We start from the raw sequence: 57362 nt of genomic DNA, 5'->3' as shown, positions 1-57362 counted from the left end.
TCCTCCTCAGGAACAGAAAAAATTCAGGCCCAGAAGGTTGCCTTTCTGACAAACCGGATGGGCCTTACAGCTGAAGAAGCACAGAAATTCTGGCCGGTGTACAATGAATACGATGCTCAGCGGAATCAAATCCTTGAACAGCGCCGCAGTACTTCCTATTACTATACCCAGAACGCCGGCAGGCTCAGTGAAAAAGAAACCGATGCCATCATTCAGAAGTACATTTCGCTGCAGAAGCAGGAAACCGACCTCCTTGAAAAATACAATGCACGGTTCCGTCAGATTCTTCCTGCCAGCAAGGTAATGAAGCTTTACGTAGCGGAAGTTGAATTCCGCAACTTCCTTCTGAGGCAAATCCGCGAAAACAAAACCCTGCGAAATAATTAAAGGGCCTTTGCGCCTGCATTCTTACAGTATTAATCTGAATTTTCGCAGGTACGATCCGTTATTGATTAAGCAAGGATTGCGCAGTTTTTTATGCGCAATGTGGATTAAATTTTACGAGGGCTCAGAATTATACCGGCAGTTCCGGTTTCCAGAAGCGCAGGAACTCAACCGAAGCCTGCATATCGGGATACATGACTTTGTCTTCTTCAATGAACGCCACTTTCTTTCGGTATTCAGCATGCAGCGCCTCCAGATATGGGGATGTCCTTAATGGCCGACGAAAATCGAGGGCCTGTGCGGCATTGAAAAGCTCAATGGCCAGAATTCGCTCCAGATTCTCCATCACCATATAGGCTTTGATGGCGGCATTGGCACCCATGCTTACATGATCTTCCTGCCCTTTTGACGACTCAATGGAATCAACGGATGAGGGGGTGCAAAGCTGCTTGTTATGGCTCACAAGGGCAGCCGAAGTATATTGCGGAATCATAAATCCGGAATTCAGACCCGGATTGGCTACCAGAAACGGAGGCAACCCCCTTGCCCCCGAAAGCAGCTGATAGGTTCTCCGTTCCGAAATATTTCCCAGCTCAGCCATGGCTATCGACAGATTGTCAAGAGCCAGAGCCAGCGGCTGGCCATGAAAATTGCCGGCTGAAATAATAAGATCCTGTTCAGGGAATATGGTTGGGTTATCGGTTACTGAGTTGATCTCCCTCTCAAAAACATAAGCCACATAATCGATGGAATCTTTCGACGCACCATGTACCTGAGGAATACAGCGGAACGAGTAAGGATCCTGAATGTGCTCCTTATGCCGGGCAATCAGTTCGCTCCCTTCCAGAATCCATCGGATGCGTCTGGCGGTAGTAATTTGACCTTTGTAGGGCCGAATCTGCTGAACAAGCGGATGAAACGGATCGAGGCGTCCGTCATATGCATCCAGGGAAAGAGCTCCGATTACATCGGCCATGGCGGAAAGATGAAACACATGCAGGCAAAGATGCACTCCATAGGCACTCATGAACTGCGTTCCATTCAGAAGAGCCAGTCCTTCCTTACTCTTCAGCTTAACCGGCTCCCATCCGAATTTCCTGCAAATATCGATCGCCGGATATACTTTCCCCTTGTACCTCACTTCGCCCATGCCAAGCAAAGGGAGACAAAGATGAGCAAGCGGGGCAAGATCGCCTGAAGCACCCAGGGAACCATACCGGTAAACTACCGGTAAAACATCCTCATTGTAAAAATCGATAAGGCGCTGTACCGTTTCGGTTTGTACCCCCGAATATCCGTAAGCCAGCGACCTGACTTTCAGCAACAGCATCAGGCGCACAATATCGTCTGGAACTGCGTCTCCTGTCCCGCAGGCGTGCGACATCACCAGATTCTTCTGAAGTTTTTCCAGGTTTTCAGGAGAAACCGACCGGTCATACAGCGCACCAAAGCCCGTATTGATTCCATACAACGGCTCACCGGCCGCGGCAACCTTTCGGTCAAGATAATCGCGACATCGCTGAATCAGCCCGCGGGCTTCATCCGATAGTTCAATCCTGCGATGCTCATCAAGAACCTGCTGTATTTCCTTCAGGGTTACCGGAGCCGGTTGAATAAGAAAAGCCTCAGCCATACCAAAAAATGTTTCCGGCTAAATTACCTAAAATTACTGCTGATGAAGGGGTGAAAAATATGTTAGATAAAATGTTACGACAGAAAACAAGCGACATTGGTTTTCGAAAACCCCAAATAGAATTTCCGGCACCAGCCGGTGGACCCTTTGCGACAACTTACTGAATTATAATTACCTGGAATAAAAATTGATGGATTAACAAGGATCTTGTCAGCGGTTTCGGAGAACATCCGCCAACTCTTCAACCGCCACTTTTTTCTGTTCTCCCGTGGTCATATTCTTCAGGGTCACTTTTCCTTCGCTCAGTTCCTCTTCGCCGGCAAGCACAACATAGGGAATATTCCGACGGTTGGCATAATCAAGCTGTTTCTTCAGTTTGGCATTGTCAGGATATATTTCACTGCTTATACCGGCTGAACGCAGTTTCCTGACAAATTCAAGGGCTGGCTGAACCGCTTTTCCCCCGAAATTGGCAAACAGCACACTGCAGGCTGTGGTATCTCCTGCCGGGAAGCGATTTGTCTGCTGCAGCACATCGTAAATACGGTCTGCACCAAAGGATACCCCTACGCCCGAAATCCCAGGCAAGCCAAATATTCCCGTAAGATTATCGTACCTTCCACCCCCGCAGATGCTCCCTATGGATACATCCAGCGACTTGACCTCCACAATGGTTCCGGTATAATAGTTCAGGCCACGGGCCAGAGTAATATCAAATTCCACATTGGCTTCCGGAGCATAGGAAGATACATACCCCATCAACTCCTTCATTTCAGCTATTCCCTTTCTCCCTTCCTCTGAGGCTTTTATCATTTCTGATAGCTGTTCCAGCCTGCTCTCATTTCCTCCGGTAATCCGCAGAAAGGGGATTAGTTTTTCAATTACTTCTGCACCGGCTCCGGCTGCCGACAGTTCCTGCAAAACTTTCTCTTCTCCGGTTTTTTCCAGTTTGTCAAGTGCTATGGTAAGCGGGGTGAGCTGATCAGCCATTCCGATTGTTTCTGCAATACCGGCAAGAATTTTCCGGTTGTTCAGTTTTATAAGCACCCGCAGGGAGAGCCTCCTGAACACCTCATCAATCATCTGAACCAATTCCAGTTCATTCAGCAGGGAATTGCTCCCGATGATATCGGCATCGCATTGATAAAATTCACGGTAACGGCCTTTCTGTGGGCGATCCGCTCTCCAGACCGGCTGCATCTGATAGCGCTTAAACGGAAAGACCAGTTCATTGTAATGCTGTACTACAAACCGGGCAAAAGGAACGGTAAGATCGTACCGCAAACCGCGGTCACAAATGTATCTCGACCATTCCGAAGAATCGTAAGGAATACCGGCCGGAACCCCGCTCAAAAAATCGCCCGAATTCAGAATTCTGAACAACAGCTTGTCTCCTTCTTCCCCGTATTTGCCAAGCAGGGTAGAAAGATTTTCCATGGCAGGAGTCTCAATCGGCTGGTATCCAAACAAATGAAAAACCTCCTGAATAGTACGGAAAATATAATTCCTGCGAACTGCTTCCTGGGGGAGAAAATCCCTCGTTCCTTTTGGAATGCCTGGTACCGGAACAGCCATGATGAAAAATTTTGCACAAAAGTACAATAATTAGATAGCTATACAAGAAAACGAAAAAGAAGAGATCCAGCAGGAATTCCTGTTTGCTGTAATCTCTTCCTTTCCTTTTGCATGCAGCCGATTCCTTATTGAATAATCAGCCAGGCAAGTTTCCGTTTGTTTCCGGGAATGGTCGTATCAACTGCACAAAGGTACTGGCCGGGAACAAGGGGAAGTTCTGACAGATTAAAGGCAAGCCGTTGCAAACCATGAGCAAGATTTTTTACATTCCATGATCTGACCAGCTTTCCATCGGCACTGTAGATAGAACATACCGCATCCGACGGTTTTTCGACATCGAACTCAAAATATACCATGTTGTGCCCGGGATTGGGGAAGACCTTTAGTCCCGTACCATCGTTTGAAGTAATTGCAGGAGCTGATGTCTGGCCAAGAACGGATTTACCGCGAGCCCCCTCATTGTCATAAACCACAGCCTCAATGGCATAGGGACCTGACGGCAGGTTCTTCCAGGTAAACGAAAAGGGAGGTGCGGCTGATTGTCCGATTTTATGCTTGTTATTGAAATATTCTACCCTGGTAACGTAACCATCGTTGTCAGATACCTGCACTGTAAACATTACCGTAGAACCAGGCTGGAGGGTTGCTTTATCAGGACCTGTAAAAATTACTGAGGGAGGCTCATTGGGAGCCCATTGACCGGAAGCCGTATCACATAGAAATCCAAGCACGGCAGCAGCCGGAGCCGTATTCTGATGAATGGTAAATTCATTGGTTGGGGGACAATAGCGATTCTCAAAATACATCTCATGCCCTGGCCACAATTCCTTTGACGGATACACCCTGCAGAGAGCAAACTCCGATGCCCACGGGCCGTTGTTCGGCATCCAGTCGCGACCTATATAGGTAGGGCCATAGGGAATGATCCCGGGAATGAATTCATCCCGGTTGCTGAACCATGTGTCAAGGTGCATGACCTGCTCCGGATGGTGATCTCCATAGCCCGTCATCCAGAGCATGTTCAGCGGATTGCCCCCCATAAAGTAATCAACGGTGGTTTCAATGGCCGTAAGGTATTTTTTATCGCCCGTGATCTTATAAGCTACAACCGCCGGAAAGACCATGGGTGTTGTAGCCTGCCCTACCAGCATGGGATAAGTCCAGTTGAATCCTGCACGAAAACTTCTCTTTGTGGCCGGATCAACCACATCAGCATCAGCAATGGATTTCACCTGGTTGATGCAGGTGGTTTTCTGGTTGGCGTCAATGTTTCCTTGATTACAGGTAGCAAAGGCATACACTGCCCACCTGAAATTTTCAGACGCATACTCAGCCGATGACTGATTGATGTAATCCTGCTTAAAAATATTTTGGAACACAGCAGCACCAATGTACTTATACAGCCATGCGCTCGCATACAAACGGGCATTGTGCAGGTCTTCCCCTTGCTGTTTGTGGCTTTCTGCCCAGTCAAATGCCGACTCGGCCTTGCTGATAAAGCTGTTTGCCAGGGTATTGTTGCCCGATATTTTGTAACACCAGGCCAGCTGAGCACACATGCCGGCAAACGTATAGGTTGTCACCACATCTTCGCCTGAAATGATCCAGTTCCTCGTATCCTCCCAGGAAGGGACTCCGTCGGCAATATCTTCAAAATCAGGATGAATCCTGGCGCCGGCAATTCCTCCGGAAGGCCCGCGTGTTCGGTCAAAATAATCAATCAGCCAACGGGCTTCATCCAAAATATCGGGAATACCATTTCCGCTTTCCGGAATGTTCAGTTCACCGTCACGGAATTTTTCCGGATACAGCTCGTAAATGCTCATCAGGTAGCGTGGCACTGCAGTGTGCGAGTAATACCCATCCCAGTCGCCCGCATCCTGGTACCACCCCCAGGTTGTCAGATGTACACTCGTGTCAACCAGCGACAAAACAGTATTCATATCACCGTTTTCGCTATGCCAGTCGGTCCATTTTGACCGGGTATATTTAAATCGGATCTTTCCGTCAGCAGGATGGCATGTCCGGGGACGGGTAAATTTTGTATATGGTTCCGTAAGGGCAATTCCGGTGCGGGCATGATACAATTGCCTGACCGTATGATAAAATGCCTCCCTGTAAATATCCTTTCCGATTTTAAACGGGTAGGAACATCCTATTTTTTCAACCGAAAGAACATATTCACCCGGAGTGGTGAATGAAGAAAAGTCACACTCCCATACGTCACTCATCGAAAAGAATGGACTTCCAGGCTCTCCAGGCAGGTCTTTCTGCTGGGCAGTTTCCACATCAAGCCGTTTGGCTATGGTCCCTTCAAATACTGCCTGCCCCGTTGAGAGATCAATCAGATGAAACCTGGACCCGGCATAATCGTCCAGGTCAAGAGGTCCCTTGTCCCCCATCCAGGCTGAAAGATAACCGTATTTTTCTTCTGCATCCGGTAAAAACCCGATCTGATTTACATGAACTGCATCCGATCTTACCCGTGTCACATCGAAAACCAGCGTGTCGGAATTATAATTAGTGGCAAGACCTGAAAGGGTGATGACGTACTTTTTCCCCTGTTGCAGGGCATGTGGAAGTTCAAGATAAACGAAATGTTCAAAAATGAAGTCGTTATCGCAGATGGTAGCTCCGCCATGGCATTCATTGTACAAAACAGACTGTCTCCAGAGGCACTTACGTGAAAAGTCCTGTCCCTTCGATTTACGGCCAACACTCACAGGCTGAACACCTCCGGCAAAACTGGCATCATCAGGGCTTGAAATGGTATAAGAACCGGTCAGCATGGCCTTGCTGATATCGAGAGGGCTGTTAAAGGTTACACAGGCGGATGACTGCTGGTGGTAACCATAATGCTGAATATATCCATCGTCAAAATACAGCACCAGAATCTTATCGGTCAGGGGCAAAGTTTGAATCCAGTCACTTGCATGTCCCCTCCATCCTGCAAGTATGAGAAGAAAAAAGAAAATGAGTTTTCGGTTCATATGCGAATGGTTTGGATAATGAAAAAGTCAGCCGGCAGGTTGATTTTCGCCGGCTGACAAAATTTAGTCCATTTAGTATCCCTTATTTCACGATCAGCTTCATCATATCATTGACGCCTTCACCAGTTACCTTCAGCAGGTAATTGCCGGGAACAAGACGGACAGAAAGCTGATAGGTGCGGCTTCCGTTAACAGGTGAGCTGAAGGATTGAACGATGCGTCCTGAAACATCCATTATTCTGAACTGAACCGTTCCGGATACAGCTGAAGGCACTGCAACATAAAGCACAGAACCGGTCACCGGATTTGGATACAGATAATTTTGTTTTGCCGTGGTTGAATGGATACCTGTTTGAATAACAGTAACTTCACAGGTGGCCGTTTTGGCACCGTCTTCGGTAGTTACCGTAATGGTAGCGGTTCCGGGAGCTACGGCTACTACTTTGCCCAGTGAGTTTACTGTGGCAACGGCAGTATTGGAACTTTCCCAGGTAACGTTCTGGTTCGAAGCATTGGCCGGAGTAATAATAGCTTCAAGATATTCTTCAGCACCGACAGCCAGTTCAAGGGTTGTTTTATTGAGCGCTACCGATTCCACGGAAACTTTATAATTCAGTTTTACCTGATCAACATACACTTCGAACGGGTCGCTGACATCGGCACACATGACAAGAATATTCTTTATCCGGCTGCCGGCAAGATTGGGCCCAAAAGGAATCACAATTTTATTCCAGCTTCCAGCCGTTGAGGGTGGTGCCCACGGCCACGGAGTTTCATAAAAGGTAGCAGGTGTTCCGTTTTTGATACCTTCCACTTTAACAAAGAGCTTGGTCCATTGCACACCATACAACATCAGTTCAAGGCTTTCCAGATCGGGTGTGGTGTAAATGCCATCCTGGTAAAAGAATCCGAAACCTGACCACGTAGCGCCGGCATCCTTGGTATAATGCAGTAAATTATCAGTATTATTGTTCTCGTCTTTAACCGGATTGGGAATTATCTCCCTCGAACCATTCCAGCTGAACACCTGCCATACACCTGAACCGGGGGCATCAGAAGGAACCACATCCTCAAAGTTGGCTATCACAGGCGGATATTCAGGAATTACATCCGTTACGGTAACATAACAGGTATCGGTAAACCCGCCATCTTCAGTGGTCACATAGATTTTAGCTGAACCAGCTGAAACAGCCGTAACCATTCCGGTAGCATCTACCGTGGCAACATCAGCATCGGTTGATGCCCATGTAACATTCTTATTATCAGCATCTTCAGGTTCAATTTGCGCTTCAATTAAGCGCTTTTCATTCACAATAAGCTCAACCTGTTTGGGGTCAACGGTCACACTTTCTACCCCGACACCGGTGGGGAAAAGCACCAGTTTCACGCTGTCAATATAAAAGGTTGCTTGGGCAGCATCTTCCATGTTCGGAAAAATGTTGAGATACCCCAGATACCCGAGGGTATCCTGTGGATCAGGCTTGTTAAGCGGAACGGTCACTTTGTACCAGACATTTGAAGTACCGTAAGGTTTAGCCCAGATCTTGTGAATTTCACTTGTCCGCGGGTCAAGGGTATTTTCCGTTGACACGTAAAGACTGTTGAAATTTTCGCCATAAATCAGAAATTCCACCTGCTTTACATCCTTCACCTTTATCTGCAGGTCAGGAAATCCGAATCCGATAAGTTTGTAAGTCCCCGAACTTTTGTCAAAACGCAGAACCTTGGCACTGCCATTTCTGGCATCAACATACGGGTTATCCACCACAGTGGCTGTACCCCCGGGGGCGTAATAGTAGGTGTTGGGAATGGAAGTTTCAAAGTCTGCAATAAGAACTTCATTCTGAGCAGACAACATGAGCGGACACAGGCTCATTAAAAAGAAAAAGCGTAAAAACCACTTCATAGGATTTCAGGTTTTAGTTAGAAAATCAGGTTGTTCAAAAATAATAAAAATTTTTTATTCATCAGACTGATTCGAATTTACCGATTATTGAATGCCATCCTGTGACTTTCTGAGACAGCAAAAACCAGATAAAAACGAAAAACAATCCTCTGCAGTTGGAATCGCAATGCTATCGATTCTTCCTATCGGGTAAGTTTTTTAAACCGGAAACGTTTCGGTGTGGTTTCTCCCGTTCTTTTTTTGCGGTTTTCTTCATATTCCGAGAATCCCCCTTCAAAGAAATAAACCTGGGCATTCCCTTCAAAAGCCAGGATATGAGTTGCTACACGGTCAAGGAACCAGCGGTCATGGGAGATGATTACCGCACAGCCGGCAAAATCCTCCAGGCCTTCCTCCAGGGCACGGAGGGTATTTACGTCAATGTCATTGGTTGGTTCGTCAAGTAGCAGAACGTTGGCTTCTTCTTTCAGCGTAAGGGCCAGGTGAAGCCGGTTTCGTTCACCGCCTGAGAGCATATGTACTTTCTTTTCCTGATCGGCTCCGGTGAAATTGAACCGGGCAACATAGGCGCGGGCGTTTATTTCGCGTCCTCCCATCCTGATAAAATCACTTCCACCTGAAATGACTTCAAAAACAGTCTTTTGGGGATCTATCGCAGCATGTTCCTGGTCAACATAACCAAGCCTGACTGTTTCTCCAACCACAAACTCTCCGGCATCGGGTTTTTCCAGCCCCATGATCAGACGAAAGAGTGTCGTTTTGCCTGCGCCATTCGGGCCAATGACGCCGACAATCCCTGCGGGAGGAAGAACGAAATTCAGGTTCTCAAACAGCAGTTTATCCCCGTAAGCTTTAGCTACCTGCCTGGCTTCAATCACTTTCTGACCAAGGCGGGGACCGTTGGGAATAAATATCTCAAGACGCTCTTCCTTAACTTTGACATCCTCTCCCAGGAGTTTTTCATAGGCATTCAGACGGGCTTTTGATTTGACCTGTCGTGCCTTCGGGGCCATGCGCACCCATTCCAGCTCCCGTTCAAGGGTTTTTCTGCGCCGGCTTTCGGTTTTTTCTTCCATTTCCAGCCGCCGGGCCTTTTGTTCCAGCCACGACGAATAGTTGCCTTTCCATGGAATCCCTTCTCCCCGGTCAAGTTCCAGAATCCACCCCGCCACATTGTCAAGAAAATACCGATCGTGTGTAACGGCGATAACTGTTCCCGGGTAGTTCCGCAGATATACCTCCAGCCACTGCACTGATTCAGCATCAAGATGGTTGGTGGGTTCATCGAGAAGCAAAATGTCGGGCTGCTGGAGCAAAAGCCGGCAAAGAGCTACCCTGCGCCTTTCCCCGCCTGAAAGAATCGATACCGGAACATCTCCCTCCGGACAGTTGAGGGCATCCATAGCCCGGCTGATAGTACTATCCAGTTCCCAGCCACCGGCTGCATCAATCTGTTCAGTCAATTGTCCCTGCCGTTCAAGCAATTGGTTCATCTCCTCTTCCGGCAAAGGCTCCGAAAAGCGGTTGGCTATTTCCTCGTACTCACGCAACAGACCAACAATCCTGCCCAGCCCTTCTTCAACCGTTTCCCTGACTGTTTTGTCTTCATCAAGTTGAGGTTCCTGTTCGAGCAATCCAATGGAATACCCCGGGGAAAAAACCACCTGCCCCTCAAACGATTTCTCTTTCCCGGCTATTATTCTCAGCAAGGTCGATTTGCCCGAACCATTGAGACCTATGACGCCGATCTTTGCTCCATAGAAAAACGACAGGGAAATATTGTTCAGCACCTTTTTGTGGGGGGGATAAATTTTCCCCACTCCCACCATGGAGAAAATGATTTTTTTGTCATCCGCCATGTCAGAAATCCTTACTTTTTAGCTAGTTTTTTAAAGTCACTGGCCAGAAAGCCGTCAGGGTGCTTGTCGTCAATGTTATGATAATCAAAATAATAGAATCTGGCATCATCTGCTCCAATAATCACCTTGTAGCACCGGGCTTTCATCCTCGTACCTTCCGGTCCCACCTTATGAAGAAATACTACATCCGGATTTTTTTCCTGGATCGCCTTTTCAATTTCTTCCGGTGTGGTGATTCTTACCTTGTAAGGATAAATGGCTTTGATCTTTCGTTCCGAATTGACCTCCGGAGCCAGGTCGTCTTCAGTAACATAAAGGACTTTGTTACGGATGTCAGCAATATTGTTGTTATAGTATTTAAAAACATTGGCCGAAATGATTTCCGGCTTCTCATAGATGAGCCGTATATGGTTCTGGATGAAGCGCACCAGGGTTCCGAGCTTATAAATGTAACTATGCTCCTCCACTTCTTCATAGGCAAGAGGAACCTGGACAAGCGCCGGCATTTCGTTGATCCGGAAATAGTTGCCCCCCAGCAAAACGTCGAGGAATTTATACTTAGCGTTGGTCTTGTCCCGTTCAAAACGCGTCTGAACAAGAACTAAAAACGAATAGGCAGGATCCTTGCGCTTTTCTTCAAACTCTTTGTAAGAAATAATTTCAAAGGGTGTGATGGTCCACTCCCGCTTCATCACCTCCTGAATGAGGATATTATACTCCATCAGCGGATTATCTTCCAGAACAACGAGCGTTTTGGTTTTAAAAAACTGCTCAACATCGGCCCGTGTAGGCACATAATCCTGTGCACCAACCATCTGAAGGAAGGAAAAGAACAAAAAAAACAGAATAGATTTAGTTTTCATATGCCTTGTTTTATTGATTATTTGCAGGAAGATACAAGGGATTACGCTCATTGAAACGACGAACGTACATAAACCGCAACTGCTTCTTTTTTCGGCTTGAAAGTGCCATAAATTCCTCATACAGCTGAGGATCGCGTATCAACAATGCTTCCACATTACTTACAGTAAATTCATAAACCTGGCCGGTTTCAAAATCCAGTATAAATTGCTTTGCTTCCTGTGTTTCCATCGATGAGTAAGGATAGCCATAGGAGTATGGCGAATAGGGATAAGAATAATAATCGTAAATGTATGGACTATAATACCGAGGATTATACGTGGTAACAGTACCAATAAAATGGCAGATACTTCCCACAATCATTATCCGGTTGAAATTCTGGCCAATCCGGTAATACAAACTTCCGTTCCTGGCAAAGCCCCATATTTTATCGGCTGCAATTTCCCTCTTAACACCCATCTCATCGTAGTAGGATATTTTGTTCTGTTTCAGAATCTGGTTAAAAAAAGAAGGATCATTATAGTCAACCGTTGTAAGAATGCGCGATTTGGCTATCGGACGGTTATTTCTCACTTGCATGAAATCAATGAATATCCCGTCGGTAAACCGGTACTCGGGAGTATACCGCACTAATCCTGTTGTATCGGTCTGCGCAGAAAGATCCCCCTGTGCAAGCAAGAAGAAAAAAAGACAGCAAACACTGCTGTATCCCCATAGAATACTGTTCCGGAAATGTTTCATAATCCAAAGTGCCTGTTTCTGCTGTATGCAAAAACTGTTCCGTAAAAGTACAAAATCTGCCTGTTTTTTCCTTCGTAATCCTGTAACCTGTTCAGTAAGTCAATGAAAAACCAGGCAGATTTTATGACGAAAGGAAGGTTTTATTAGATTATTTTATAATTTTAGCAGGTTGAAGGAATTGGATTCGGGACATGAAATTTTTGGATCATATTATTGCTGCCCTGGAACGTACCGGCGTTATACCGGGGGAAGAGGATCAGACACGTAAAATCATTCTCAATCAGGCTTTTATTTCAATAGGCTTTCTTCTTACCTTCCTTTTCGGCCTGATTGCTTTCTTTAATAAATTGTTTCTGATCGGGGGTTTCCTTATAGCCCTGGCATTAATCCTTGCCGGAACATTCTTCTATCTTCGGAAAACAAAAAATTACTCCCTGTCATCCATTATTTTTGTTGCATCATCCACACTTCTTTTATTATTCCTAAGTATCACGGGAGGAACAAAAGGCACAGGACTGATATGGCTGCCGGTCTATCCTGTTCTTACCGTTCTTCTCCTCGGCCCACGGAAAGGAAGTTATGTCACCGGAGGGTTTACTGTTCTTATCTTCCTTCTTTGCATTTTTCCGGGCCCTTCCTTTTTGCCGCATCCCTTCCCACTTCCTTTTGCTTTCAGGGCGCTTGCATCCATGCTCAGTGTGTGGGCATTTCTTTTATTCTATGAATACCTGCGGATTGACTATTATTCCCGGATGGAAAGGGAAATGCTGTCAGCGCGCAACCAAAACCGGTCCAAAGATGAGTTCATTTCGAAATTGTCCCATCAAATCCGCACACCCCTGAACAATATAATGGTAATCAGCGAACTGCTTGAAGATTCTTCTCTGGATGAAGCGCAGAGGGATCTGCTCGATACCATCATCGCCTCCACCAGCAATCTTGCCAATGTTGTAAACAGCATAGCAAAAGTCTCTAGCATTGAGTTCTCTGAGAAAAAAGATTATCAGATCACCTTTGACCTCTACAATACGATTTCGAGCACACTTAACCTTTTTAAAAAAGACGACAACCTGGAGATTGTTTTGCACTTCGATCCCAAATTGCCCAGAAATCTTACAGGAGCTCCTGTGCGGGTGAAACAGGTTTTTCTGAACCTCATTGATAACATTGTCAAGTTCCATGGAAACCGCAAAGCAGAGATAGAAGTCCGTGTAAAAGCAGGAAAAGAAACCGAAGAGTTTATCATCCCTGCATTTGAGGTCAAGACAACCTTAATGCCTTTGCGGTTCATTTCGGATCAGGAAAATATTGACTACCGCGAAATAACAGGAGAAACAACGGTTGCCGAAACGGAAATACTGGATTTCACCATTGCAAGAAAACTGATTCAGACAGCCGGAGGAAAGCTGGAAATCAACAATACAACCCAGTATACGCTCTTCTCATTTGAGATGCGTTTCCGCAGGGCAGGGAAACTCATTGCCGAACCATTGCCTGCCAAAGGAAAGCCGGCCGTTAAGGTTCCCGTAAAAAAGGCTGTTGAGCTGAAGGACGCCAGCGTTCTCCTTGTGGAAGATAATCTTATCAATCAGAAGATTATTCAGCTCAGTCTGAAAAAAATCGTAAAAACCATCGATGTGGCGAATAATGGAAAAGAAGCGCTCGATAAATTCGGCAGCAACAAATACGATCTGATACTGATGGATATCCAGATGCCGGTAATGGATGGTATTGTAGCAACCCGTAAAATAAGGGAAATTGAATCATCTGCCGGATCCTTCACCCCCATTATTGCCATAACCGCCAATGCCCTGTCAGGTGACAAGGAAGTATGCATTGCAGCCGGAATGAACGATTATATTGCCAAGCCTTTTCAGATTGAAGTTCTGATTCAAAAGATGAGTACCCTGCTGGCAACTAAGTAAGTTACTCCGAAAGCGGCCGGAACCCAATTACAAGCACATCATCCACCTGGTCGTTTTCTCCCTTCCAGTTATCAAAAGTATTCTCAAGCATGCGCTTTTGTTCCTCCATTGACAGTCGATAGATATTAAGGAGAAGAAAACGGAACCGGCGGTATTTAAACTTTTTGCCTTCGGGCCCGCCAAATTGATCAACATACCCGTCAGAAAACATATATACAACATCTTCGGGCAAAAGATCAATTTCATGGCTCTGAAATTCCCTGACATCTTCAGTATCCTGAGTCAATGCCACCGAAAAACGGTCCCCGTCAATCTCAAGAATTTTGTCGTTTCTCACAATAAAGAGCGGACTGAAGGCTCCGGCAAAACGCAGTTTTCGTTTCTGCTTTTCTATGATAACAAAAGAAACATCCATTCCGTCTTTCAGCGATACATGCTCCGAATCTCCAAAAATGCTTCTAAGTCCTGAATTCAGTTCATTCAGCACCCAGGCAGGATCGCTTACAAATTGATGGCCGGTGACAGTTCTAAGCAGTTCATATCCAATAATCGACATAAAGGCACCCGGTACACCATGGCCGGTGCAATCGACCGTGGCAATGCTGATAATTCCGTTTTTCTGATGAATCCAGTAAAAATCACCGCTGACAATATCTCTGGGCCTGAAAAAAATAAACGATTCGGGAAAGATCTTTTTGACCATTTTTTCGGAAGGCATGAGAGCAGATTGTATGCGCTGTGCATATCGGAGGCTGTCAGTAATCGCTTTGTTTTTGATTTCAAGCTCTTTTCTCTGCTTTTCAATACGCAAGGAATCAATGTGCCGTTCCAGTAAAATTTTGTTCGACATTCTGAGATTTCGTGTACGCCAGTTAATAAATCCGGCTATCAAAACACCCAGTAGCAGAACATACAGGACAAGGGCAGTGGTTGACCGGTAAAAGGGAGCCAGTACCTTGATCTGCATCGAGTAAATCTCCCGACTCCATTGTTGTTCAGCATTTGCACCCCGCAGGGAAAACTGATACAGACCCGGTGACAGACTGGCAAATGTGGCCGTATTTCGGTTCTGAAGATCAATCCACTCGCCTTTTTCTCCTGAACTGACCAGTTTATAACCGTAGCGGTTCTTTACAGGATTCTGAAAATCAAGAACGGCAAAATCAATATGAAAAACTTTTACTTCAGGAGGGATGACCAAAACATCCGGTGCCTCGTAAATCCGCCGGATGGCCCCGTTCCGGTAAACAAGTTCAATCTCTCCTATCCTTACCTTAGGCTCCTTTCCTGAACGGATCAGGGAATCAGGATGAAAAAAATTCAGCCCTGAAATACCCCCGAAAAAAACCTCTCCTGTTCGGCTGCAATAAGCAGCTCCCAGATTGAACTCATAATTCTGCAATCCATCCGCCAGATCATACCGGAAAAAACCCGTACTATCAGGAAAGAAGCTGGCAATACCATAATTGGTACTTAGCCAGATGGCATGCCTTTTATCTTCCAGAATTTCATAGATCAGGTTGCTGGGCAATCCGTCTTTTGTTGAATAGGTAATGAACCGGTCACGGGAAGCCAGGTAACGGTTCAGACCCGATTGCGTGCCTATCCACAGAATTCCCCTTGAATCATAAAACAGAGTATAAACCGAGTTGCTCGAAATGGAGCTGTCAGAAGGATTCCTTGATGCAATATAATGCCGGTACAATCCGCTTGATCTTTCATAACAGAGCAATCCATTGTCTGTACCAAACCAGATATTCCCGGGTTTATCCTCGGCTACAGAAAAAACGGTGTTCAGACTTAGCATACCCTTCTTTAGCGGAATCTGGCTGATACTGAAAACAGAACGCCTGTCCGGATCATACCTGAACAATCCGTAACCGGTAGCAAACCATATATTTCCCGACCTGTCCTCGGTAATATCATAAATCCGGTTGTTGTTAAAAACCTTGCAGGCCTTCTGAACATATTTTGAGCAAAAGGTAACAAACCGGCCTCCCGAATATATAAATGCTCCGTTTTGCGTACCCACCAGAATATCCCCGTTGGATAACCGGATGATCGCATGGATGTAATTATTCCCGATCCTGTGAGCCGGATCAGGACTATTCTCTGAGTAAACAATATTTTTCCCTGTCGTTCTGTCCAGAATATTTAAACCTCCTCCCCATGTACCAATCCATAAACGGCCATCATCATCTTCAAATAGGGAACCGATATCATACGAACTCAAAGGCTGATAGGAAGTTTGCTGACTTTTGATCAATCCAAAACGAGGAGGAAACGGAGAAACCTTGTACAATCCTTCCAAACTGCCAATCCAGATCAGGCCGGTATAATCAGAAAATATCCCGGTGACCATGCGGAGTGTCCGCATCTGACTGTTTGCTTCCACCTGGGTTACCTGTTTAACAACTCCCTTTTCGGGGGTAAATATCAGATAGCCGTTATCGGTTCCAAGCCATAACCGGCCTGTATAATCTTCAGTAATGGCATTCACTGAATTTTCAGGCAAGGGTAGTGTTCTGCCCGAAGGATAGTAGCGGAAAAATTTCCCGGATGAATAATCAAATCTGTTAAGTCCGTTTCGGGTTCCAACCCATAAGTTACCTGAATGATCCAAAAAAAGCGCCCTGATATAGTTGTTACTTATAGAACCCGGATCAGACAGAGCAGAAGAAAAACGAACCAATGAGGTGCGCAGGGAATCCATCCTGAAAAGACCGTCTTTGCTTCCAAACCAAAGAAAGCCCTTTGCATCCTCAAGAATAGGATAACTCTGCAATCCGGTAACGAAATTCTGGGGATCATTAAAATGAGGAAAATGATAAAACCTTTCCGTCGTTCGATCAAAACGATCTATGGCATTTGCGGTCTTTATCCAGATATCGCCCCTGCGATCGGAGTAAACTCCGTAAACCTGATTTGCGGTAAGAGAGTTGGGATTGTCATCCTGGTGAAAAAAACAGGAAATTCTGTTCTCCTTTCTTCTGAAAACGCAAAGCCCGTAATCAGTGGCAATCCATAAATTATGGTCCGGATCTTCCGTAATGCTTCGTACATAATTATTGGAAAGACTCGTAGTATCAAACGGAAGATGCTGAAAATGAACAAATTTATTGCCATCATACCGGTTCAGTCCATCCTGTGTGCCGATCCACAGAAATCCGTAAGCATCTTGCAGAATGGCATTTATCTGTGCCTGGCTCAGTCCGTTCTCTGTGGAAAAATGTTCGGCTTTCGGCATATCTGCTACCTGTGCGGGTAGTGCTTCAGTCCATACCAGCATGCCAAACAAAAGCAAGAGATAATATCCAGGCACCTTTCTCATACACCCGCATTACTTATTCTTCCGACACAACCTCAGGGCCATATCCTGCCCCAAGCGATCTTACCTTTAGAGAGGGAGAAGGAATGAATGAACCTGTATCATAAAAACTCCATCGTTCGTCAACTCTCTGAATAATTTCGTCACTCATAATAAGTACATTCGGCCATTTTCGTTCAAATTTATCCGTTTTTTTTGATTTTCGGGTGGCATCAATACCCAAAACCGGAACCGTACCGCGATAAAAAACAATATCCCGCACCGGATCAGTGTTAGCCAATATGTACCACAACAGAAGATCTGCCGGAAGATTTTCTGTCCCCGGGTCGGTAATGATAATGATATGGGTTTTACCATCCGACTTGTGGATTCTGCCGTTTATCCACGCCACAGCCTCCCTGAACGAACACTGCGGTTTGGCAACCGCGGCAACGGTAATGATCATCCTGACGGCCTTGATTGTATGAACAATGGTTACGTGGGCTCCGGCATTCCCTGCATTTTCCGATAATTCTGAAAATTCCCGGGCCGGACTGACAGCAGTTAATTCTTCACGAAATTTTTCCGTGGCATCAAGAAGAAGTTTCCCTCCATACGCTTCACCGATTCCAGCATGGTCGAGCACATCAAGGGGGCCGGTCTGGCGGATCAGATCGTCCGGAATCCGCACATGGGAAAGCAATGCATGGAAAACCTGCTGCAGGTCATGCACGTTAACGTTCTCATCAACTACCACAAGGAATTTGTTGAACATCATTTGTCCTGCGCCCCATAGAGCTCCTGCAATTTTTGAGGCTTGTCCCGGATAGAACTTTTTCACCGACACAATAGCAAGGTTATGAGCCACACCAAAAGCCGGCAAAGATAAATCCGTTATTTCGGGAAGCAGGGTAAACCGGATCGGCGGAAGAAATATCCGCTCGGTTGCCTTTGCTATATAATAGTCTTCCTGTGGGGGTATCCCTACGATGGTTGCCGGATAAACCGCATCCTGACGGTAGGTGATACAGGTAACATGAAACAGCGGGTAAAGGTCCTGCAGGGAATAAAAGCCCGTATGATCGCCGAAAGGGCCTTCCGTAACGCTGGGCTCAGAGGGATCAACAAAACCTTCAATAACAATATCAGCATCTTCCGGAACCCAGATGTCCTGAGTGAGGCATCGTACCATCGTCACACGGCGTTTTCTCAGAAATCCGGCCAGCAGGTATTCGTCAATGCCATCGGGAAGAGGAGCCGAGGCAGCATAGGCATACAGCGGATCGCCTCCCAGAATAACTGCAACAGGCATCCGTTCCTTCTTTTCTTTATAGGCACAGTAATGCTGTGCACCGGTTTTATGCCTGTGCCAGTGCATACCGGTTGTATCGGCAGAAAAGACCTGCATTCTGTACATTCCTGCATTTCGCAGGCCGGTATCCGGATGCACCGTATGGACCACTGGAAGGGTTATGAACCTTCCCCCGTCATAGGGCCAGCATTTGAGAACAGGCAATGCCGACAGATCCGGCTTTTCCATGACGTGCTTCTGGCATGCTCCCCGTCCCTTTTTCTTTCGCGGCATCCAGGAAGCCATTCTGAGAATTTCCGGAAGCGCTATGAGCCGGGAAAACGAGGAACGTGCCATCATTCCGGTAACCATATTCAGCATCCTGTTGACCCTTTCACCCGCTTCATCCAGCGAATCTGCGCATAATGCCATACTCATCCTCCTCTCAGAGCCCAATGCATTGATCAAAACAGGAAAACGGGTTCCGGTATCATGAAAAAGAAGAGCCTTTCCCCCTCCAGGAAGCTTGGATATTCTGTCAGTAATTTCTGTAATTTCGAGCACAGGATCAACAGGAATCCTGATTTCTGCCAGCTCGCCTGCGGCTCTTAGTTTTTCCGCAAAAGTCAGTAAACCTCCTGACATAACATAATTTGGTATGCTGAATCTACAAATGTAACCCTTATTCCGCATTTTAACATGCAGAACCGGTCAGATGGGATGCTTTTACATTTCACACCGGCAGGGCTAACCCAGCTAAAACACAGCAAAGGATGCCCGCCAGGTACATTGCACAGCTTTTTGATGCGCAATGAGGGTTTATTTGACCTCTTATTGTTTGATCCGGGTTGAAATATCAACATTACATTTCCCGGGAAAATTTACCTGCAGCGGGTTTTTGCGTCAATTCGAAACTAAAAAAGCGGAAGGCCAATCACCTTCCGCTATGAAGAAAAATAAGAATACTTTCTTACTCGTTGGATGGAGTCTGTTCCTTTTCTCCCGTGTTTTCTTCAGGAGACTGCTCCGGTTTTTCAGGCTTCGGCTGAGCTTGTGCCTGGGTTTCAGCAGCTTTTCCCTCAGCCGATTTTTTCCCTGAGCCTCTTCTTCTGCGCTTGCCGGTCTGCTTCGTTTCAGCTTCTTTGGTCGTCTTGGTATACAGTTCGTTGAAATCGACCAGCTCAATCATACACAGATCAGCATTATCGCCGGCGCGGCTTCTGGTGCGGAGAATTCGTGTATATCCACCCGGACGGTCGGCAATTTTTGGAGCTACCTCACGGAAAAGTTCGGCAACAGCTTCTTTATCCTTCAGGTAGCTGAAAACGATACGCCGCGAGTGGGTGGTATCTTCCTTGGAACGTGTAATAAGTGGTTCCACAAAGGTGCGAAGCTCCTTAGCCTTGGCCAGTGTCGTTTCAATACGTTTCTCCTTGATCAGGGAAACCGCCAGATTGGAGAGCAATGCCTTTCTGTGGGCGCTCGTTCTTCCCAGATGATTCGTCTTAACACTGTGTCTCATGATGTTAGTCCTTGTCTAATTTATATTTTGAAACATCCATTCCAAAAGTAAGACCCATGCTTTCGAGAAGCTCATCCAGTTCGGTGAGCGATTTCTTTCCGAAATTGCGGAATTTCAGCAGGTCATTCTTATTGTATTTTACCAGATCGCCAAGCGTTTCCACCTCAGCAGCCTTGAGGCAATTGAGGGCCCTTACTGAAAGGTCAAGGTCCACCAGCTTGGTTTTCAGAAGCTGCCTCATGTGGAGGCTTTCTTCGTCAAATTCGTCGGAGGTGTATTTTTCCTCGGTTTCGATGGTGATTTTTTCGTCAGAGAACAGCATGAAATGATAGATCAGAATCTTTGCTGCTTCTTTCAATGCTTCCTTCGGATGAATGGAACCATCGGTAGTAATCTCAATCAGGAGCTTTTCGTAGTCAGTTTTTTGTTCAACGCGGTAATTTTCGACCGAATACTTTACGTTTTTAATGGGAGTAAAGATCGCATCGAGGGCGATAAGTCCGAATTCTGCATTGGCCGGTTTATTTTCTTCCGAAGGAACATACCCGCGTCCTTTGCTGATGGTCATTTCCATCTGCAGTTTTACATCGGGTTCCATACGGCAGATGACCAGGTCGGGATTAAGAACCTTAAATCCTGAAAGGAAGCGGTTCAGATCGCCAGCCTTGAATTTATCCTGGCCTGAGATGGTTACCATGATTTTTTCCTGATCGGTATCCTCTACGAGGCGTTTGAACCGTATTTGCTTCAGGTTAAGAACAATATCAGTTACATCTTCGATAACACCAGTTATTGTGGAGAATTCATGCTCCACACCCTCAATTTTAATGCTGGTAACAGCAAAACCTTCAAGGGAGGAAAGCAGGATTCTGCGCAAAGCATTTCCGATGGTAATGCCGTACCCTGGTTCAAGGGGCCGGAATTCAAAAAGACCGTGGGTGTCAGTTGCATGAAGCATGATCACCTTTTCCGGTCTCTGAAAAGCTAAAATAGCCATAGGTACTTAATGATTATATTATTTTGAGTAAAGTTCAACGATGAGCTGTTCCTTGATATTTTCAGGGATTTCGGAGCGCTGGGGCAGGTTGAGAAACTTTCCGGCCATTTTGTCTTTGTCCCACTCGAGCCAGGAATATTGGGCATGACGATTGGTGCCGAGGGAATTGGTAATCACTTCGAGTGATTTGGATTTCTCACGAACTTCAACGATATCTCCGGGCTTCAGCAGGCGTGACGGCACGTTGGCGATTTCCCCGTTGACGAGGATATGCCGGTGCGAAACCAGCTGACGGGCTGCAGCACGTGTGGGAGCAATACCAAGACGATATACAACATTGTCGAGGCGTGACTCCAGCAATTGCAACAGCACTTCGCCGGTTACCCCTTTGCTGGCAGATGCCTTTTCGAACAACAGGGCAAACTGCTTTTCCAGCAGTCCGTAAGTATATTTTGCCTTCTGCTTTTCTTTCAGCTGAACGCCATACTCCGAGAGCTTTTTGCGTTTTCTGTTAACACCGTGTTGTCCGGGAGGATAGTTTTTTTTGTCGAAATGATTATCCGGACCGAATATTGGTTCACCAATGCTACGGGCAACTTTTGTTTTTGGACCTGTATATCGTGCCATGTATCTGTATATTATTACAATTTTTTACAACAAAACATTATACTCTTCTGCGTTTCGGGGGCCTGCAGCCGTTATGCGGCAGCGGGGTAACATCAACGATTTCCGTTACCTCAATTCCTGCATTATGAATGGTTCTGATAGCCGATTCGCGTCCGGCTCCGGGACCTTTAACAAACACCTTCACCTTACGCAGGCCTGCATCATAAGCGGCCTTGGCGGCATCTTCCGCAGCCACCTGAGCAGCATAGGGTGTATTCTTCTTGGACCCTCTGAATCCCATTTTACCTGCCGACGACCAGGAAATTACCTGGCCGCTGTTGTTGGTCAAACTAACAATAATATTGTTGAACGAGGCCTGGATGTGTGCCTGCCCCAACGGTTCAACCTTAACAACCTTCTTACGGGATGTTCCTGTCTTCTTAGCCATGTTTAACGTTTATTTGGTTGCTTTCTTTTTATTGGCAATGGTCTTTTTCTTTCCTTTGCGGGTACGTGCGTTGTTCTTGGTTCTCTGACCGCGTACAGGCAAACCGGCTCTGTGCCGGATTCCTCTGTAACAGCCGATATCCATAAGCCGCTTAATGTTCAGTTGCACCATGGAACGAAGTTCTCCTTCCACCTTGTACTGTTCATTAATGATCTGACGTATTTTGGCCAGCTGGTCATCCGTCCAGTCCTTTACCTTGGTATCATAATCAATACCGGCCTGCGCCAGAATCTTACGGGCAGAACTGCGTCCGATTCCGAGAATATAGGTTAATCCTATTTCTCCCCGTTTGTTTTTCGGTAAATCAACACCTACTATACGAGCCATATTATACTGTAATTAAATTTTATCCCTGACGTTGTTTGTACTTGGGGTTTTTCTTGTTAATAACATAAAGTCTTCCTTTCCGACGCACAATCTTGCACTCGGGGCTTCTTTTCTTAATGGAGGTACGTACTTTCATAAATCAGTTCTTTTCTTATTTATACCTGAAGGTAATTCTTCCTTTCGTCAAATCATAGGGCGACATTTCCACCCGCACGCGGTCACCGGGCAGAAGCTTTATGTAATGCATCCTCATTTTGCCCGAAATGTGGGCCGTAATGACATGCCCGTTGGCCAGCTCCACACGGAACATGGCATTTGATAATGCTTCGGTAATGGTACCATCCTGTTCTATTGCAGGTTGCTTAGCCATTTTACAGTTTGTTATTAAAAATATTCATTACCTCTTCAATATATGAAAAAGTTGACAGAATATCGGCCTTTTCTTTTCCAACAGCTACCGCCAGTTCGTAATGAGCCGACGGAAGGTTATCGGAAGTCCGTATGGTCCAGCCGTCATTTTCCTGCACAATCAACCGGGTTCCCATATTGATCATCGGCTCAATGCAGATAACCATTCCCTGCCGGAGTTTTGCACCTGTTCCCCTACGTCCGTAGTTTGGAACCTCGGGTTCTTCATGCAAACGCTTGCCTATACCATGTCCAACCATCTCCCTTACCACACTGTAACCATTCTGCTCGGCATGCGTCTGTACGGCATATCCTATGTCACCCACTCTTTTCCCTTCAACAGCCTGCTGGATACCTTGAAACAGCGATTCGTATGTTACTTTCATCAGGCGGAATACCTGGGAAGGTATTTCCCCTACCGGAAAGGTGTAGGCCGAATCACCGACATACCCATTCAGAATGGCCCCACAGTCAACCGAGATAATATCGCCTTCTTTCAGCTGATATTCAGACGGAATACCATGCACAACCACACTGTTGACCGAAGTGCAAAGGGTTGCCGGATAACCGCGGTAACCGAGAAAAGCAGGTACTCCTCCGTGATCCCGGATAAACTGCTCGGCTATTCTGTCAAGCGCCCTGGTCGTAATTCCGGGGCGAATGTTTCTGGCAACTTCAGCCAGCGTTTTTGAAACCAGCAGATTACTTTTTCTGAGTAACTCAATTTCTTCTGCTGTTTTCAGGGAAATCATCAAAGAACGTTTATTCTTATCTTTTATTAGTTACACTTTTTTACATGGAAGCAGCATAACCGCTTCTTCCCTTAATTCGTCCGCTCTTCATCAATCCGTCATAATGCCGCATCAGCAGGTGGCTTTCAATTTGCTGCAGGGTATCAAGCACAACCCCTACCAGAATGAGAAGGGATGTGCCTCCGTAAAACTGCGCAAACTGATTGTTTACACCGAACAACACGGCAATGGCAGGAAGTATAGCAATGATGGAGAGAAAGATAGCTCCGGGCAACGTGATGCGTGACATGATGGTATCAAGAAACTCAACAGTTTTTCTGCCGGGCTTTACACCGGGTATGAAGCCTCCGTTCTTTTTCATGTCTTCAGCCATCTGCGTTGGATTTATGATGATGGCTGTATAGAAATACGTAAACAGAATGATCAGAAGGGCAAAAACCAGGTTGTACCATAAGCCGGTAAAATTGGCAAAGGCGGCAGCAATTCCCGTAAGTGATTCGGCACGGGCAAACCCGGCAATGGTAACAGGAATAAACATAAGCGCCTGCGCAAAAATGATGGGCATAACACCGGCAGCATTCACTTTCAGAGGTATGTACTGACGAACCCCTCCGTATTGCTTGTTGCCAACAATGCGTTTGGCATACTGTACTGGAATACGCCTTGTTCCCTGAACAATCAGAATGGTAAACATGAAAACCACAAACAACAGGATCAGTTCGGCAAGCAGGGCAACCAGTCCGCCGGAACCTTCGAGCCGTGCGGCCAGTTCAGCACCAAATGCATAGGGTAACCGGGCAATGATTCCAATCATAATGATGAGGGAGATACCGTTGCCGATTCCCCGGTCAGTAATTCTCTCGCCAAGCCACATAATGAACATGGTTCCGGCAGTCAGCAGGATGATCGATGAAACGGTAAAGAACGGCCCGCGTACAATGAATGCTTCAGGAGGAAGCTGGGCATGCAGGTTGGCCAGATAGGCCGGTGACTGAATCACCATGATGAGTACCGTAAGGTAACGGGTTATCTGGTTCATCTTGTTCCGTCCGCTTTCTCCTTCCTTCTGGAGCCGCTGAAAATAAGGAACTGCCATTGTGAGAAGCTGAACTACGATCGAGGCAGAAATATAAGGCATGATGCCCAGGGCAAAAATGGAAGCCTGCGAAAAAGCTCCGCCTGAAAACATATCAAGCAAACCGAGCACTCCGCTCTGGGTCTGCCTTGCCAGAGCACCCAGCATTGTCGGGTCAATACCCGGCAGGGTAACTTCCTTTCCCAGGCGGTATATCAGAATAATACCCAGGGTATAAAGAATCCGGAACCTTAGGTCCTCGATCTTATAAATGTTCTTCAGAGTGTTGATAAACTGTCTCATCAATCCTCAATTTTTACAGCAGTTCCCTGTTTTGCTTCGATGGCTTCTTTTGCTTTTTTGGAAAAGGCATGGGCTGTGACATTCAGTTTTGATGTAATCTGACCGTTGCCCAGAATCTTAATCCGGTGATTTTTTGAGGCAAGACCGGCATCAATAAGGGTCTGTACATCAATATCGGTAATTCCGTTCTTGTCGGCCAATGCCTGAATAACTTCCAGGTTAATGGCTTTATATTCTTTCCGGTTGATATTCCGGAAGCCGAATTTAGGCAAGCGCCTGTGCAACGGCATCTGACCGCCTTCATGCCCGATCTTACGGGAATAACCTGAACGCGACTGTGCTCCCTTATGCCCGCGTGTAGAAGTTCCGCCTTTACCAGACCCCTGTCCTCTGCCCTTCCGGACATCAGCATGCACGGAACCTTCTGCTGGTTTTAACTGACTCAGATCCATGATATTTCTTCCGTTATAATGTTTCTACCTTTACAAGATGCTTAACTTTATTGACCATTCCCTGAATCTGGGGAGTGGCTTCCACTTCAACTGTACGGTTGATCTTTCCGAGACCCAGCGCTTCGAGTGTTCTTTTCTGGCGCAGGGTGCTGCCGATTTTGCTTCGTACCTGGATAATCCTGATCTTTCCCATGGTGTTACTCATTAACCTTTGAATACTTTTTCAAGAGGAATACCCCTCTGCCGGGCAATTGTGTAAGGATCGCGCAGATTCTGCAGGGCATTGAAAGTAGCCTTTACCAGATTATGCGGGTTTGACGATCCTTTTGATTTGGCAAGCACGTCCTTGATACCGACACTTTCAAGAACCGCGCGCATGGCACCTCCGGCCTTAACTCCGGTACCACTGGTGGCTGGTTTGATAAAAACTCTCGCCCCGCCAAACTTGGCTTCCTGCTCATGCGGTATGGTTCCATGCAATACCGGAACCCGGATAAGGTTCTTCTTGGCATCTTCAATGCCTTTGGATATTGCCGTGGTGACCTCATTGGCCTTTCCAAGGCCGTATCCTACAATGCCATCTTCATTCCCCACCACAACAATGGCTGAGAAACTGAAGGCACGGCCACCTTTGGTAACTTTGGTTACTCTCTGTATGCTTACCAGCCTGTCTTTGAGTTCCAGGTCAGTTGTTTTTACGCGTCTGATTGAATTTGCCATAATCAATTAAAATTTAAGACCACTTTCTCTGGCGGCATCTGCCAGGCTCTTAACACGCCCATGGTACAGATAACCTCCGCGGTCAAATACTACCTCTTCAATTCCGGCCTGCTTTGCCTTTTCAGCAACCAGTTTACCCACCAGGCGGGCCTGTTCAATTTTCTTAACCTTCCCCTGGTCCTTAACCGTTTTTTCGAGTGAACTGGCTGCTACAAGGGTATGCCCCCTGAGGTCGTCAATCAACTGCACGTAAATCTGGCAGTTGCTTCTGAAAACAGCCATTCTCGGTTTATCTGCAGTTCCGGATATATGTTTCCGGATTCTGAGTTTAATTCGTTTCCTTCGTTCAAGTTTTGATAATGCCATATCTCGGATCGTTAAATACTATTTAGCTGCACTAGCTGATTTTCCGGCTTTTCTTCTCAATACTTCACCCACAAACTTGATTCCTTTTCCCTTATAGGGTTCCGGTTTGCGCAGTGAACGGATCTTGGCGGCAACCTGACCCAGCAGTTGTTTATTGCAACTGGTAAGGGTAATAATCGGGTTGCTTCTTCGTTCGGTGCGGGTTTCTACCTTAACTTCATCGGGAATCTGGAAAACAATATCGTGGGAATATCCCAGGGTAAGCTCGAGCATCTGTCCTTTGGCTTCAGCCCTGTACCCTACGCCTACAAGTTCCTGTTCCACCTTGAATCCCTGTGAGACGCCCACCACCATATTGTGAATGAGAGCCCTGTAGAGTCCGTGAAGTGCCTTATGCTGTTTTTCATCGGAAGGCCTTTTCACATGCACCTTATTATCTTCAATTTCTATGGTAATGTCGGGGTGAACCTTTTGCCTCAGTTCTCCCAGCTTACCCTTAACAACAACTGTATTATCCTCCTCAACCTTCACGGTAACACCGGCAGGTATCTGAACTGGTAATTTACCTATACGTGACATCTTGCGTCCTCCGGATTAATAAACATAACATATTACTTCACCGCCAATACCTCTCTGACGGGCTTCCTTGTCAGTCATAACTCCCTGGGAGGTAGAAACAATGGCAATACCGAGACCGTTCAGCACACGCGGCAGTTCTTCGCTCCCCACATACTTACGCAAACCCGGTGTACTGACTCTCTCCAGGTGCCGGATGGCCGGCTGACGGGTAGCTTCATCGTACTTCAGAGCAATTTTAATGCTTCCCTGAGGGCCTTTATCTTCAAACTTATAATTCAGGATATACCCTTTCTCATAGAGAATCCTTGTAATGTCCTTCTTCAAGTTGGAAGCAGGGACCTCAAGCACTTTGTGCCGGGCTTTAACGGCGTTGCGTATGCGTGTAAGAAAATCAGAAATCGGATCCATATATTTTACTCGATCATTACAGGTTAAACAATTACCAGCTGGCTTTTTTGACACCGGGAATCAACCCCCGTGAAGCCATTTCACGGAATGTAATTCTGTCAAGCCCGAAAATTCTCATATATCCTCTCGGACGGCCGGTAAGGGTACTGCGGTTTCTCTGCCTGATAGGATTTGAATTCCGGGGAAGCAACTGCAGGGCGGCATAGTTTCCTTCAGCCTTCAGTTGTTTGCGCTTCGCAGCGTATTTGTCAGCCAGTTTTTTCCGCTTTACTTCGCGGGCTTTCATCGACTCTTTTGCCATATATTAATTCTTTTTTGCTGTTCTGAATGGAATGCCAAATTCACGGAGAAGCGCCATGGCCTCTTCATCGGTCCGGGCACTGGTAACAAAGGTAATTTCCATACCCAGAATGCTCGACACCTTATCAATGTCAATTTCGGGGAAAATAATCTGTTCCGAAATACCAAGGGTATAGTTCCCTTTGCCGTCAAATTTGGCCGGAACTCCCTTAAAGTCACGGATACGCGGCAGGGCAGTATTGATAAGACGCTCCAGAAATTCGTACATCCGGTCGCGGCGCAGGGTGACTTTCACCCCAATGGGCATCTTGCGACGCAGCTTGAAATTGGAGATGTCTTTCTTGGCCACCGTAACAATAGGCTTCTGCCCTGTTATCTGTGCCAGTTCACTCTGGGCGGTTTCAATGAGCTTCTTGTCGGCCACTGCCTTTCCAACGCCCTGGTTAATAACAATCTTTTCCAGGCGGGGTACCTGCATGATACTTTTATAGCTGAACTCTTTCATCAGAGCAGGTACAATCTCCTGACGATACTTTTTCTTGAGGTTTGGTATATATTCCATCACTTCAGTTCCTCCCCGGATTTTTTAGAATATCGTACTAATTTTCCTTCACTGTTAAGGCGACGACCAATGCGGGTTGGTTTCCCTGAAGAAGGATCAATAAGGCTCAGGTTCGAAATATGGATCGGCGCCTCCTTCTTAATAATACCCCCCTGGGGGTATTTGGCATTGGGCTTGGTGTGCCGTGATACCATATTAGCCCCTTCCACGATGGCTTTGTTCTTTTTTACCAGAACTTCAAGCACCCGGCCTTTTACGCCTTTCGACTCACCCGAGTTTACAATAACCAGGTCGCCTTTTTTAATATGCAGTTTAGCTGTCATAACACGTGCTGCGTTAATATCTTGTTGTCTATAATACTTCCGGAGCCAATGAAATTATCTTCATGTACTTGTCACGAAGTTCACGGGCCACCGGTCCGAAAATACGGGTACCCCTGATTTCGTCCATATTGTTGAGCAATACCACCGCATTGTCATCAAATCGGATATAGGAACCATCGGGCCGCTTGATTTCCTTCTTTGTCCGAACTACCACAGCCTTGGTAACGGTTCCCTTCTTGATTTCGCCTGAAGGAATGGCACTTTTTACAGTGACAACAATTTTGTCACCGATGGTGGCATATCTCTTTCCGGTTCCTCCAAGAACGCGGATACATAAAACTTCTTTGGCACCACTGTTATCGGCTACTGTGAGCCTTGTTTCCTGCTGTATCATGGCTATTTAACCTTTTCAACAATTTCTACTAATCTCCAGCATTTATTCTTGCTCAGCGGACGGGTTTCCATAATCCGGACAGTATCACCCACCTGGCAGGTGTTGTTCTCATCGTGAGCCATCAGCTTGGTGGTTTTATTGATGAATTTCCCGTATTTCGGGTGTTTCACCCTCCGTTTGACGGCCACCACAACCGACTTGTTCATTTTGTTGCTGACTACAACACCAACGCGTTCTTTGCGTAAATTTCTCTTTTCCATACTGTCGAAAAATTACTTTTTGTTTTGCCTCATACTGAGTTCCGTGAGCATCCGTGCGATATCCCTGCGCGTGCTTCTTATTTTCAAAGGATTATCGAGCGGAGAGATAGCATGGTTCAGTATCAGTTTCCGGAGCACATCTTTTTCTGCATCGATGCGTTCCCTTAGTTCCTTATCGGACATTTCCTTTATGAATGATTTCTTTTTCATGGTTCGGGTCAATTGGTGGTTTCAACATAATCCCGCCGTACCACAAACTTGGTTACGATAGGCAGTTTCTGTGCTCCGAGGCGCAGAGCTTCCCGGGCAACATCATAAGGTACTCCTTCAACTTCGATGAGAATGCGACCAGGAGTGACCGGAGCGACAAACCCTTCAGGAGCTCCCTTTCCTTTACCCATACGAACTTCAGCCGGTTTCTTGGTTATAGGCTTATCCGGGAATATCCTGATCCAGATTTGCCCTTCACGTTTCATATGACGGGTAACCGCCTGGCGGGCAGCTTCAATCTGACGCTGGGTAATCCATGCCTGCTTCAGTGCCTTTATTCCAAATGAGCCAAATGCAAGGGTATTTCCCTTCTGGGCATTCCCCTTCATCCGTCCTTTCTGCTGCCTTCTGTACTTTGTTTTCTTTGGCTGTAACATAGTAGTAAACTATATAGTGCGTTTATTTCCGTTTCTTTCTGAATGACTGTCCTTTGGGTTTCGGACTCTTGGCCCCGACATTGGGCGAAAGATCGCGACGTCCGTAAACTTCTCCGTTGCAGATCCATACCTTCACACCAATCTGACCCACCTTGGTAAGAGCTTCGGCCACGGCATAATCAATATCTGCCCTGAGCGTGTGCAGAGGAATTCTTCCTTCCTTGAAGGTCTCATTCCTGGCCATTTCGGCACCCCCCAAACGACCCGATACATTCACCTTGATTCCTTCAGCACCCATCCGCATGGTGGAGGCTATAGCCATTTTTACGGCACGGCGGTAAGAGATTTTCCCTTCAATCTGCCGGGCGATATTGTTGGCTACAATGGTTGCATCCAGTTCAGGCCGCTTAACTTCATATATATTTATCTGCACTTCCTTCTTGGTTATTTTCTTCAGCTCTTCCTTCAGCTTGTCCACTTCCTGTCCTCCTTTGCCGATAATTATACCGGGACGGGCTGTATTGACAGTGACCGTGATAAGTTTCAGCGTCCGTTCAATGATGATTTTCGAAACACTGGCTTTGGCAAGACGGGCACTCAGGTATTCCCTGATTTTGGCATCTTCGAGAATACGTGCTGCGTAATCGTCACCACCATACCAGTTGGAATCCCATCCTTTAATGATTCCAAGTCGGTTGCTTATTGGATTTACTTTCTGTCCCATGTGCAGGCATTAATTTGTTTGAACTTCGCTAGTTACAGGCTGGGTATGATCCAGGATCAGGGTAACGTGGTTGGAACGTTTCCTCACCCGGTAGGCACGGCCCTGGGGAGCCGGCTGAATCCGCTTGAGGGTGCGCCCCTGATCCACGAATACTTCACGGATATACAAAGTGGTATCTTCAATACGCAGCCCTTCGTTTTTGCTTTGCCAGTTTGAAATAGCCGATTTGAGGAGCTTTTCCACAACCCGGGCCGGCTGTTTGTTGCTGTAATGCAGAATATCAAGAGCTTTGTTGACTTCGAGTCCCCGGATCATGTCGATAACATACCTCATTTTACGGGGAGAAGAAGGACAGTTGCGCAGAACAGCCCTGGCAACATCTTTCATCTCTTCCTTACGCTTTTCAGCGCTTTCACGTTTACGTGCACCCATTGCAGTACGATCTTAAATTGAATTAAGCATTTTTAGCCTTACTTCCACTGTGCCCCCTGAACGTCCGTGTGGGAGCAAATTCTCCAAGCCGGTGGCCTACCATGTTCTCGGTAATGTACACCGGAATGAACTTGTTGCCATTGTGTACGGCAATAGTATGTCCCACAAAATCGGGAGAAATAACTGATGCCCGGGCCCAGGTCTTGATGACCGATTTCTTGCCCGACTCGTTCATTTTCAGAACTTTTCTCTCGAGTTTAACGTCAATAAACGGACCTTTTTTAAGGGATCTGCTCATATGCTAGATTATTTTTTTCTGCGTTCAATAATGTATTTGCTGGTCGGATTCTTTTTCTTACGGGTCTTGTAGCCTTTGGCCTTGATACCCTTCCGTGACCTCGGATGGCCTCCGGAAGCACGTCCTTCACCACCACCCATGGGATGGTCAACCGGGTTCATGGCAACACCACGGGTTCTCGGACGCCGACCCAGCCAGCGTGTGCGGCCTGCCTTACCCGATTTTTCAATGCCGTGATCTGAATTTGATACGGCACCCACCGTAGCCCTGCAGGCAGCAAGAACCATACGGGTTTCACCCGAAGGCATTTTCAGCGTTGCGTATTTCCCTTCACGCGAAAGCAACTGGGCATAAGAACCGGCACTTCGTGCAATCACTCCTCCCTGTCCGGGCCTCATTTCAATATTGTGCACAATGGTTCCGAGGGGAATTTCTGCCAGGGTAAGGCAATTTCCAATTTCCGGAGGTACTCCCGGACCGGATAGAAGTGTCTGTCCCACCTGCAACCCTTCGGGTGCAAGAATATACCGTTTTTCGCCGTCTTCATAAACCAGCTTGGCAATATAGCCTGTCCGGTTGGGATCATATTCAATGGTTGCAACCTTTCCGGCCATGTTATCCTTATCGCGCTTGAAATCGACAATCCGGTACATTTTCTTATGCCCGCCGCCGATATAGCGCATGGTCATTTTCCCCGAATTGTTGCGCCCGCCACTTTTCCTGTACGGCTCAAGCAACGACTTTTCCGGCTCTACCTTGGAGAGACCTTCGGTCGATACAATCAGCTTCAATCGCTGACCCGGAGTAACCGGCTTAAACTTCTTTATTGCCATCGTTTATCAGATATTGCTGTAAAAATCAATCGTTTCTCCTTCCTTGAGGGTAATGATCGCTTTCTTGAACGAACTCGTACGCCCCTCAATTACTCCTGATTTCGTGTACCGTGTTTTGTTCTTTCCACGATACCGCATCGTATTCACTTCCTGCACCGTTACGTTGTACAAAGCCTCCACTGCTTTCTTTATCTGCAGTTTGTTGGCTCTTTTGTCAACGATGAAACCATACCTCTGCATGGTTTCTCCCTGGTGGGTCATTTTTTCTGTCACTATCGGACGAATAAGGATATCCATTGCCTTTACTTTTTATTATAGGATTTCCTGAAGTTTGCCCAGCGAACTCTCAACAAAGAGCAAAGCTGAAGCATTCATTATATCGTATGTATTTAATTCTGAGACTGTTACAACCTTGCTCCCGGGCAAATTTCGAGACGACAAATATATATTTTTGTTCGGTTCGTTGAGCACCAGAAGCGATTTTTTATTGCCCAGATTCAGGTTTTCCTGGATCTTAAGGAATTCCTTTGTTTTAGGAACTTCCAGCTGAAAATCTTCCACCACAAGGATGGCATTTTCTTTTGCTTTGTAGGCAAGAGCTGATTTGCGGGCGAGTTTTTTCACCTTTTTGTTCAGCTTGAAGTCATAGTCACGGGGAACAGGACCGAAGATACGACCCCCGTGGCGGAAAAGCGGGTTACGCAAACCACCTGCGCGGGCGCCGCCGGTTCCTTTCTGCCGCTTGATTTTACGGGTACTGCCGCTCACTTCATTCCGTTCCTTGGCTTTATGCGTACCCTGCCTGTTCGCAGCAAGATATTGTTTTACATCCAGATAAATGGCATGGTCATTTGGAGCAATGGCAAAAATGGCATCATCGAGAACCACTTTTCGCCCTGTTTCCTTGCCTGTAATTGAAAGTACATTCAGTTCCATAATTCCCCAACGTAATTAATTATTCCCTTTCGGGGCTGTATATTGTTACATACGATCCTTTTGAGCCGGGCACTGCGCCTTTTACGAGCATAATGTTCTGCTCGGAAAGGATTTTGACGATCTCAAGGTTCAGAACCTTCACCCGCTTGCCTCCGGTTCGGCCTGCCATACGAAGACCTTTAAGTACACGGGACGGGAATGAAGAAGCTCCAACGGAGCCCGGAGCTCTGAGCCGGTCGTGCTGTCCGTGGGTAACTTCGCCTACTCCTTTAAAATGATGCCTTTTTACTACTCCCTGAAAACCTTTGCCTTTCGAAATGGCAGCAATATCAACAAAGTTGTCATTCTTAAAATAGTCGACGGTTATAACATCACCGACTTTCCATGGAAGAACGAACCCTTTAAGCTCCAATACCTTGCGCTTCGGTGTGGTTCCGGCCTTTTTAAAATGGCCCACCATGGCTTTGGGAGTATTCTTTTCCTTGGCATCATCAAAAGCCAGCTGCAATGCCTTATAACCATCCCTTTCGACGGTCTTTATCTGGGTAATTACACAGGGACCTGCCTGAATAATGGTGCAGGGTACCTGCTTTCCATCATCCGTAAATACCGAGGTCATCCCCAATTTTTTCCCTATAATTCCTGGCATAGTATTATGGTATTATTTCGTGTCACACTTTAATTTCCACTTCCACTCCGCTGGGCAGTTCCAGCTTCATGAGGGCATCAATTGTCTTTGGAGTGGAGCTGTAAATATCAAGCAATCTCTTAAAGGAAGGAAGCTGAAACTGTTCCCTTGACTTTTTATTGACAAAGGGAGAACGGTTTACCGTAAAAATCTTCCTTTGTGTAGGAAGCGGAATAGGTCCGCTTACCACAGCTCCCGTAGATTTTACTGTTTTTACGATCTTCTCGGCTGACTTATCAACCAGATTATGATCGTATGATTTCAGTTTAATGCGAATCTTCTGACTCATTGATCAATGTATTTTATGCAAATGCAAGTTTCTTTCCGTGATAATTTTCCAGAATTTCTTTCGACAGTTCAGCCGGGACCGGGGCGTAACTGTGAAATTCCATGGTAGAGGCGGCGCGTCCTGAGGAGAGGGTCCGCAGAACGGTAACATAACCGAATTGTTCTGCCAGAGGCACTTTTGCCTTGATAACACGGGCACCGGCCCGGGTTTCCATACCTTCAACCTGGCCACGTCTGCGGTTAAGGTCGCCAATAATATCTCCCATATATTCTTCCGGAGTTACAACTTCAAGCGACATAATCGGTTCGAGCAGAACAGGTTTGGCTTCCGCTGCTGCCTTGCGGAAAGCCTGACGGGCTGCAATCTCAAAGGACAGGCTGTCTGAATCAACCGGATGGTACGAACCATCGAGCAGTTCCACCTTAAGCCCTTCAAGCGGATAGCCGGCCAGCGGACCGTTGCGCATCGCTTCCTCAAAGCCTTTCTTAACCGCCGGAATATATTCTTTCGGAACATTTCCTCCCCTAACGCTGTCGATAAACTGCAATCCTTTTTCACCCGGATCGGGAGGAGATATGCGTACATAAATATCAGCGAATTTGCCCCTGCCCCCGGTTTGTTTCTTGAACACCTCCCTGTGTTCAACCGTTGCGGTGATGGCTTCTTTATAGGCAACCTGAGGAGATCCCTGGTTGCATTCCACACCAAACTCGCGGCGCAATCTGTCAAGAAGAATATCGAGGTGCAGTTCTCCCATACCACTGATGATGGTCTGCCCTGAATCTTCGTCATAGGTAACACGGAAGGTCGGGTCTTCTTCGGTGAGCTTGCTCAGGGCGATAGCCAGTTTGTCCATGTCGCCCTGTGTTTTGGGTTCAATGGCAACACCAATTACCGGCTCGGGGAATTCCATCGATTCAAGAATGATGGGATGGGAACTTTCGCAAAGGGTATCTCCCGTTTTGATGTCTTTAAGGCCTACCACCCCGCAAATATCTCCGGCTTCGATGAAGTCGCGCGGATTCTGTTTGTTGGCATGCATCTGGTAAATGCGGGAAATGCGCTCTTTTCGTCCGGTACGGGGATTAAACACCTGGGTGCCTGAATCGATGCGTCCTGAATAGACCCTGACATACACAAGCCGGCCCACATAAGGATCGGTTGCGATTTTGAACGCAAGAGCTGTAAGCGGGGCCTTTTCATCAGGTTCTCTCCGGATTTCTTCCCCTGTATCGGGATGCACACCCTGCACAGATCCAATATCGAGAGGACTGGGCAAAAAGGCAACTATGCCATCCAGCAGACGTTGTATTCCTTTATTCTTAAAAGCAGCACCGCACATCACCGGCACAATTTTCCGGCTGATTACTGCTTTACGGACAGCTGACAGTATTTCTTCTTCCGTAATGGAAGCATGGTCTTCGAGGTACCTTTCCAGAAGGTGATCGTCAACTTCGGCCAGGCTTTCAATCAGCTTTTCGCGCCATTCTTCGGTCAGTTCGACCATATCTTCCGGCACGTCAAATTTTTCGTAGCGGGTTCCGATCTTTTCGTCATCGAACCAAACAATTGCCTTCCGTTCAATCAGATCGACCAGTCCGGTAAAAGAATCTTCCGATCCTATGGGAATCTGGACGGGTACTGCATTGGCATGGAGTTTTGTCTTCATTTGCTGCACCACGCCAAAGAAATCGGCACCCGGCCGGTCCATCTTGTTTATAAAGGCAATGCGTGGCACATGGTATTTATCGGCCTGCCGCCATACGGTTTCGCTCTGGGGTTCTACACCTCCCACGGCACAGAAAACGGCAATGGCTCCGTCAAGAACACGCAGGGAACGTTCTACCTCAACGGTAAAATCAACGTGACCCGGTGTATCGATAATATTGATCTTATAGTTCTGATCCCTGTACTTCCAGTAACAGGTGGTTGCTGCAGCCGTAATGGTAATTCCTCTCTCCTGTTCCTGCACCATCCAGTCCATCGTGGCATTCCCGTCATGCACCTCGCCCATTTTGTAATTGACGCCGGTATAATACAAAATCCTTTCGGTCGTCGTCGTTTTACCGGCGTCGATATGGGCCATAATCCCGATGTTCCTGGTATATTTAAGCTCTTCTTTCATTGAATCTTCTCCGCAACCCTTCTGTATTAAAATCTGAAGTGAGCAAAAGCTTTATTGGCTTCGGCCATTTTGTGCATGTCTTCTTTCCGTTTGAAAGCACCACCTTCTTCATTGTATGCCGCGATGATTTCGGCCGCCAGCTTTTCCTTCATGGATTTGCCACCTCTTTTGCGGGCAAACTCAATCATGTTCTTTATGCTGAGGGAAATTTTCCGGTCGGGGCGCACTTCAACCGGTACCTGAAAGGTAGCTCCACCTACCCTGCGGCTCTTAACTTCTACCTGCGGGGTAATGTTTTCAAGGGCTTTCTTCCAGATTTCCAGAGGGGTTTTCCCCGTATCCTTCATCTTTTCTCCTACCTCATCAATGGCATCATAAAAAATTTTGAAAGCCACACTCTTTTTTCCCCGCATCATCAGGTTATTGACAAATCTTGTAACCAACACGTCGTTGTACTTCGGGTCGGGCAACAAAATCCGTTTTTTTGGTTTTGCTTTTCTCATGTGCTTTTAACCGGTTATATTTTGATATTATTTTTTAGCCTTAGGTTTCTTGGTTCCGTAAACCGAGCGGCGTTTTCCGCGTCCTTCAACACCGGAAGCATCGAGCGTTCCACGGATGATGTGATAACGCACACCGGGAAGATCTTTCACACGGCCTCCTCTGATAAGGACGATCGAGTGTTCCTGAAGGTTATGTCCTTCCCCGGGAATATAGGCAGTTACTTCCATTCCATCCGTCAGACGCACACGGGCCACCTTCCGCATAGCCGAATTCGGTTTTTTGGGCGTAGTAGTATAAACACGTGTACACACACCCCTGCGTTGCGGACAGGACTTCATGGCCGGAGCCTTGCTCTTTTCTTCCAGCTTTGCTCTGCCTTTTCTCACTAATTGCTGTATTGTTGGCATAAACAAATATGTTTTTCTTACAAATTTGGGCTTGCAAAGGTATTCTTTTTTTTTAAAAAACAATATCATCCCTCGGTTTTTTCTTTTTATGTTGCAGAACAAAACCTTTGCCTGAAGCCATTCTCAGCCCGCTCTTGTACCTTATTAAATTTTTGCTACTTTTGCCAACCCATGAGGATGGACAGGGAAGGGTATCACCTTATATTATATGTTAACCGGATTGCACTTCCCTGTGGCTGTCTCTGGAAATGAAACAGGATATTATTTAAAACAACAATAATTAAACAGATCCATTTCAATGAAAACCTATCAGACATCTCAGATTAAGAATATTGTCCTTCTTGGTAATGCTGGTTCCGGCAAAACCATTCTGTCAGAAGCCATGCTGTTTGAAGGAAAAATGATAGACCGCAGAGGCAGTGTTGAACAGAAGAATACCGTTTCTGACTTTGAACCCATTGAACATGAAACGGGGTCATCTGTTTTCTCATCCCTGATGTACACCGAGATTGCGGATACCAAAATCAATATTCTCGACACACCCGGAGCCGACGATTTTATCGGGAATGTGGTTTCATCGCTTCATGTGGCCGACCTTGGGGTAATGCTTCTTAATGCCCAGAATGGTGTCGAAGTGGGGACAGAAATTCAGGCGCGCCACCTCGAAGACCTCAAGAAACCAATGATGCTGGTAGTTAACCATGTCGATCATGACAAATCCAATTTCGAGAAAACGATTGAAATGGCCAAAGAACGTTTCGGCAGCCATGTAACTCTTTTCCAGTTCCCTGTTCAGGAAGGGCCCGGATTTAACAGCATTGTTGATCTGATGCTGATGAAGGTACTCAAATATCCTGCCGAAGGAGGACAGCCTGAAATAACCGACATTCCTGCCGAACTGAAAGGAAAAGCAGAAGAACTGCACAACGAACTGATTGAGCGGGCCGCAGAAAATGATGAAGCACTCATGGAAATCTTTTTCGAAAAGGGAACTCTTACGGAAGAAGAACTGATGAGCGGCATACGAAAGGGAATTATAGCCCGTGGCATTTTCCCGCTCTTTTGCACTGCCGCCAAAAAGAACATGGGTGTGGGCCGTCTGCTTCAGTTTATCGCCAAAGCAGCTCCTTCTCCTTCCGAAATGCCCGCACCAAAAAACAGCGAAGGGAAGGAAGTCCCCTGTGATGCCAGTGCTCCCGCTTCTCTCTTTATTTTCAAAAGCAATATCGAAACCCATATCGGTGAAATCCTTTATTTTAAGGTGATGTCCGGAAAAATCACCGAAGGCTCTGACTATGTAAACAACAATAACCAGAGCAAAGAAAGACTTTCGCAGATTTTCTGGGTACTTGGGAAAAACCGCACTAAGGTGCCGGAACTCGTGGCCGGAGACCTCGGCGCTACCGTGAAACTGAAAAACACCCGCAATAACCACACTCTTACCGCTCCTTCCGTTTCATTCACTTTCCCTGCTATCAAATTCCCTGAACCCAAATACCGTACCGCCATTCGTCCCCTCAACGAAGGTGATGAAGAAAAACTGGGAGAAGCGCTTAACCGTATGCATAACGACGACCCGACGATCCTGATTGAATACTCCAAGGAACTGAAACAAATCATCGTCTACGGACAGGGTGAACACCACCTTAATATATTAAAGTGGCACCTCGATAACGAATTTAAGATACCTACCGAGTTTCTGCCGCCCCGTATTCCCTACCGGGAAACAATTACCAAGGCTGCACAGGCCGACTACCGCCACAAAAAACAATCGGGCGGCGCCGGTCAGTTTGGTGAAGTGCATATGATTATTGAACCCTATGTAGAAGGCGCTCCCGTTCCATCGGTTTATAAAATCAACGGCAAGGAATTCAAAGTAAGCGTGCGGGATACAGAAGAACATGACCTTCCCTGGGGCGGTAAACTGGTATTCCATAACTGCATAGTCGGAGGAAGCATTGATGCCCGCTTTATGCCGGCTATTCTGAAAGGAATTATGGAAAAAATGGAAGAAGGCCCTCTGACCGGTTCCTATGCCCGCGACATCAGAATCTGTGTATACGACGGGAAAATGCACCCGGTTGACTCCAATGAAATATCCTTCAAGCTTGCCGGAAGAAATGCCTTTAAAATTGCCTTCAAAAACGCAGGCCCCAAAATTCTCGAACCTATCTATCTTGTCGAAATTTATGTGCCTTCCGATCGTATGGGTGATGTGATCAGCGATCTGCAGGGCCGGCGTGGCATGGTGCTGGGCATGGGAAGTGAAAGAGGATTTGAAAAAATAACCGCTAAGGTTCCCCTGGCTGAAATGAACAAATATTCAACTGCCCTTTCCAGTCTTACCGGTGGCAGAGCCATGTACACCATGCGATTCTCGGAATATGCTCCTGTACCGGCCGAAATCCAGGAACAACTCCTGAAAGCCTACGAAGCAGAAGAGAAAGAAGAGTAACCATACTTCACCCAAAAAAACCTTCAGAAAATCTGAAGGTTTTTTTTCATCGGGATGTCTTAAAACTTTTTTTTCAACGACATACCTCACAAATGGTACTTTCACTTTATTTCAGCAGGGTTTGACCGGAAGCTTATGCAAAAAAACAACAGACTATGCAAAAGTTTGTTGGCATGGAAAATTCGTAATCAGCAATCAAAAAGCTTGCCGAAAGAGGTACAAAAAGCCGGTGTAATAGATTTTCCCTCCGTCATCTGTCTTTTTAACGCCCTGATAGCGGACATCATCGTATCCCTTTGCTTCGATAACGTAATAGTAATACCCTTCAGCCGCAGGCCGCCCTGATCCTCTGACGGTTCCGTCCCACCCATCCCAGTCATTGATGTCCCCTTCATATTCGTACACTTTAGCTCCCCACCTGCTGTAAATGGTTATATGAAATGACCGGATGGAGGCAAAACTCTCCTGATTCTTCTGGCGGTCACGCAAAATAATGAAACGCGAATTTCCTCCCGGAATATCGGGCGTAAAAAAATTGGGCACCTCCAGTAGAGATGGCTTGATAACCAGCGGTTCACTATTGACAGTAGAATCCACACAACCAGCTTCACTTACCGATATAAGACGAACCGTGTACCGGTGAGGAATATAGTAGGTGAACTCCGGTTTAATGGCCGTATCCGAAGTAACCAGAGGCAATGGCCTGGTCTGCCCACGAAAGACGGTATCCAGAAATTTCCAGGTAAAGCTTTTGCCGTTCACCGATTTATTAATGAACTGCACCGCCAGAGGAGCCGATTCCCCGTCCTGGCTGGCCTGCCGGAACTCGCTGTCCTGGGCATCTTTCACCAGGAAGGAAAAATCAGCCCGCGTCTGAATGCTTTTATATAACACCGTATCGCTTCTCAGAATGCCGCTGGCATCGGTAACTTTCAGTATATACCGCGTATCAAAGGGAGGGGGATTATAGTTCCGGACGTATGTGCCGGAAAATGCATTTTCAACCGTCTCTTCCTCATTGACCGAACTCCAGTAAATAGTTGGCTTAAGTGTGTATTTCAGCAGGGCTCCCGACTGAGGATCTGCATAAACCAGTGTATCCGTCCGCACTGTACCGTTGAGCTCCACGTAGTCGCAGGTAAATTTGGTGTCAGGCACCTTCCCTTCATTAGTTTCCAGCGCATCGGCCACAATGTCATGAACAAATACCCATGCCCTGCATACCGTATCCGGATCGGGGGCATGCTGCCTTACCAGCCTGTACCCTCCACCCGCAACGGCTGTTATTTCAGACTGATTAACATTGTTTTCCGTTTTCACCACACTATCAAACTGTCCTGTTGCAAAACGGTATTTATACCAGATAAAGTTGCAGTCATTCCCTCCTCCCGGACACTGGGCACTTAGCTTCAACTGTGGATAAGTACCCCCCTGAGGTGAATAAAACACATAAATCGGATCCTGATAAGGGAACACCGAGTATTGCGTAGTACCAGTATAGGAAGCCTGGGGTGCCAGTATCTGCGCATCAAGCGTAACTTCCGCAAGCAATAAGAACACCAATGCAAGGAAGCCGGATATCTTGCCAGACTTTAATTTCTGCAAACCAAATGGATTCAAGTCAGTAACTTTCTTTTACCGTTTCTGCAAAATAAACGAAATGTTTTCAGATTCAGTATATAATTCCATCCCTCATAAAAAATTGTAAAGGTTTCTCTGCATAACCTATGGCAAATCAGAAGTACAGCAAAAAAGGGAAAAATTCAAAAACACAGGGCATAATGGTTTAATGGTCATGCCATTGGAAGCTGAACTTAAAATCCGTATTTGGAACAAGGAGCAAGGTTTTCATTAAATTCATTATTCATCACTGCAATTTTAATTACTATATTTGCATGGTTAGTAATCAGGTTACACGAATGTTGTCTGACCGGAACGATATGATTAAACTCCCGGACGAATTGCAGGAATATTTTTGGGATGTTGATTTTCATAAACTCTCTCTGAGAAAGCATTCCAGATTTATTGCCGAAAGAATCCTGAATTATGGCGATCTGGCCAGTGTTCAGTGGTTCTTGTCCTGGGCTGACCAAGATTTCCTTAAGAAACTGTTAATAAGTAGCAGAAACTTAAACGCCAAAACCAGAAACTTTTGGAAATTGAAACTTACTATGTAACCCGACCATCTGTTCTTCGCCGTATAGCAAGCGACTGACAAACATCCAGGGAAACAAGAGACTTGAATGGACATCCAGGCTATTATAAACTATCGAAAGCCTAATATTTATGAAATCTGACCTATATACCGATGTGCTTACGGAAAATCAGCTTTCCTTGCTAAAAATGCTGGCAGAGCAGGAATTTATCCGGAATTTTTACCTTGCCGGAGGCACCGCACTCGCATTGCAGATCGCACATCGCCGGTCTCTAGATTTTGATTTTTTCAATGATGCTGATTTTAATACCACTTCACTGGTTTTAGAGCTCAATGAATAATGCAAAGAAAAGTCTGTCCGAAAAGATTTCAACATCCTAATTATATTCCTTCCCGCTTAACTACCTTTGCCTGTTCAATTATTTTCCGTGACGAGTCTCTTAAATGCTCTGAATGATGCACAGCGCGAAGCTGTTACGGCTCCGGGAGGACCGTGCCTTGTTATTGCCGGTGCCGGCTCCGGAAAAACCCGCGTGCTTACTTATCGCATTGCCTGGCTGCTCTCTCAGGGAGTAACATCAGGGCAAATCCTTGCCCTCACATTTACCAACAAAGCCGCCAGAGAGATGAAGGAACGCATCGCCTCTCTGGTCGGAGAAAAAGAATGCCGGCACCTGTGGATGGGCACTTTTCATTCTGTTTTTGCCCGTATTCTCCGGATAGAGGGAAGCGTTCTGGGCTTCACTTCAAGCTTTACCATCTACGACACACAGGATGCAAAAAATCTGGTAAAAACAATCATTAAGGAACTTCAGCTCGACGACAAGGTTTACCCGCCGGGAGAAATTTATGGCCGCATATCCTCGGCCAAGAACAACCTGATCACCCCGCAGGCTTATGCCCGTAATCAGGAAATTATCCGACAGGATACAGCGGCCAGAAAACCCATGGTGGCCGAAATCTATGCCCGCTATGCCAGCCGATGCCGTAAGGCCAATGCCATGGATTTTGACGACCTGTTGCTCTATACCAACATCCTGTTCCGCGATTTCCCTGATGTTCTGAAAAAATACCAGGAACGATTCCTTCATGTGCTCGTTGACGAATACCAGGATACCAATTTTTCCCAATACCTCATTGTAAGCAAGCTCGTACAGAAACACCGCAACGTTTTTGTGGTAGGTGATGATGCACAAAGCATTTATGGCTTCAGAGGCGCACGGATAGAAAATATCCTGAACTTCAAAAACGACTATCCTGAATACCGCTTGTTCAAGCTGGAACAGAACTACCGCTCCACACAGACTATCGTTAATGCCGCCAACAGCCTCATTGAAAACAATCAGGGCCAGTTGCGTAAAAAGGTATGGAGCGCTCTGGAAGCCGGAGAGAAAATTCAGGTTGCCCGTGCTTCATCCGATGCGGAAGAAGCCATGATGATTGCAGCCGATATCCACCAGATCCGCTTTTCCCGTCAGGCAGCATGGAAAGATTTTGCCATTCTTTACCGTACCAATGCCCAGTCGCGCATACTGGAAGAATCGCTCCGCAAATTGAATATACCCTATAAAATTTATGGCGGCCTGAGTTTTTACCAGCGCAAGGAAATCAAGGATCTTCTGGCCTATTTCAGACTGGTGGTGAATCCGAACGACGATGAAGCCCTCCTGCGGATCATCAATGTTCCGGCCAGAGGAATCGGAGACACAACAATGGAAAAACTTCAGGCAGCCGCCGCGGAAAGGGGGACCAGCATCTGGTCAGTTATTTCAGACGAAACCCTCACGGCAACAAACATTGGGAGCGGCATCCAGAATAAAATCAGGGGGTTTGTTTCCCTTATCCGTACGTTTATGGATAAACTGGCCTCTGCTTCTGCATGGGACCTGGCCATGGATATTGCCGAAAAAAGCGGTTTGCTGAAAGAGCTTCACAACGACCAATCACCCGAGGGGGTAACCCGCTTTGAAAATATTCAGGAATTGCTGAACAGCATCAGCTCATTTCAGGAAGAATCGGCAGAAGAAGAAGTTCCTACTCTCACCCGTTTTCTGGAAAATGTTTCCCTCCTTACCGATCAGGATACGGAAAAAGAAACTGACCACGACAAAGTGACCCTTATGACCGTTCATTCGGCCAAAGGACTTGAGTTTTCCTATATCTATATCACCGGACTGGAAGAGAAACTTTTTCCCTCCTATCTTTCGATGGAAAATCCTTCTGACCTGGAAGAAGAACGCCGGCTTTTTTATGTTGCCCTTACCAGAGCAAAAACGCGGGCCTTCCTTTCATGGGCGCAGTCCCGTTTCCGCTGGGGTCAGCCGGTTGACTGCACTCCGAGCCGTTTTATACGGGAAATAGACCCCCGGTATATCGAAAAAACCTATTCCGAAGGCGAAGAAAAAAGGAATGGAAGAAGACCCTATGCCGGGAATACCCTTTTCCGTGAACCTGATGGCCCTTCAGGCCTCAGCGAACCCCGGGCCGACCTGCCCGTAAGATCAATACCTCCACCCAACTGGAAAAAAGTGCGGAAGGGAGAAACCACTGCATCGGTTACCTCCAGCGAATTCCAGACCATTCCCGTTGAAAAACTCAAATCGGGAGCCCGTGTGCACCACGACCGGTTCGGGCCCGGAACCATTCTTTCCCTTGAAGGAGAATATCCCGACCTTAAAGCATCTGTGCAGTTCGATGAAGCCGGAACCCGGCAGTTGCTCCTCAAATTTGCCAAACTTCGACTGCTTGATGCAGAGAACTGATTTTACCATCGCACCTGCCTGTTTGTTTTTTCATTGCCGGCAATTTTCATACACCCAACATACTGAATCAATTAAAAAATAGTAGTTTTGCCAACAAAATCCCTTCGTATGTTCAAGGATTACAATACCACGCGCAAGAAGCTTGTTTTGCCAGAGTACGGCCGGAATGTGCAGATCATGGTCGATCACCTGCTTACTATCGAAGACAGGGAACTGCGCAACAAGGCGGCCCAGACGGTCATTGCCGTTATGGGAAACCTTAACCCCCACCTGCGCGACCAGAGCGACTTCCGGCATAAACTCTGGGACCACCTCATGATTATGGCCGACTATAAGCTGGATATCGACAGTCCTTACGAAATGCCCAAAAAGGAGGTGCTGGAAGAAAAACCCAACCGCATTCCTTACCCTTCGGGTGAAATCCGTTTCCGGCACTACGGAAAGGTTGTTGAAATGCTGGCCAAAGAAATCATGAAGGTGGAAGATGAACAGCGGCGCATGGAAATGTTGCGCAATCTGGCCAACCACATGAAAAAGCTTTATCTTACATGGAACAGGGAACAGGTAAGTGATGAAGTTATTTTCAACGACCTGAAGGAAATGATCGGACAGGACATTCAGTTTCCGCCCGACATGCACCTATCAGAAACACGGGAGCTTCTCGCCCCAAAAATCAGGAACAAGAAACGGAATAATCAACGGAATAAACCACGGTAATTACCTTGCCCGCGCATGAGTACCTTTGTCATAGAAGGAGGCCATAGCCTCCGGGGTGAGATCGTACCACAGGGTGCCAAAAACGAAGCCCTGCAGGTAATCAGTGCAACACTTCTCACGCCCGACAAAGTAACCATATCCAACATTCCCGAAATACGAGATGTGCTCATACTGATTGATCTCCTTCGCATACTGGGAGTTGAGGTAAATCATGTCAGCCATGGGGTTTACTCGTTCCAGGCAAAAAACATCCATCCCGAAGCTTTGCGAAGCGAAGAATTCAAAAAACTCGGATCAAGTCTGAGGGGATCAGTGATGGTCATTGGCCCTCTCCTGGCCCGTTTTGGCTTCGGAAGCATCCCACAGCCGGGCGGAGATAAAATCGGACGTCGGCGGCTCGATACACACTTCCTCGGCCTCCAGCAGCTGGGTGCCCACTTTACTTATCATCCCGACCAGCATACCTATACCATTGAGGCAAAAAACCTCCATGGAGGGTACATTCTCCTGGATGAAGCTTCGGTTACCGGAACGGCCAACATTATTATGACGGCCGTGCTGGCAAAGGGAACCACCACCATCTACAATGCTGCCTGCGAACCTTATGTGCAACAGCTTTGCCATATGCTTAACCGCATGGGGGCTCGCATATCGGGAATAGGCTCCAATCTTCTCACCATCGAAGGAGTGGAATCACTTCATGGATGTGAACACCGCCTTCTGCCCGACATGATCGAAACCGGAAGCTTTATCGGTCTGGCCGCCATGACCCAATCAGAGATTACAATTAGAAACGTTTCCTGGCAAAACCTTGGTATTATTCCCTGGTGGTTCAGCCGCATGGGCATCCGGTTCGAAAAAAGGGACGATGATATCTATATCCCTGCCCAGAAAGAATATGAAATCGACACATTCATCGACGGCTCCATTCTTACCATTTCCGATGCACCCTGGCCAGGATTTACCCCCGACCTCCTGAGTGTGATGCTGGTAATTGCAACCCAGGCCAAGGGCAGTGTGCTCATCCACCAGAAAATGTTCGAAAGCCGCCTTTTCTTTGTCGACAAACTGATCGACATGGGCGCCCAGATTATCCTCTGCGATCCGCACAGAGCTACCGTCATCGGACTGAACCGCCGCTTCCAGCTTCGGGGAACCACTATGACCTCACCCGACATCCGTGCCGGCGTCGCCCTGCTGATTGCTGCCCTGTCGGCTCAGGGAAAAAGCATTATCCACAACATTGAACAGATTGACCGCGGATACGAAAAAATCGACGAGCGCCTCAACCAACTGGGAGCACATATTGAACGAATTGAGCCCTGAATTGTTATCCAATACAATGAGGTTGCAACAGATGCATTCGTCTAATCTTTTAAACAAAAACTACCCTATGAAACAGATAGCCCTTATCCTTGCCTTTTCTGCTCTTATAATATCATGTAACCGATCATCGGGTAACAAACAGTCCGGAAGTTCTTCTCCGGCCGGAGTAGTAATCGGACTTGAACCCGGTAATCAAGCTCCGGAAATAGTGCTTCCATCTCCTGACGGAAAAGAAATTGCCCTTTCTTCCCTCCGCGGAAAAATGGTGCTAATTGATTTCTGGGCTTCGTGGTGCCCGCCCTGCCGAGCAGAAAACCCAAATCTGGTGAAAGTGTATAACGAATTCAAAGACAAATCCTTTACCAAAGGACAGGGTTTTACTGTGTACAGCGTATCCCTCGACCGCTCGCGTGATGCCTGGCTCAGGGGCATAAAAGAAGATAACCTGAACTGGCCTTACCATGTAAGTGACCTCAAATTCTGGAATTCTGAGGCTGCCGCTCTTTATCAGGTCGATGGCATTCCCATGAACTTCCTCCTCGACGGAAACGGAATTATTGTAGCCAGGGGTCTGCGCGGAGAATTGCTGCGGCAAACCCTCCTCTCTCTGCTTAAATAATCCTGAACTACGCATCATTTTTAACGACTGCCTGAAAAAAACCACTGTCAAAAAAGCATTGCGTACTGTTATTGATCTTCGGGTTTTTAACACATAGACACATAGATTGACATAGAACACATAGAGGCAACGGCACACCCTATGTGTCCTATGTGCTTCCTATGCGTCCTATGTGCTCTATGTGTTTCTATGTGTACTATGTGTTTTACTCAGCTACCCTCTTTTTTAACACATAGGTACATAGGTTAACATAGAACACATAGAGGCAACGGCACACCCTATGTCTCCTATGTGTTTCCTATGTGTCCTATGTGATTTCTATGCGTCCTATGTGCTTCTATGTGTCCTATGTGTTTCCTATGTGTTTAATCGCACTTCAGGCGATTTTTTACTCAGGTGCATTTCTTTAGGAATCAATTCATCTGGTTTACCTCATTTCTTCGGCCCCATATGAATAAGTCTGAATTATGCGCAATCATCTTCTTTTGTTAAATTCGCTGTATAATTTTTCCTATGCAGAAACCTGTCCTTATTACCTGTTTATTAATCGGTGTTGGTATGATCCTCTCCAGGTCGTTATCTGCACAGAATACTGAAAGACAACTCCCTTTTTTAGGGGCGCAGGTATTTATTGAACCCGGTCAGACTCCCGGTGAAATTGATTCCTGGTTCCGGGCTATAAAAGACAACCACATGACGGTATGCCGTATCCGCATGTTCGAATCGTACATGCACAAAGGTGATTCGGTATGGGATTTCTCTTTGTTTGATGAGGCTTTCCATGCAGCAGAACGTTGCGGCATTCAGGTCTTTGCCACCCTGTTTCCGGCAACGGAAAAAACTGACATCGGAGGATTCAAATTTCCCCGCGATGAAGAGCACCTTCGGTCGGTTGCAGCTTACATTGAAAAACTGGTTACCCATTACAGCCGGTTTCCCGCTTTAAGAGGCTGGGTGCTGATCAATGAACCCGGAACAGGTGGTGAAATACCGAAAAACGAATTTACCCGCAAACGCTATAAAGAATGGTTGCAGAATCATCCGCTCAGAGAATTTACCGAAAAAGGATACCCGATACTGCTTGACCTGACCGATCAGGCCTTCCTTCGCGATCTCAACACCTGGTACCTGCAATGGATTGCCGATGAAATACAAAAATACGACACAGTACATGAGTTGCATGTGAACAATCATGCAATTTTTCAGAACTGTGCCGAATACGACTTCCCTTCGTGGAGAAATTTCCTTTCTCATCTGGGAGGTTCAGCCCATGCTTCATGGCATTTCGGGTACTTTACCAGGCAGCAGTATGCCCTTGCCATGTCGGCCAACAGCGAAATCATCCGTTCCGGAGCAGGTCACCTGCCATGGTTTATGACTGAACTCCAGGGAGGGAATAATACGTATAGCGGTTTTGCCCCCATGTGTCCCTCACCCGAAGAAATCACCCAGTGGCTCTGGATTCTTCTGGCCTCGGAAGCCAGGGGAGGAATTTTCTGGTCTCTGAATCCGCGAAGTTCCGGCATAGAAGCAGGAGAATGGGCCCTGCTGAACTTTCAAAACCGGCCATCCGACCGTATGCAGGCCATTGCAAAGGTTGCTGAAACCCTGCAATCACGGCCCGACCTTTTTACCGGTCTGCAGGAGACTGAATCAGGTATTCACCTTTTATACGTCCGCGAGTCCCTCTGGGCTGAAAAGAAAATGGCTGGCGGCTCGGCACAAAACTACGAGGCACGCAACCCGGGTGGGGTGATGAAATCCATCCTTGGTTACTTTGAAGCGCTAAGTGAACTTGGAATCAATGCCAGCATAAACGCATTTGAAGAATTTGATTTTTCCCGGAACAACTATGCCGGAACCGTCATCATTCTGGCCCATCAGATCGCCATCCCTTCACGCTATGCAACCCTTCTGGAACATTTTGTAAGCCACGGAGGTAAACTCATCGTTGAAGGGCTGACGGCTTATTTCGACGAAAACCTCCATAATACCATGAAAACAGGGTTCCCGTTTGAACGGCTTTTCGGAGGAAACATCAGCGAATTTAAATTCACTGAGAACCTGTTCGAAATAAGGATAGGAAATAACACCCTCCCGGCTCACCTCTGGCGCGGAATCATCGCTCCCGGTACCGGCCAGGTCATTTGCACTTTCCGGAATGAACCTGCCGGTATCAGAAACCGGTTCGGTCAGGGAGAAGTAGTGTGGATCCCCTCTTTGCTCGGCCTCGGAAGCCGCATCCAGGAAGATTATGGACCACTGATTGCCTGGCTTCAAATGGAAGTTAAGGAAAACATAACGTCCTTCCCGGTGAGGTTTGCTTCCCCGCAAAAAAACATACTGATGAAAACAGCGAAGTGCGGCGAAAAGTATCTCAGCATCATCGTAAATAAATCCACAAAAACCCGGGAAATTCCGCTTATCGTATGGAACCGGGAATATCTTCCTGGTATGATTTTTGCTAGTGGAAATGGCAGAGTGAACAAGTACAGGGTGAAAATTCATCCCGAAGAAACCATGGTTGTGCTTTTCACCAAAAAAGGGTATTGATCTCATTTATTCAAACTAATTCAAAATGCTATGAAAAGATGGCTTTTTGTATGGATGCTCTTTCCAGGAATCACAATGCTTTCGAACGGACAGGAAAAAGGGAAAAATGCCTTTGAAATAACCTTGAATCCCGCCGCTTTATTCGACGCTTCAGCCGGCTCGCTTTTTCAAATGCCCTATCTGAAAGCCCGCTTTTTCCTGCAGGAGGATCTTGCGTTTCGTATGGGACTCGGCATGAACTTCAATTCCGGAACATCCCATCCGTTCAATAGCAACGAAAACATTGAAAAAAATACTGCCTTCGAATTCAGCCTCAGCCCGGGGGTGGAAAAACACTTAGGCAGCGGCAGGTTTTCCCCGTATCTTGGTACCGCTTTGACACTCGGCTGGAGAACCTCCGGAGGAAAATACATTGCGGGCACAACACACATAACCACCCATAACATCTGGACTAACGGGAATTATCCTGCCTATTTTGAGCTTGGTTTATCAGGCCTGGCTGGTTGCGACTATTACGTAACCGATAATTTCTATCTCGGATTCGAATTTTCACCTGGCTTTTCCTACACACGTTACCTGGAACAGGAAAGAAACAATTCCGGCACATCCGTAACCACACCTCCCTCCTCCTTCGTCAACTTCTCCCTATTTAGCAGTTCCGGATTAAGGGCCGGAATACGATTCTGAGGAAATATCATCCTGTTTTGCAGGACGAAGTGATTACCCTCACATTTCATAAAGAACATCCTTTCGCAGGAAGAAATGTCTATTACTTTTCCAATGTGATCAAAGAATCTGCAATGGGTTATAATGTCAATCTGCTCAGTTTCAGATTTGCTTCCGCCTGGTTCAGATAAATCAGAAACCAGGGGAAATTACTGCTCCCCAAATTGCTGCTTCCTTCAATATCCGACTTCCATCTGAACAACCGGATGGCAGTTTTTCTACACCCAGCATTTCAGGCAATGAAAGGGCCGGATTGCTATGCTCCGGAAGATTTTCAAGATACATGATCAGATCCTGCAATTCCCAAAGGAACTTTGTTTTGATTTCTTCTTCCCGCTGAAACAATACTTTGCTTACTTTCGGCCTGGGCCATTTTGACCATTTGGATGAATTAAGCAGAATCTGCGGATTGTGGTTCCATTCTTCAGAATTTATTCCAAAGTATTGCAGATCCAGCTGTCTATACCGGGCTGCCAGGTCCAGCAAATAATCTATTTTCCGGATAACCTGATATGTGTCGCCAGCTTTCGAAGGAGAAGGTACAGCATTGGCTACATGACTGCTATTTGCTGCCAGAGAAAGACTATCTTCTATTTTGTTCTTAGCCACATTCAAAGAAAGCCATGCCGGGAAAGCTGAGATGAAAACAAGCAGAAAAAGTACGGCAATGGTATGATAATATGACAAATGGAATGACTGGGATCCTTTCTTGTAATCGAAAGATAAACAGGTGAATATACCATATACGGAAAAGGCAGGGATATGAGGATAGCCCGTCCGGCACCGGGCCAGTGCATGATCTTAAACAAGGAGGCCAAAGCCAGTATGATTGTGCCGGCTATGCCTGAAATCTTCATCATGTTTTTCATCTTTCTGTATTTTGAGTCAACTGCATACAATGATGCTTCCTGAATTTTCCTTAATCTTCGCAAAGAACCCATTTTCCTCTTCACCTTTTCATACGCTTCAGAAAAATCAAACCCCTTCATCATTTCATATTCCACATTACAGCAAACATGATCAATGAGATCATCAGCAAGGGGAGAAAAATTGATTTCCAGCCTGCTGATATCATGGCTGATCTGATTGACATCCTGCGGAGAGAGCTCATACATAGTTCAGGCCGCTCTTTAATTCTACAATTCTCCGAAGAGATTCGAGAAATTCCTTCATCTCATTGATCTTTTCCGAAACCAGAGATTCCCCCCGGGGAGTGAGGCTATAGTAAATCCGCACCCGGTTGTTGTAATTCTCTGATCTTTTAGTCAATATGTTTCCCCTTTCCAGTTTATGAAGAACCGGATACAACGCTCCGTAGGAAAGCCGGATTTTACCCTCTGTAAGTTCCTCAACCCGCCGGCTAAGCGCATATCCGTGCATTGGTCCTTCTTCCTTGAGAATCTTCAGGACTATGGTTTTTAAATATATATTTGAATTACATATATACTTTTTAAAAAAATATTAATGGTTTAAGCAAGAATTTTGGTTGATAAGAAATTCATTTCGCTCAGGCTGGTATTTTCCGAAATCTCCTCCTGGTGAAAGGCTGAGCCTTGAGAACGCAGGCAAAAATTCAATCCGGCATTAACAAAAACAAATTCAATTTGTTATTAGTGTTAAATTATTAACGACATAACTATGGCTAACTACCTGATCATTGGTGCATCCTCGGGAATCGGCCAAGCTATTGCATTGCAATTGGCTGAAGCTGGACACCAGGTGTTTGGAAGCTTTAATAAGAATGAGATTCATTCTGAACATCCGTCTTTGAAATACTTTCGCCTCAATGTTCTCGATGAGGGCTTTTCACTTGATTTTCTTCCGGAAGCCATAAGCGGATTGGTTTACAGCCCTGGAAGCATTAATCTCCGGTCATTTGAGAGAATTAAACCAACTGATTTCATTGATGATTTTCAGTTACAAGTTATTGGAGCGGTAAAAATACTTCAGGCCGTTTTGCCAAAAATGAAAAAGAGTGAGCATGCTTCGATTGTTCTGTTTTCAACGGTGGCTGTTCAAACCGGATTGCCCTTTCATACTATGGTTTCAGCCTCCAAAGGAGCTATTGAAGGGTTGACAAAAGCACTGGCCGCGGAATATGCTCCGAAAATCCGGGTAAATTGTATCGCCCCTTCAATAACGGATACCCCTTTGGCAAACCCTTTTCTGAATACGGAACAAAAACGTGATGCAAGCGCACAAAGACACCCTCTGAAAAGGATTGGGAAACCTGATGATATTGCTAGTTTAGCCACGTTTCTCCTTTCGGAAGAAGCTGGGTGGATAACCGGACAGGTAATACACGCAGACGGTGGATTCTCTGCATTGAGAGTTTAGCTGTCTCATTTTTTAATCAATTGCTGTTTATAAACTATGTAAAATGAAAATGAAAGAACTTATCTCAAGAACAGATCAAATGATTGCCAGAACAATGAGCAAATGGAGCATACCCGCCATCAGGATTTCGTTTGCCATTATTTTTATCTGGTTTGGAATCTTAAAACCATTTGATGTTTCTTCTGCCGAAAGCTTACTCAAAGCTACAGTGGCCTGGCTTCCTTTCGGTTCACCGGAATTCTGGCTGGTTGCCATAGGATGGTGGGAAGTGGCCATCGGAATCACCTTCCTGTTTCAGCGAACAACCAAAATAGCCATTGCATTGCTTTTCCTTCAAATGATCGGGACTTTCATGCCTCTGGTTTTTTTACCTGAGGTAACCTTCCAGAACGGAAATATTCTCACGCCGTCACTTGAAGGCCAATATATAATTAAGAACGTAATGATTATTTCAGCTGCTTTGGTTCTTGGAGGGCAGTATTATAAATCCAAATAGTCCATTAGTCCTGCATTCCTCGTTTCCCTTACCTATGCATCAAATCAAGAATAGTTATAAATACAAAACAATAAGTCTTGTTTTTCCTCATCAGCTATTCGAACAAAATCCATGCCTTGCCAGAGAAAGACCAATCTGGCTGATTGAAGAATTTCTATTTTTCAAACAATGTAAATTTCATCAACAGAAAATCGCTTTTCACCGAGTAACTATGAAATTCTATGAAAAGTAGTTGCTGGAAAATGGTAATAAAGTAATTTATATTGATTCGTTCAACCCTCTTGGTGATGATAGTAATCTGATACCCTACCTGGCAAAAGAAAAGATTGAAAAAATATATGTGTGATGTAACAGATTACTGGCTCGAACAACGAATAAATAAACTTTGCAAATCATTCAATATTTTTTTTAGTTAATGCCTATGATAATATGGATTCCAATAAAAAAGAAATATGGAACAAAAAAGCAGAAGACTTTCTAAATGCTTTGAATTTTAGATAATTTAATTTACAAGAAATGGCTTTTTATCAACTACTTAAATCCCAGAAATTACCTGTTTCCATCGATGTGATATGGGAATTTATTTCATCGCCAGGTAACCTAAAGGAAATTACACCCCCCTATATGGGTTTTCTGATAACCAGCTCTACGGGGAATGGAAAAATGTATCCGGGCATGATTATTACATACAAGGTAAGCCCTTTGCTAAGATTAAAAATAAACTGGGTAACAGAGATAACGCACGTCAGGGAAAAAGAATATTTCGTTGATGAGCAAAGAATTGGACCTTACTCAATGTGGCATCACGAACATAGAATTGAACCCATTGCTGGTGGTGTACTAATGACCGATATTGTTACCTATCAGCCGCCCAATGGAATACTGGGAGCTTTAGCGAACACACTGTTCATAAAAAAACAATTGCAACGCATTTTTGATTATAGAGCAAATGTTCTGGAAAAAAAATTTGGTGTATACAAATTGCAATAACCTCATCAACCGGCTTTTGCTGGGTTAACACATTAAAATTCCGCATAGCTCAATCGTTTGTTTTTTCGGATAAATCATTACATTTGTTTTGCTGAAGCCAATGAAAGTTATGCCTGGTTCTGTTAATATCCGTGAGCTGGCCAGGGTGCTGGGATTATCAATAACTACCGTTTCGCGCGTTCTGAACGGCAAGGCAGAAGAATTCAGAATCAGTAAGGAAACCTGTGAGCGGGTTTTGCAGGCAGCACGGGAGATGAACTATACCCCCAACAGCCTGGCGCGCGGACTGAAGCTCGATAAGACCGAAACCATCGGGTTGATTATACCTGATATCGCCAATCCCTTCTTTGCTGATATTGCAAAGACCATTGAGCAGGAAGCAAGGGCAAAGGGTTATTTTATCATTCTTTGCGACAGCGGAGAAAACCAGGAGGCTGAAGTAGAACTGGTGCGGATTCTGAAAAACAGGAAGGTGGACGGAATGATCATTGCTCCGGTTGGTCTGCGCAGCCGTCATATCGAAGAACTTTACCAATCGGGGTTCCCGGTTGTGATCATCGACCGTTACTTCCCTGACCTTTCCGTACCCTATATTACCACCGACAATTATCAGGGTGCATTCGACGCCGTTGACCATCTGATCCGGCACGGACACAAGCGCATTGCCTGTATCCAGGGCCTCCGTGGCAGCCAGCCCAACCGCGACCGGGTTAGCGGGTACCTTGAAGCCCTGAAAAGAAACCATATACCCGCCGACCAGGAACTGATTGTGGGGGACAGTTTTAGTGAAGAAAACGGATATATTCAGACCCGCCTTCTCTTCAGCTTTGAAAAACCTCCCGATGCCGTCTTCGCCCTCAGTAATCTGATTTCCCTGGGAGTGATCAAAGCTGCCCGCGAAATGGGGCTTCAGATACCCCGCGACTTTTCCCTGGTATCCTTTGATGAACAACCTTTCTCTGCCTATCTGGTACCTCCCATGACAACCATCGAACAGCAGAAAAGTGAAATAGGACGCCTCGCGGTAAATGTACTTCTCCGGTATATCCAGAACCCCCGCCCGGCAAAGCCGGTTGCCATCAGGCTAAAAGCACGGCTCATTGAAAGGGATTCGGTAAAACAAATAAACATCCCTTCCGCATCTTCAAAATAATTAGAAAAAGCATCCCGATTCAGGCGATGATTCGTCAAAAAAATCCGGGACATAGGGTGGCTTTATTGCCGGTTTGGTTCCTTCTAAATTCCTTCCAGCGCTCTTGGTAATAATTTCAATATTTGCCGGTTACAGTTCAAAACATAAAACTGAGAAAAATCATAAGGTTGAATCGGGAAAAAATTTACAGGAATTTGTTGGATATTAATAATTTTTTTATTTTTGCTCAAACGTTTGTTCTAACCTAAACCTACAACCGGATGATCACCATACATTCCTATTCTGTTGCAGTACTGCTGTGTTTTGTCACCATGCTGTGCTGGGGGTCATGGGCCAACACCCAGAAACTGGCCACCCGTAAATGGAGTTTTCCATTATTTTACTGGGACTATGCACTGGGAGTTCTTCTCCTCTCCCTGTTGTTTGCTTTTACCCTGGGCAGTTCAGGAACTGAAGGACGAAGCTTTCTTTCTGACCTATCCCAGGCTGATGCACATTCACTTATTCTTGCCTTCACCGGCGGCGTTGTGTTCAATCTGGCCAACCTTCTGCTGGTTGCAGCCATTGACATTGCCGGAATGGCAGTTGCCTTTCCGGTAGGAATTGGTCTTGCGCTGGTAATCGGCGTGATTACCAACTATGTTGCCACACCTGTGGGAAATGCCTGGCTCCTTTTTGCCGGTGTTGCACTCGTTACCCTCGCCATTGTACTTGACGCCATTGCGTATCGCAAAAAACAGCAAGGCCAGACACAAACTCCCATCAAAGGTATCGTTGTTTCGCTCATAGCCGGGGTGCTGATGGGATTCTTCTACCGGTTTGTCGCCGCTTCCATGATTACCGACTTTTCCATGCCTGAAGCCGGCAAACTTACACCTTATTCGGCCTCTGTTATCTTTGCTCTTGGCCTTCTGGTTTCCAATTTTGTATGGAATACCATTTTTATGTACAAACCTTTGAGCGGGGAAAAAGTAACCTATGCCGACTATTTTGCCGAAAAGGGACTTGGCCTGCATCTGGTAGGTATTCTGGGAGGTGTCATCTGGAGCATCGGCTTTACCCTGAATATCATCGCTTCCGGAAAAGCAGGATTTGCCATATCGTATGGACTCGGGCAGGGAGCTACTCTTATTGCAGCGCTCTGGGGAGTGATTATCTGGAAGGAATTTAAGGGAGTTCAGAAAGTTACCGGACTGCTCGGCCTCATGTTTCTTTTTTATGTTATCGGCCTGGCTCTGATTATTGCAGCAAGGCTTTACTAAAAATTTGTTTCATGAAACCCCGCATTCTTGTTATTGGCAGTGCCAATGTTGATATGATTATCAAGGTACCCCACATTCCCAGGCCGGGAGAAACCATTCTCGGAGGTGATTTTTTCAAAGTCCAGGGAGGCAAAGGGGCCAATCAGGCTGTAGCGGCTGCACGGGCCGGAGGAAACGTCATATTTGCCGGTTGTGTGGGCAATGATTCCCTTGGAGCTGACACGCTTACCTGTCTGAAAAAGGAAGGTATTGATGTCAGCTTTGTAAAAATTTCGCCCGATAAACCTACCGGTGTGGCACTCATTAATGTGGCCGCCACCGGAGAAAACAGCATAGCGGTTGCACCGGGTGCAAACCATGCGGTTACACCGGACGACATTCAGGCCATTGAACATGTAATAGCCGAAGCACAAATTGTTTTGCTTCAGCACGAAATTCCCGTTCCGGCCATCCGCACAGCCATTGAAATTGCCTCAGTTCATAAGATTCCTGTTATTCTGAACCCTGCTCCGGCGTTTCCGATTGCCTCCGACCTGCTGTCAAAGATTGAGTATCTTACTCCGAATGAGCACGAAGCCGCCATGATAACTGGTC

General features: G+C 46.3%; 63 protein-coding genes (1 of these 63 running past the window's edge). 17 read left to right on the top strand and 46 right to left on the bottom strand.

The genetic code is table 11. The features are described from left to right. Positions 1-387 carry the 3' portion of a hypothetical protein gene (locus GX419_07725; protein ID NLI24575.1) on the top strand. Its footprint begins 90 nt before the window's first position, so only the last 387 of its 477 coding nucleotides appear in the window; its start codon lies off the left edge, out of view; its stop codon occupies positions 385-387. Between the two features lie 127 nt (positions 388-514). Here the strand turns inward: GX419_07725 and hutH are convergent, their stop codons facing one another. The 7 genes from hutH to GX419_07690 form a co-directional block, all read right to left on the bottom strand. After that, positions 515-2017 (bottom strand): histidine ammonia-lyase, encoded by a 1503-nt coding sequence (gene hutH / locus GX419_07720; GenBank protein NLI24574.1) that lies wholly within the window; start codon positions 2015-2017, stop codon positions 515-517. 210 nt (positions 2018-2227) lie between these two features. Beyond that, on the bottom strand, positions 2228-3592 hold the full coding sequence (locus GX419_07715) for a histidine--tRNA ligase (GenBank protein NLI24573.1): 1365 nt from the start codon (positions 3590-3592) through the stop codon (positions 2228-2230). Positions 3593-3717: 125 nt separating this feature from the next. After that, the gene (locus GX419_07710; protein ID NLI24572.1) at positions 3718-6582 is read right to left on the bottom strand and encodes a hypothetical protein; all 2865 of its coding nucleotides are present in this window, start codon (positions 6580-6582) and stop codon (positions 3718-3720) included. 82 nt (positions 6583-6664) lie between these two features. After that, complete coding sequence (locus GX419_07705) at positions 6665-8488, bottom strand: T9SS type A sorting domain-containing protein (protein ID NLI24571.1); 1824 nt, start codon at positions 8486-8488, stop codon at positions 6665-6667. 182 nt (positions 8489-8670) lie between these two features. Beyond that, complete coding sequence (gene ettA / locus GX419_07700) at positions 8671-10347, bottom strand: energy-dependent translational throttle protein EttA (GenBank protein ID NLI24570.1); 1677 nt, start codon at positions 10345-10347, stop codon at positions 8671-8673. Between the two features lie 11 nt (positions 10348-10358). Beyond that, positions 10359-11210, bottom strand: a complete 852-nt coding sequence (locus tag GX419_07695) for a hypothetical protein (GenBank protein ID NLI24569.1) — start codon at positions 11208-11210, stop codon at positions 10359-10361. Between the two features lie 10 nt (positions 11211-11220). Further along, positions 11221-11949: a hypothetical protein gene (locus GX419_07690; GenBank protein NLI24568.1), complete on the bottom strand. Its 729-nt coding sequence runs from the start codon at positions 11947-11949 to the stop codon at positions 11221-11223. A 191-nt stretch (positions 11950-12140) separates the two neighbouring features. Here GX419_07690 and GX419_07685 point away from each other — a divergent pair, with 191 nt between their 5' ends. Further along, positions 12141-13874 (top strand): response regulator, encoded by a 1734-nt coding sequence (locus GX419_07685; protein NLI24567.1) that lies wholly within the window; start codon positions 12141-12143, stop codon positions 13872-13874. 1 nt (position 13875) lies between these two features. On the opposite strand, the gene GX419_07680 is transcribed toward GX419_07685, so the two are convergent. The 35 genes from GX419_07680 to GX419_07510 all read right to left on the bottom strand — a co-directional run bounded on the left by GX419_07680 (position 13876) and on the right by GX419_07510 (position 37217). After that, positions 13876-17205 carry a SpoIIE family protein phosphatase gene (locus GX419_07680; GenBank protein NLI24566.1) on the bottom strand — a complete coding sequence of 1110 codons (3330 nt, stop codon included), beginning with the start codon at positions 17203-17205 and terminating at the stop codon, positions 13876-13878. A 13-nt stretch (positions 17206-17218) separates the two neighbouring features. Beyond that, entirely contained in the window at positions 17219-19117 is a 1899-nt protein-coding gene (locus tag GX419_07675) for a menaquinone biosynthesis decarboxylase (protein ID NLI24565.1), read from the bottom strand. A gap of 325 nt (positions 19118-19442) precedes the next feature. Further along, positions 19443-19994 (bottom strand): 50S ribosomal protein L17, encoded by a 552-nt coding sequence (gene rplQ / locus GX419_07670; GenBank protein NLI24564.1) that lies wholly within the window; start codon positions 19992-19994, stop codon positions 19443-19445. Between the two features lie 4 nt (positions 19995-19998). Beyond that, the gene (locus GX419_07665; protein NLI24563.1) at positions 19999-20991 is read right to left on the bottom strand and encodes a DNA-directed RNA polymerase subunit alpha; all 993 of its coding nucleotides are present in this window, start codon (positions 20989-20991) and stop codon (positions 19999-20001) included. Between the two features lie 18 nt (positions 20992-21009). Next, positions 21010-21618: a 30S ribosomal protein S4 gene (rpsD, locus tag GX419_07660; protein ID NLI24562.1), complete on the bottom strand. Its 609-nt coding sequence runs from the start codon at positions 21616-21618 to the stop codon at positions 21010-21012. A gap of 37 nt (positions 21619-21655) precedes the next feature. After that, on the bottom strand, positions 21656-22045 hold the full coding sequence (gene rpsK, locus GX419_07655) for a 30S ribosomal protein S11 (GenBank protein ID NLI24561.1): 390 nt from the start codon (positions 22043-22045) through the stop codon (positions 21656-21658). A gap of 9 nt (positions 22046-22054) precedes the next feature. Next, the gene (rpsM, locus tag GX419_07650) at positions 22055-22432 is read right to left on the bottom strand and encodes a 30S ribosomal protein S13 (GenBank protein NLI24560.1); all 378 of its coding nucleotides are present in this window, start codon (positions 22430-22432) and stop codon (positions 22055-22057) included. A 19-nt stretch (positions 22433-22451) separates the two neighbouring features. Continuing rightward, on the bottom strand, positions 22452-22568 hold the full coding sequence (gene rpmJ / locus GX419_07645; protein ID NLI24559.1) for a 50S ribosomal protein L36: 117 nt from the start codon (positions 22566-22568) through the stop codon (positions 22452-22454). 15 nt (positions 22569-22583) lie between these two features. Continuing rightward, positions 22584-22802, bottom strand: coding sequence for a translation initiation factor IF-1 (infA, locus tag GX419_07640; protein ID NLI24558.1), 219 nt, complete (start codon positions 22800-22802; stop codon positions 22584-22586). 1 nt (position 22803) lies between these two features. Further along, positions 22804-23592, bottom strand: coding sequence for a type I methionyl aminopeptidase (map, locus tag GX419_07635; GenBank protein NLI24557.1), 789 nt, complete (start codon positions 23590-23592; stop codon positions 22804-22806). 40 nt (positions 23593-23632) lie between these two features. Next, entirely contained in the window at positions 23633-24970 is a 1338-nt protein-coding gene (gene secY, locus GX419_07630) for a preprotein translocase subunit SecY (GenBank protein ID NLI24556.1), read from the bottom strand. Further along, positions 24970-25422, bottom strand: a complete 453-nt coding sequence (gene rplO / locus GX419_07625) for a 50S ribosomal protein L15 (GenBank protein ID NLI24555.1) — start codon at positions 25420-25422, stop codon at positions 24970-24972. Before rplO ends, secY begins: the two co-directional genes overlap by 1 nt. 13 nt (positions 25423-25435) lie before the next feature. Beyond that, positions 25436-25627, bottom strand: coding sequence for a 50S ribosomal protein L30 (gene rpmD, locus GX419_07620; GenBank protein NLI24554.1), 192 nt, complete (start codon positions 25625-25627; stop codon positions 25436-25438). Next, the gene (gene rpsE / locus GX419_07615) at positions 25627-26142 is read right to left on the bottom strand and encodes a 30S ribosomal protein S5 (protein ID NLI24553.1); all 516 of its coding nucleotides are present in this window, start codon (positions 26140-26142) and stop codon (positions 25627-25629) included. Before rpsE ends, rpmD begins: the two co-directional genes overlap by 1 nt. 6 nt (positions 26143-26148) lie before the next feature. Further along, complete coding sequence (gene rplR / locus GX419_07610; GenBank protein NLI24552.1) at positions 26149-26508, bottom strand: 50S ribosomal protein L18; 360 nt, start codon at positions 26506-26508, stop codon at positions 26149-26151. A gap of 18 nt (positions 26509-26526) precedes the next feature. Further along, complete coding sequence (gene rplF / locus GX419_07605; GenBank protein ID NLI24551.1) at positions 26527-27087, bottom strand: 50S ribosomal protein L6; 561 nt, start codon at positions 27085-27087, stop codon at positions 26527-26529. Between the two features lie 15 nt (positions 27088-27102). After that, complete coding sequence (gene rpsH / locus GX419_07600; GenBank protein ID NLI24550.1) at positions 27103-27495, bottom strand: 30S ribosomal protein S8; 393 nt, start codon at positions 27493-27495, stop codon at positions 27103-27105. 31 nt (positions 27496-27526) lie between these two features. Then, positions 27527-27796 carry a 30S ribosomal protein S14 gene (rpsN, locus tag GX419_07595; protein ID NLI24549.1) on the bottom strand — a complete coding sequence of 90 codons (270 nt, stop codon included), beginning with the start codon at positions 27794-27796 and terminating at the stop codon, positions 27527-27529. A gap of 3 nt (positions 27797-27799) precedes the next feature. Next, positions 27800-28357 carry a 50S ribosomal protein L5 gene (gene rplE / locus GX419_07590; protein NLI24548.1) on the bottom strand — a complete coding sequence of 186 codons (558 nt, stop codon included), beginning with the start codon at positions 28355-28357 and terminating at the stop codon, positions 27800-27802. Then, positions 28357-28680: a 50S ribosomal protein L24 gene (gene rplX, locus GX419_07585; GenBank protein NLI24547.1), complete on the bottom strand. Its 324-nt coding sequence runs from the start codon at positions 28678-28680 to the stop codon at positions 28357-28359. Before rplX ends, rplE begins: the two co-directional genes overlap by 1 nt. A 28-nt stretch (positions 28681-28708) precedes the next feature. Then, entirely contained in the window at positions 28709-29074 is a 366-nt protein-coding gene (rplN, locus tag GX419_07580) for a 50S ribosomal protein L14 (protein ID NLI24546.1), read from the bottom strand. Between the two features lie 2 nt (positions 29075-29076). Continuing rightward, positions 29077-29334, bottom strand: coding sequence for a 30S ribosomal protein S17 (gene rpsQ / locus GX419_07575; GenBank protein ID NLI24545.1), 258 nt, complete (start codon positions 29332-29334; stop codon positions 29077-29079). Between the two features lie 12 nt (positions 29335-29346). Further along, a complete protein-coding gene (gene rpmC / locus GX419_07570; GenBank protein ID NLI24544.1) occupies positions 29347-29544 on the bottom strand; it encodes a 50S ribosomal protein L29 in 198 nt (65 codons plus the stop codon). 8 nt (positions 29545-29552) lie between these two features. Then, positions 29553-29981: a 50S ribosomal protein L16 gene (gene rplP, locus GX419_07565; protein ID NLI24543.1), complete on the bottom strand. Its 429-nt coding sequence runs from the start codon at positions 29979-29981 to the stop codon at positions 29553-29555. A 22-nt stretch (positions 29982-30003) separates the two neighbouring features. Next, a complete protein-coding gene (gene rpsC / locus GX419_07560) occupies positions 30004-30705 on the bottom strand; it encodes a 30S ribosomal protein S3 (protein ID NLI24542.1) in 702 nt (233 codons plus the stop codon). 9 nt (positions 30706-30714) lie between these two features. Then, positions 30715-31137 carry a 50S ribosomal protein L22 gene (rplV, locus tag GX419_07555; protein NLI24541.1) on the bottom strand — a complete coding sequence of 141 codons (423 nt, stop codon included), beginning with the start codon at positions 31135-31137 and terminating at the stop codon, positions 30715-30717. Positions 31138-31159: 22 nt separating this feature from the next. Then, positions 31160-31435, bottom strand: coding sequence for a 30S ribosomal protein S19 (rpsS, locus tag GX419_07550; GenBank protein NLI24540.1), 276 nt, complete (start codon positions 31433-31435; stop codon positions 31160-31162). Between the two features lie 8 nt (positions 31436-31443). Next, positions 31444-32268, bottom strand: a complete 825-nt coding sequence (rplB, locus tag GX419_07545) for a 50S ribosomal protein L2 (GenBank protein ID NLI24539.1) — start codon at positions 32266-32268, stop codon at positions 31444-31446. Positions 32269-32274: 6 nt separating this feature from the next. Further along, complete coding sequence (gene rplW, locus GX419_07540; GenBank protein ID NLI24538.1) at positions 32275-32565, bottom strand: 50S ribosomal protein L23; 291 nt, start codon at positions 32563-32565, stop codon at positions 32275-32277. A gap of 15 nt (positions 32566-32580) precedes the next feature. Further along, positions 32581-33204 carry a 50S ribosomal protein L4 gene (gene rplD / locus GX419_07535; GenBank protein ID NLI24537.1) on the bottom strand — a complete coding sequence of 208 codons (624 nt, stop codon included), beginning with the start codon at positions 33202-33204 and terminating at the stop codon, positions 32581-32583. 19 nt (positions 33205-33223) lie between these two features. Next, positions 33224-33853, bottom strand: a complete 630-nt coding sequence (rplC, locus tag GX419_07530; GenBank protein NLI24536.1) for a 50S ribosomal protein L3 — start codon at positions 33851-33853, stop codon at positions 33224-33226. 22 nt (positions 33854-33875) lie between these two features. Next, a complete protein-coding gene (rpsJ, locus tag GX419_07525) occupies positions 33876-34181 on the bottom strand; it encodes a 30S ribosomal protein S10 (protein ID NLI24535.1) in 306 nt (101 codons plus the stop codon). A gap of 13 nt (positions 34182-34194) precedes the next feature. Further along, positions 34195-36306, bottom strand: coding sequence for an elongation factor G (fusA, locus tag GX419_07520; GenBank protein NLI24534.1), 2112 nt, complete (start codon positions 36304-36306; stop codon positions 34195-34197). Positions 36307-36332: 26 nt separating this feature from the next. After that, positions 36333-36809, bottom strand: coding sequence for a 30S ribosomal protein S7 (gene rpsG / locus GX419_07515; protein ID NLI24533.1), 477 nt, complete (start codon positions 36807-36809; stop codon positions 36333-36335). Positions 36810-36836: 27 nt separating this feature from the next. Continuing rightward, positions 36837-37217, bottom strand: a complete 381-nt coding sequence (locus tag GX419_07510) for a 30S ribosomal protein S12 (protein NLI24532.1) — start codon at positions 37215-37217, stop codon at positions 36837-36839. A gap of 298 nt (positions 37218-37515) precedes the next feature. On the opposite strand from GX419_07510, the gene GX419_07505 reads away from it, so the two are divergent. After that, positions 37516-39672: an elongation factor G gene (locus tag GX419_07505; GenBank protein ID NLI24531.1), complete on the top strand. Its 2157-nt coding sequence runs from the start codon at positions 37516-37518 to the stop codon at positions 39670-39672. A 195-nt stretch (positions 39673-39867) separates the two neighbouring features. Here GX419_07505 and GX419_07500 read toward each other — a convergent pair whose 3' ends face one another. Then, a complete protein-coding gene (locus tag GX419_07500) occupies positions 39868-41277 on the bottom strand; it encodes a hypothetical protein (GenBank protein ID NLI24530.1) in 1410 nt (469 codons plus the stop codon). A gap of 681 nt (positions 41278-41958) precedes the next feature. Between GX419_07500 and GX419_07495 the strand changes: the two genes are divergently transcribed. From GX419_07495 to GX419_07465, 7 genes are all read left to right on the top strand, one after another. After that, entirely contained in the window at positions 41959-42168 is a 210-nt protein-coding gene (locus GX419_07495) for a hypothetical protein (GenBank protein ID NLI24529.1), read from the top strand. 87 nt (positions 42169-42255) lie between these two features. Beyond that, positions 42256-44589: a UvrD-helicase domain-containing protein gene (locus GX419_07490; protein ID NLI24528.1), complete on the top strand. Its 2334-nt coding sequence runs from the start codon at positions 42256-42258 to the stop codon at positions 44587-44589. A gap of 108 nt (positions 44590-44697) precedes the next feature. Beyond that, positions 44698-45306: a DUF4290 domain-containing protein gene (locus GX419_07485; protein NLI24527.1), complete on the top strand. Its 609-nt coding sequence runs from the start codon at positions 44698-44700 to the stop codon at positions 45304-45306. Between the two features lie 15 nt (positions 45307-45321). Then, positions 45322-46632 carry a UDP-N-acetylglucosamine 1-carboxyvinyltransferase gene (gene murA / locus GX419_07480; GenBank protein ID NLI24526.1) on the top strand — a complete coding sequence of 437 codons (1311 nt, stop codon included), beginning with the start codon at positions 45322-45324 and terminating at the stop codon, positions 46630-46632. Positions 46633-46648: 16 nt separating this feature from the next. Then, positions 46649-47251 (top strand): TlpA family protein disulfide reductase, encoded by a 603-nt coding sequence (locus GX419_07475; protein ID NLI24525.1) that lies wholly within the window; start codon positions 46649-46651, stop codon positions 47249-47251. A gap of 558 nt (positions 47252-47809) precedes the next feature. After that, a complete protein-coding gene (locus tag GX419_07470; protein NLI24524.1) occupies positions 47810-49804 on the top strand; it encodes a hypothetical protein in 1995 nt (664 codons plus the stop codon). Between the two features lie 30 nt (positions 49805-49834). Further along, a complete protein-coding gene (locus GX419_07465) occupies positions 49835-50491 on the top strand; it encodes a hypothetical protein (GenBank protein NLI24523.1) in 657 nt (218 codons plus the stop codon). 171 nt (positions 50492-50662) lie between these two features. On the opposite strand, the gene GX419_07460 is transcribed toward GX419_07465, so the two are convergent. Genes GX419_07460 through GX419_07450 form a run of 3 tightly spaced genes read right to left on the bottom strand, consistent with a single transcriptional unit; the run spans position 50663 to position 51973 of the window. Continuing rightward, entirely contained in the window at positions 50663-51139 is a 477-nt protein-coding gene (locus GX419_07460; protein NLI24522.1) for a hypothetical protein, read from the bottom strand. A gap of 2 nt (positions 51140-51141) precedes the next feature. Next, positions 51142-51645 (bottom strand): hypothetical protein, encoded by a 504-nt coding sequence (locus GX419_07455; protein ID NLI24521.1) that lies wholly within the window; start codon positions 51643-51645, stop codon positions 51142-51144. After that, positions 51638-51973, bottom strand: coding sequence for a PadR family transcriptional regulator (locus GX419_07450; protein NLI24520.1), 336 nt, complete (start codon positions 51971-51973; stop codon positions 51638-51640). The genes GX419_07455 and GX419_07450 overlap by 8 nt, the downstream gene beginning before the upstream one ends. 195 nt (positions 51974-52168) lie before the next feature. On the opposite strand from GX419_07450, the gene GX419_07445 reads away from it, so the two are divergent. The 7 genes from GX419_07445 to GX419_07415 all read left to right on the top strand — a co-directional run. Beyond that, positions 52169-52867, top strand: a complete 699-nt coding sequence (locus GX419_07445) for an SDR family oxidoreductase (GenBank protein NLI24519.1) — start codon at positions 52169-52171, stop codon at positions 52865-52867. Positions 52868-52961: 94 nt separating this feature from the next. Then, positions 52962-53363, top strand: a complete 402-nt coding sequence (locus tag GX419_07440; protein ID NLI24518.1) for a DoxX family membrane protein — start codon at positions 52962-52964, stop codon at positions 53361-53363. Between the two features lie 34 nt (positions 53364-53397). Further along, a complete protein-coding gene (locus GX419_07435) occupies positions 53398-53595 on the top strand; it encodes a cryptochrome/photolyase family protein (protein NLI24517.1) in 198 nt (65 codons plus the stop codon). A 284-nt stretch (positions 53596-53879) separates the two neighbouring features. After that, positions 53880-54353, top strand: a complete 474-nt coding sequence (locus GX419_07430) for an SRPBCC family protein (protein NLI24516.1) — start codon at positions 53880-53882, stop codon at positions 54351-54353. Positions 54354-54462: 109 nt separating this feature from the next. Further along, entirely contained in the window at positions 54463-55506 is a 1044-nt protein-coding gene (locus tag GX419_07425) for a LacI family transcriptional regulator (GenBank protein ID NLI24515.1), read from the top strand. Positions 55507-55766: 260 nt separating this feature from the next. Beyond that, complete coding sequence (locus GX419_07420) at positions 55767-56768, top strand: multidrug DMT transporter permease (GenBank protein ID NLI24514.1); 1002 nt, start codon at positions 55767-55769, stop codon at positions 56766-56768. Positions 56769-56779: 11 nt separating this feature from the next. Next, positions 56780-57362: ribokinase (locus GX419_07415; protein ID NLI24513.1), on the top strand; the 583-nt coding region annotated here is incomplete at its 3' end.

This window comes from Bacteroidales bacterium (assembly GCA_012517825.1).
Taxonomy (GTDB): domain Bacteria; phylum Bacteroidota; class Bacteroidia; order Bacteroidales; family JAAYUG01; genus JAAYUG01.
The sequence above is the reverse complement of the archived record's forward strand: the minus strand, read 5'-3'. Positions and strand labels throughout refer to the sequence as shown.

Bases quoted from the DNA above. Each gene is read 5' to 3' on its own strand.
- hutH (NLI24574.1), bottom strand. From the start codon at position 2,017: ATGGCTGAGGCTTTTCTTATTCAACCGGCTCCGGTAACCCTGAAGGAA.
- GX419_07715 (NLI24573.1), bottom strand. From the start codon at position 3,592: ATGGCTGTTCCGGTACCAGGCATTCCAAAAGGAACGAGGGATTTTCTC.
- GX419_07710 (NLI24572.1), bottom strand. From the start codon at position 6,582: ATGAACCGAAAACTCATTTTCTTTTTTCTTCTCATACTTGCAGGATGG.
- GX419_07705 (NLI24571.1), bottom strand. From the start codon at position 8,488: ATGAAGTGGTTTTTACGCTTTTTCTTTTTAATGAGCCTGTGTCCGCTC.
- ettA (NLI24570.1), bottom strand. From the start codon at position 10,347: ATGGCGGATGACAAAAAAATCATTTTCTCCATGGTGGGAGTGGGGAAA.
- GX419_07695 (NLI24569.1), bottom strand. From the start codon at position 11,210: ATGAAAACTAAATCTATTCTGTTTTTTTTGTTCTTTTCCTTCCTTCAG.
- GX419_07690 (NLI24568.1), bottom strand. From the start codon at position 11,949: ATGAAACATTTCCGGAACAGTATTCTATGGGGATACAGCAGTGTTTGC.
- GX419_07685 (NLI24567.1), top strand. From the start codon at position 12,141: ATGAAATTTTTGGATCATATTATTGCTGCCCTGGAACGTACCGGCGTT.
- GX419_07680 (NLI24566.1), bottom strand. From the start codon at position 17,205: ATGAGAAAGGTGCCTGGATATTATCTCTTGCTTTTGTTTGGCATGCTG.
- GX419_07675 (NLI24565.1), bottom strand. From the start codon at position 19,117: ATGTCAGGAGGTTTACTGACTTTTGCGGAAAAACTAAGAGCCGCAGGC.
- rplQ (NLI24564.1), bottom strand. From the start codon at position 19,994: ATGAGACACAGTGTTAAGACGAATCATCTGGGAAGAACGAGCGCCCAC.
- GX419_07665 (NLI24563.1), bottom strand. From the start codon at position 20,991: ATGGCTATTTTAGCTTTTCAGAGACCGGAAAAGGTGATCATGCTTCAT.
- rpsD (NLI24562.1), bottom strand. From the start codon at position 21,618: ATGGCACGATATACAGGTCCAAAAACAAAAGTTGCCCGTAGCATTGGT.
- rpsK (NLI24561.1), bottom strand. From the start codon at position 22,045: ATGGCTAAGAAGACAGGAACATCCCGTAAGAAGGTTGTTAAGGTTGAA.
- rpsM (NLI24560.1), bottom strand. From the start codon at position 22,432: ATGGCTCGTATAGTAGGTGTTGATTTACCGAAAAACAAACGGGGAGAA.
- rpmJ (NLI24559.1), bottom strand. From the start codon at position 22,568: ATGAAAGTACGTACCTCCATTAAGAAAAGAAGCCCCGAGTGCAAGATT.
- infA (NLI24558.1), bottom strand. From the start codon at position 22,802: ATGGCTAAGCAACCTGCAATAGAACAGGATGGTACCATTACCGAAGCA.
- map (NLI24557.1), bottom strand. From the start codon at position 23,592: ATGATTTCCCTGAAAACAGCAGAAGAAATTGAGTTACTCAGAAAAAGT.
- secY (NLI24556.1), bottom strand. From the start codon at position 24,970: ATGAGACAGTTTATCAACACTCTGAAGAACATTTATAAGATCGAGGAC.
- rplO (NLI24555.1), bottom strand. From the start codon at position 25,422: ATGGATCTGAGTCAGTTAAAACCAGCAGAAGGTTCCGTGCATGCTGAT.
- rpmD (NLI24554.1), bottom strand. From the start codon at position 25,627: ATGAGTAACACCATGGGAAAGATCAGGATTATCCAGGTACGAAGCAAA.
- rpsE (NLI24553.1), bottom strand. From the start codon at position 26,142: ATGGCAAATTCAATCAGACGCGTAAAAACAACTGACCTGGAACTCAAA.
- rplR (NLI24552.1), bottom strand. From the start codon at position 26,508: ATGGCATTATCAAAACTTGAACGAAGGAAACGAATTAAACTCAGAATC.
- rplF (NLI24551.1), bottom strand. From the start codon at position 27,087: ATGTCACGTATAGGTAAATTACCAGTTCAGATACCTGCCGGTGTTACC.
- rpsH (NLI24550.1), bottom strand. From the start codon at position 27,495: ATGGATCCGATTTCTGATTTTCTTACACGCATACGCAACGCCGTTAAA.
- rpsN (NLI24549.1), bottom strand. From the start codon at position 27,796: ATGGCAAAAGAGTCGATGAAAGCCCGCGAAGTAAAGCGGAAAAAACTG.
- rplE (NLI24548.1), bottom strand. From the start codon at position 28,357: ATGGAATATATACCAAACCTCAAGAAAAAGTATCGTCAGGAGATTGTA.
- rplX (NLI24547.1), bottom strand. From the start codon at position 28,680: ATGACAGCTAAACTGCATATTAAAAAAGGCGACCTGGTTATTGTAAAC.
- rplN (NLI24546.1), bottom strand. From the start codon at position 29,074: ATGATACAGCAGGAAACAAGGCTCACAGTAGCCGATAACAGTGGTGCC.
- rpsQ (NLI24545.1), bottom strand. From the start codon at position 29,334: ATGGAAAAGAGAAATTTACGCAAAGAACGCGTTGGTGTTGTAGTCAGC.
- rpmC (NLI24544.1), bottom strand. From the start codon at position 29,544: ATGAAAAAGAAATCATTCATAAAGGAAATGTCCGATAAGGAACTAAGG.
- rplP (NLI24543.1), bottom strand. From the start codon at position 29,981: ATGTTACAGCCAAAGAAAACAAAGTACAGAAGGCAGCAGAAAGGACGG.
- rpsC (NLI24542.1), bottom strand. From the start codon at position 30,705: ATGGGACAGAAAGTAAATCCAATAAGCAACCGACTTGGAATCATTAAA.
- rplV (NLI24541.1), bottom strand. From the start codon at position 31,137: ATGGGTGCACGTAAACGTGAAAGCGCTGAAAAGCGTAAGGAAGAGATG.
- rpsS (NLI24540.1), bottom strand. From the start codon at position 31,435: ATGAGCAGATCCCTTAAAAAAGGTCCGTTTATTGACGTTAAACTCGAG.
- rplB (NLI24539.1), bottom strand. From the start codon at position 32,268: ATGGCAATAAAGAAGTTTAAGCCGGTTACTCCGGGTCAGCGATTGAAG.
- rplW (NLI24538.1), bottom strand. From the start codon at position 32,565: ATGGATATCCTTATTCGTCCGATAGTGACAGAAAAAATGACCCACCAG.
- rplD (NLI24537.1), bottom strand. From the start codon at position 33,204: ATGGAACTGAATGTACTTTCAATTACAGGCAAGGAAACAGGGCGAAAA.
- rplC (NLI24536.1), bottom strand. From the start codon at position 33,853: ATGCCAGGAATTATAGGGAAAAAATTGGGGATGACCTCGGTATTTACG.
- rpsJ (NLI24535.1), bottom strand. From the start codon at position 34,181: ATGAGTCAGAAGATTCGCATTAAACTGAAATCATACGATCATAATCTG.
- fusA (NLI24534.1), bottom strand. From the start codon at position 36,306: ATGAAAGAAGAGCTTAAATATACCAGGAACATCGGGATTATGGCCCAT.
- rpsG (NLI24533.1), bottom strand. From the start codon at position 36,809: ATGAGAAAAGCAAAACCAAAAAAACGGATTTTGTTGCCCGACCCGAAG.
- GX419_07510 (NLI24532.1), bottom strand. From the start codon at position 37,217: ATGCCAACAATACAGCAATTAGTGAGAAAAGGCAGAGCAAAGCTGGAA.
- GX419_07505 (NLI24531.1), top strand. From the start codon at position 37,516: ATGAAAACCTATCAGACATCTCAGATTAAGAATATTGTCCTTCTTGGT.
- GX419_07495 (NLI24529.1), top strand. From the start codon at position 41,959: ATGAAATCTGACCTATATACCGATGTGCTTACGGAAAATCAGCTTTCC.
- GX419_07485 (NLI24527.1), top strand. From the start codon at position 44,698: ATGTTCAAGGATTACAATACCACGCGCAAGAAGCTTGTTTTGCCAGAG.
- murA (NLI24526.1), top strand. From the start codon at position 45,322: ATGAGTACCTTTGTCATAGAAGGAGGCCATAGCCTCCGGGGTGAGATC.
- GX419_07475 (NLI24525.1), top strand. From the start codon at position 46,649: ATGAGGTTGCAACAGATGCATTCGTCTAATCTTTTAAACAAAAACTAC.
- GX419_07470 (NLI24524.1), top strand. From the start codon at position 47,810: ATGATCCTCTCCAGGTCGTTATCTGCACAGAATACTGAAAGACAACTC.
- GX419_07465 (NLI24523.1), top strand. From the start codon at position 49,835: ATGAAAAGATGGCTTTTTGTATGGATGCTCTTTCCAGGAATCACAATG.
- GX419_07455 (NLI24521.1), bottom strand. From the start codon at position 51,645: ATGTATGAGCTCTCTCCGCAGGATGTCAATCAGATCAGCCATGATATC.
- GX419_07445 (NLI24519.1), top strand. From the start codon at position 52,169: ATGGCTAACTACCTGATCATTGGTGCATCCTCGGGAATCGGCCAAGCT.
- GX419_07440 (NLI24518.1), top strand. From the start codon at position 52,962: ATGAGCAAATGGAGCATACCCGCCATCAGGATTTCGTTTGCCATTATT.
- GX419_07435 (NLI24517.1), top strand. From the start codon at position 53,398: ATGCATCAAATCAAGAATAGTTATAAATACAAAACAATAAGTCTTGTT.
- GX419_07430 (NLI24516.1), top strand. From the start codon at position 53,880: ATGGCTTTTTATCAACTACTTAAATCCCAGAAATTACCTGTTTCCATC.
- GX419_07425 (NLI24515.1), top strand. From the start codon at position 54,463: ATGCCTGGTTCTGTTAATATCCGTGAGCTGGCCAGGGTGCTGGGATTA.
- GX419_07420 (NLI24514.1), top strand. From the start codon at position 55,767: ATGATCACCATACATTCCTATTCTGTTGCAGTACTGCTGTGTTTTGTC.